This is a genomic window from Pseudomonas sp. 10-1B, assembly GCF_000935045.1.
Taxonomy (GTDB): Bacteria; Pseudomonadota; Gammaproteobacteria; order Pseudomonadales; family Pseudomonadaceae; genus Aquipseudomonas.
In genome coordinates this window covers 56,394-111,988 of the sequence record NZ_JYKS01000023.1, presented here as the reverse complement: position 1 = coordinate 111,988, position 55,595 = coordinate 56,394, and the positions used below count along the sequence as shown (strand labels likewise).

The window sequence follows — 55,595 nt, the reverse complement described above, 5'->3', positions numbered from 1 at the left end:
TGGCTGCTGGTGGCGGCGCGCAGTGAAGCGGCGGGGGCGGCGCCGCAGTTGAACCTGGCGGTGGTCTACCCAGGGGAGCCGGGGGTGACGCTGGAGGCGCTGCCGACCCTGCCGCTGATGCCGGAAGTGGGCCATGGCCGGCTGGTGCTGGAGCAGGCGGCGTGCGAGTTGCTGGCCGGGGATGGTTGGGATGCCTATGTGAAGCCATTCCGCTCCCTGGAGGACTTGTATGTGCTCGCGGCGTTGACGGCCTGGTTGTATGGCGTGGGGCAGGAGTGTGCCTGGCCGCAGGGTTTGCGCCTGCAGTTGCTTGGGCTACTGGCCGGGTGCGCCGAGGGTAGCCGGCAGTGTGCCGATAGCGTGGGTTGCCATTTGTTGCTGGGCGGATTGTTTGCGCAGTTCCAGGCGCTGCGGGGGGAGATCGAGGTCGCGTTGGCGGCGGGGCCGGCGCATTGGGCAGAGATCTGGCAGCGGGACCAGGGGGTGATGGCGCTGGCAGCGGCGGCGCGGGAGAAGCGCCTGAGCAAGGCTTGGGCTGCTGCGGGATTGTCATGAATGCCTGATAGGTTTGTGTGATTCGATGAATGCTGGGGCCGCTTTGCGGCCCTTTCGCGACACAAGGCCGCTCCCACAAAAGCAAGAGCGGCGCCGCACCTTGTGGGAGCGGCCTTGTGTCGCGAAAGGGCTGCAAAGCAGCCCCAAAACCGCGAGCCTGGAATGGGATGCTGAAAGGTCTGCTGTTGCTTTTTTGCCTAGCGATGGCATCCGCCAAGGCCGAAGATTGGCCCCAACCTGACTGGCCGATCGACAATGCCACCCTCGACTGGCAAGCCGTCGACGCCTACGCCTTCCCCACCCGCACCACACCCGAACGCAGCGGCATCCGCACCGATGCCCTGCTGATCATCCGCGACGGCCGCATCCTCCACGAGCGCTACAGCGCCCCCACCACCGCCGCCACCGCGCACCTCACCTGGTCGGTGAGCAAGAGCGTGCTCGCCACGCTATTGGGTATCGCCCAGGGCGAGGGGCGGTTCCAACTGCAAGACCCGGTCTCTCGCTTCTATCCACCCATGCGCGCCCACCCAGGCATGCGCATGGTCGACCTGCTGCACTGGGCCAGCGGCCTGGACTGGCAGGAAGACTACGAATATGCCCCGCTGAAGTCCTCGGTGGTAGCCATGCTGTATACCCGTGGCCGCGAGGACATGGCGGCCTACACGGCGGCGCGGGGCACGGCGGCCAGCCCTGGCCAGCGGTTTCTCTATTCCAGTGGTGACAGCAACCTGCTGGCCGCCGCGCTGCGCGGCATGCTCGATGCCGGGCAGTACCCCGATTACCCTTGGGACGCACTGTTCACCCCATTGGGTATCGACAGCGCGGTGTGGGAGCGTGATCGGACGGGTACCTACGTGGCTTCTTCGTACCTGTACCTCACGGCCCGCGACCTGGCACGCATCGGCCTGCTGATGCAGCGCGATGGGCGCTGGCAGGACCGGCAACTGCTGCCCAAGGCCTGGGTGGCCTTCAATCGCACGCCGTTTGCCCATGTCGAACCCATGCCTGGCGAGGCCAACCCTGGCGGCCACTGGTGGCTCAACCAGCCGCTGGCCGGTGCCGCACGGCCTTGGCCGAGTGCGCCCGTAGACACCTACGCCGCCCTTGGCCATTGGGGCCAGGCCCTGTACGTGCTGCCCGCGCAAAAACTGGTGATCGTGCGTTATGCCGATGACCGGGACGGCAGCTACCGCCACGACGAACTGCTCAAGCGGGTACTGGCGGCGCTGGCTGGGGAGGGCACATGAAGCAGGTATTGTTGCTGGTGTTGCTGGGGCTTTCGTACTGGGCTTGGCAGGAGCGCCATGCGCTGGCGGATTTCCCCGGCATCCTCTCGGCCTACTCGGCCAAGGAATATTGCTCGTGTCGCTTTGTCATGGGCTTCGAGCAGGCGTATTGCCAAGGCTACGTGAAGCAGTGGCTGCCGCTGCGCCTGCTGGAGGAAGACAGCCAGCAGCGGCGGGTCAGCGCTGAAGGGCTGGGGCGAAGCAACCAGGCTGCCTGGCAGGGCCCGCGCGAGGGCTGCCGCTTGCTGCCATGAAGGCGGGCGGGTAAGGTTGGCGGTCTGGTTTCACGAGATCTGTCATGTTCAAGTTGCCCCGTCTGCTTCCTGCCTTGTTGCTGGCTTTTTGCCTGCCCGTTCACGCCAACTGGCACCTCGATGGCGAGTCGTCGCGCCTGTCGTTCATCACCGGCAAGAACGGTGACACGGCCGAAGTGCACCGTTTTCTGGTGCTGCATGGCACGGTCGATCGCAAGGGCGTGGCGGGGTTGCGCATCGAGATGGATTCGGTGAGCAGCGGCATCCCACTGCGGGACGAGCAGATGCGCGACAATCTGTTCGAGGTCGAGCGCTTCGCCGAGGCCACCGTGAAAGCGCAGATCGACCTGCGGCCAATCAACGACCTGGCCGACGGCGCCCAGATCGAACTGCGCCTGCCGCTCACCGTTACCTTGCACGGCCAGTCCCACAGCTACAACGCTCTGCTGCTGGCCACCCGCCTGGACCAGCGGCGCTTCCAGGTGGTGACCCTGGAGCCCTTGGTACTGCGCGCCGAGGACTTCGACCTGATGCCAGGGCTGCAAAGCCTGCGCAAGTTCGCCGGGCTCAAGTCGATCAACCCGTCGGTACCGGTTAGCGCGGTGCTGATCTTCACCGCCCGCTGATATGCCGGGGCCGGTCTTCCCCTGGCGGGATGGCAACCAGTTCGAACTGCTGATCGACGGCCCCGAGTTCTTTCCGCGCATGCTCACGGCGATCGTGCGCGCCCAGTTCCAGGTCGACCTGGAACTGTATCTGGTCGAAGCCGGCGCCTGCGCCGACGCGGTGGTGGAAGCGTTGGAGCAGGCCGCCCGGCGCGGCGTGCGGGTGCGCTGCCTGTTCGACGACTATGGTGCGCTGGCCTTCAACAGTGCCCTGCGCCAGCGCCTGCAGGAGGCCGGCGTGTACCTGCGCTGGTACAACCGCCTGCGCTGGAAGCGCGGCCTGCGCAACCTGTACCGCGATCACCGCAAGTTGTTGCTGGTGGACGAACGCTGGGCGGTAGTGGGCGGCACGGGGGTTACCGACGAGTTCTGGGTACCGGGCGAGGCGACCAGCGACTGGCATGAGGCGATGGTGCAGATGGAAGGGCCGGTGGTGACCGACTGGCAACTTTTGTTCGACCGCCAGTGGCACGCCAACAACCGCCGGACTGCCTGGCGACCCGCCGAAGGCTTCGGCCTGCCGCGCCTGCCCAAGGTGCCGGCGCAGGGGCAGGGCATGGGCCGGGTGGCCTATGCCGACGCCCGCCAGCATCAGGACATCCTGCATTCACTGGTGCGTGCGCTGAACAGCGGCAAGCACCGCGTGTGGCTGGCCACACCGTACTTTCTGCCGACCTGGAGCGTACGCCGTTCGTTGCGCCGTGCCGCCAGCAAGGGCCTGGATGTGCGCCTGCTGCTGACCGGGCCACGCACCGACCACCCGTCGGTGCGCTACGCCGGGCACCGTTACTACCCGCGCCTGCTGCGCGCCGGGGTGCGCATCTTCGAATACCAGCCGTGCTTCCTGCACTTGAAGATGGCCGTGGTGGATGACTGGGTCAGCGTCGGCTCGTGCAACTTCGACCACTGGAATCTGCGCTTCAACCTCGAAGCCAACATCGAGGCTCTGGACCCGCCGTTGACAGCGGCGATAGTGGCCAGCTTCGAGCGCGATTTCGCCTTGAGCGAGGAAGTCGACCTCGACCACTGGAATGCCCGGCCGCTGTGGCGGCGGGTCAAGCAGCGGCTGTGGGGCTGGCTCGACCGCCTGGTGGTCAACCTGCTCGACCGCCGCGACTGAATAGCAGCTATCGTGCAATGACTGTTCTCGGGCAATGGAAGGAGTGGATGCGATGACGGCGAAGAAAATTCTCATGCTGGTTGGCGACTACGTCGAGGATTATGAGGCGATGGTGCCGTTCCAGGCGCTGAGCATGGTCGGCCACACGGTGCATGCAGTGTGCCCCGAGAAGCTGGCCGGGCAGACCGTGCGTACCGCGATTCATGATTTCGAGGGCGAACAGACCTACAGCGAAAGGCCTGGGCACAACTTTGCCCTGAATTATGACTTCGTACGGGTACGCCCCGAGAGTTACGACGCGCTGTTGATCCCCGGTGGCCGTGCGCCAGAGTACCTGCGTCTGGATGAAAAGGTGCTGGAGCTGGTGCGGGCGTTCGACCAGGCCGGCAAGCCGATTGCGGCTGTGTGCCATGGCGCGCAGCTGTTGGCCGCGGCAGGTGTGCTGGAGGGGCGCGAATGCAGCGCGTACCCGGCGTGTGCGCCGGAGGTGCGTTTGGCAGGCGGTACGTTCATCGATATCGCGGTGGACCAGGCGCATGTGGATGGCAACCTGGTGACCGCCCCAGCATGGCCAGCGCATCCGGCGTGGCTGGCAGCTTTCCTCAAGGTGCTGGGCACCCGTATCGCCTGACCGGGCCAGTCAGTTTGTGGGAGCGGCCTTGTGTCGCGAAAGGGCCGCAAAGCGGCCCCAGCAATATTCGCATCGACGCAGATATTCTGGGGCTGCTCCGCAGCCCTTTCGCGACACAAGGCCGCTCCCACAAAGACCGTGTCGCTTCAGACTACCTGCTCAACCCAGTCATTGAGGTTGTAGTAGTTGGTCACCCGGGCAATCTTGCCGCAGTGGATATAGAAGAACGCCCCCGCCGGCAGCACATAGGTCTGGCCGTTGGCTGCCGGCAACCCTTCGTCATCGGCCAGGTACTCGCCATGCACGGTGAACTCCGCCGCCGCGCGGCTGCCATCGGCGTTCTGCATCACCACGATATCGGCCAGGCGTTCGCGGTAGCAGCGGTTCATCTTGTCCATGAACGCGGCAAACCGGGCCTTGCCCATCTGCCGCTCCCCTTGGTTGATGTCGTGGATCACGTCTTCGCTGAGCAGGGCGAGAAAGGCTGGCATGTCGCCAGCGTTGAAGGCCGCGTAGTAAGCATTTACCAGTTCGGTAGCGGTCATGGAACAATTCCTGTCGTGTAGGGAAAAGGCGGGTCGTTGCCTCGGATGATAGGGTTTCCCCTCAAGCCCGGCTTAGCCGAGCGCGTCATCCACATCGACAAAACGACCGCCAAGCATGGAAATACGTCTGCTGCACGGCGCCGCTATCGCGCCTTACATCGATGACCTCGCTCGCCTGCGCCTTACCGTGTTCCGCGAGTTTCCCTACCTCTATGACGGCACCCTGGAGTACGAGGCCAACTACCTGGCCAACTATGCCCGCTCCGGGCGCAGCCTGGTGGTGCTGGCGCTGGACGACGGCAAGGTGGTCGGCGCCTCTACCGGCCTGCCGCTGGTGGATGTGGCGGCCGAATTCCAGCAGCCGTTCCTGGCCCAGGGGCGTGACCCGGCCAGCGTGTATTACTTCGGTGAGTCGCTGGTATTGCCGGAGTATCGTGGCCAGGGTCTGGGCGTGCGCTTCTTCATCGAGCGCGAGTCCTACGCGCACAAACTGGCCGAGTTCGATTACTGCGCGTTCTGCGCGGTCGAGCGGCCAGGCATGCACCCACGACGGCCAGCGGACTACAAGCCATTGCACGGCTTCTGGCGCAACCGCGGCTTCCTGCACGACCCGTCGCTGCGCACCAGCTACGCCTGGCGCGACCTGGACGAGTTGGAAAGCTCCGACAAGCTGATGTCGTTCTGGCTCAAGGAACTGCCGATATGATCCGCCTGGCGGCCTGCCAGTACGCCATCGAACTGCATGAAACCTGGGACGCCTACGCCGATCACCTGCAAGGCCTGTGTGCCGAAGCGGTGGCGGCGGGCGCACGTCTGTTGCTGCTACCGGAGTACGCCGGGCTGGTGCTCAGCGGCCAGTTGGGTGCTGAGCAGCGCGGTGACCTGAAGGCTTCGATTGCCGGCATTCAGCCGCTGATCGAGCCATGGAAAGCGCTGTGCGAGAGCCTTGCCCGGCGTTGGCGTATCTACCTGCAACCGGGTAGCGTGCCGGTACTGGACAGCGATGGGTGCTACCGCAACCGGGCCTGGTTGTTTGGCCCCGAGGGTGTGCTGGGCTACCAGGACAAACTGATGATGACCCGCTTTGAGCGCGAGCACTGGGATATTGCCGCGGGGCAGGGGCTGCAGGTGTTCGACACCGAACTGGGGCGCCTGGGGGTCCTGATCTGTTACGACAATGAATTCCCGATGTTGGCGCGGCGCCTGGCCGAGGGTGGTGCCGACCTGATCCTGGCACCGAGCTGTACCGACACCGAAGCGGGATATTACCGGGTGCGTATCGGCGCCCAGGCGCGCGCGCTGGAGAACCAGATTGCCGTGCTGCAGAGCCCTACGGTGGGGTTGGCACCCTGGTCGCCGGCTCTGGATGAGAATATTGGCCGGGCAGGGTTGTTCGTGCCGCCGGATCACGGCATGCCGGGGGATGGGGTGGTGGCGTTGAGTGACGAGCTGAGCCCTGCCACTAGCCAGTGGCTGGTGTGTGAGGTGGACCTGGAAGAGGTGCGGCGGGTGAGGCGGGAAGGGCAGGTGTTTACCCGCAGGGACTGGCCGGAGCAGTTCGAAAGAATTGTGTAGAACAGGTTCGGCTTCTTCGCGGGCTCGCCCGCTCCCACAGGGAAAGTGCAAGCCTCAGGGCTACGCGTTACCTGTGGGAGCGGGCGAGCCCGCGAAGAGGCCGCCGCTGTTACATCAGGCTTACTTCACTTCGACTGCCAGGCTCTCGGCAATCTTGCTCTGCCACAGGGCAGGGCCAGTGATGTGCACCGACTCACCGTTGCTGTCCACGGCGACGGTAACCGGCATGTCCTTGACCTCGAATTCGTAGATCGCTTCCATGCCCAGCTCGGCGAAGGCCAGGACCTTCGACTTGCGGATGGCCTGTGCCACCAGGTAGGCAGCGCCACCGACGGCCATCAGGTACACGGCCTTGTTGTCCTTGATCGCCTCGATGGCGGTCGGGCCACGCTCGGACTTGCCGATCATGCCCAGCAGGCCAGTCTGCTCGAGGATCTGGCGGGTGAACTTGTCCATGCGGGTGGCGGTGGTCGGGCCGGCTGGGCCTACCACTTCGTCACCGACCGGATCGACCGGGCCAACGTAGTAGATGAAGCGGCCTTTCAGGTCTACCGGCAGCTCTTCGCCACGGTTGAGCATTTCGACCATGCGCTTGTGCGCGGCATCGCGGCCGGTCAGCATCTTGCCGTTGAGCAGGATGGTTTCGCCCGGCTTCCAGCTGGCGACTTCTTCCGGGGTGATGTCGTCGAGGTTGACGCGACGGGCGCTCGGGCCGGCTTCCCAGACGATTTCCGGGTAGGCATCCAGCGACGGCGCTTCCAGCTCGGCCGGGCCGGAGCCATCGAGCACGAAGTGGGCGTGGCGAGTGGCGGCGCAGTTGGGGATCATGCACACCGGCAGGGAGGCGGCGTGGGTCGGGTAGTCCATGATCTTGACGTCGAGCACGGTGGTCAGGCCACCCAGGCCCTGGGCGCCGATGCCCAGCTGGTTGACCTTCTCGAACAGCTCCAGGCGGATTTCTTCCAGGCGGTTCTGCGGGCCACGGGCTTTCAGCTCATGGATGTCGATGGACTCCATCAACACTTCCTTGGCCATTACCGCGGCCTTCTCGGCGGTACCGCCGATGCCGATGCCGAGCATGCCAGGCGGGCACCAGCCAGCGCCCATGGTCGGGACGGTCTTCAGTACCCAGTCGACGATCGAGTCGGACGGGTTGAGCATGGCCATCTTCGACTTGTTTTCCGAGCCGCCGCCCTTGGCTGCGACATCGACCTCGACCTTGTCGCCGGGGACGATGGAGTAGTGGATCACTGCCGGGGTGTTGTCCTTGGTGTTCTTGCGGGCACCGGCCGGGTCGGCCAGGATCGAGGCGCGCAGGACGTTTTCAGGCAGGTTGTAGGCGCGACGCACACCTTCGTTGATCATGTCGTCGACGCTCAGGGTGGCGCCGTCCCAGCGCACGTCCATGCCCACGCGCACGAACACGGTGACGATACCGGTATCCTGGCAGATCGGGCGGTGGCCGGTGGCGCACATGCGCGAGTTGATCAGGATCTGGGCGATGGAATCGCGCGCGGCGGGCGACTCTTCACGCAGATAGGCCTCGTGCATGGCCTGGATGAAATCGACGGGGTGGTAGTACGAGATGAATTGCAGGGCGTCGGCGACGCTCTGAATCAGGTCGTCTTGCTTGATCACGGTCATGCAGCGCGCTCCTCTTAAAGACGGGAACATTCATATAGACGCTCGACGGTGCCGACCAGCGTGTCGAAACGCCTTGCAAAGGCGCGCCGGCAGCATGGCCGACGCAAAAGGGCGCGGCAGTATAGCGTGCCTCTCCGTGTGAAACACCTGCGAGTGGTCTGGACCTTGGTCGGTTGGGGTCAGGCATTGTTCTTGCTGGCTCTGCGAAGAGATAGGATGCTTGGACGGGGGCTGCTTTGCAGCCCAATCGCCGGCAAGCCAGCTCCCACAGGTGATGTGCAAGCCTCAGGGCTGGTGCGATCCTGTGGGAGCTGGCTTGCCGGCGATTGGGCCGCAAAGCGGCCCCAATAACTCGAGAGCGGGAAGAGATACCTGAACATGCCCGAACTTTGCGTGGGCGAGCACCGCTGGGCGGTGCCGACCGGCAGCAACCTGCTCGATGCCCTGAACGAGGCGGGGTTGAACGTGCCCTATAGTTGCCGCGCCGGCAGCTGCCATGCCTGCCTGGTGCATTGCCTGGCCGGGCAACCGCTAGACGCCATGCCCGAGGCCTTGGCGCTGGACAAGCATGCCCAAGGCTGGCGCCTGGCCTGCCAGTGCCGGGTGGTCGAGGACCTGCGCGTGGCGCTGTTCGACCCGCAGCGCGATGGTGTGCCGGCCAAGGTCAGTGCACTGGACTGGTTCGGCGATGTGTTGCGAGTGCAACTGCGGCCGGAACGGCCCTTGCGCTATCAGGCGGGTCAGCATGTGGTGCTGTGGCTGGGCGAGGTTGCGCGGCCTTATTCCCTGGCCAGCCTGCCGGGTGAGGATGAGCTGCTCGAGTTTCATATCGACTGCCAGCGGCCTGGTGCCTTTTGTGACAAGGCTCGGGGGCTACAGGTCGGTGATGAGATGCGTTTGGGCGAGCTTAGAGGCGGGGCTCTGCATTACGACCCAGAATGGCAGGACCGGCCGCTGTGGTTGCTGGCGGCGGGTACTGGGTTGGCGCCGCTGTGGGGCATTTTGCGCGAGGCGTTACGCCAGGGCCATCGGAGCGAGATTCGGCTGCTACATGTGGCGCGGGATCCGGCCGGGCACTATTTGGCGGAGCCGCTGCTGAAGCTACCTGGGGTGAGTGTCGAACTGGTGCTGGCGGAGCAGCTGGATGAAGCGCTGGCCGGGTTGCGGCCGTCGTCGCGACAGACGGTGGCGCTGGTGTGTGGGGCACCGGGGAGTGTCGAGCGGTTTGCCCGGCGGCTGTTCATTGCCGGGGTGCCGCGGGGGCAGGTGTTTGCCGATGTGTTCGTTGAACATGCCTGAGGATTTGTGTTGATTGGTCTGGCCTCATCGCCGGCAAGCCAGCTCCCACAGGGGACGCGCAGGCTCAGGCCTGATGCAATCCTGTGGGAGCTGGCTTGCCGGCGATTGGGCCGCAACGCGGCCCCTCGGCGTGGATCAACCGACCAGCGGATCACCCACATGCAGGATCTTCATGCCATTGGTGCCACCGATGGTGTGGTAGCTGTCACCCTTGGTCAGGATCACCCAGTCACCCTGCTGCACCAAGCCGCGCTTGAGCAGCTCGTCGACCGCCGCCTGGCTCACCTTGTCGGCCGGCAACGAAGCTGGGTCGAAGGCGATCGGGTAGACGCCACGGAACATGTTGGCACGGGCCTGGGTGGCGCGGTGCGGCGACAGGGCGAAGATCGGCACGTGCGAGCGCAGGCGCGACATGATCAGCGGGGTGTAGCCACTTTCGGTCAGGGCGATGATCGCCTTCACGCCGGGGAAGTGGTTGGCGGTGTACATCGCCGCCAGGGCGATGCTCTCGTCGCAGCGCTCGAAAGTGGTGTGCAGGCGGTGGCTGGACTTCTGGCTGGTCGGGTGCTTCTCGGCGCCCGAGCAGATACGGGCCATGGCCTGTACAGCTTCGATCGGGTAGGCACCGGCGGCACTCTCGGCCGACAGCATTACCGCGTCGGTGTTGTCCAGCACGGCGTTGGCCACGTCGGACACTTCGGCGCGGGTCGGCATCGGGTTCTGGATCATCGACTCCATCATCTGGGTCGCCACGATCACCGCCTTGTTGTTGCGGCGGGCGTGCTGGATGATCTTCTTCTGGATGGCGATCAGCTCGGCGTCGCCGATTTCCACGCCCAGGTCGCCACGGGCAACCATCACGGCGTCGGAGGCGGCGATCAGCTTGTCCAGGGTTTCGTCGTCGGCAACGGCTTCGGCGCGTTCGATCTTGGCCACCAGCCAGGCGCTGCCGCCGGCTTCGTCACGCAGCTTGCGCGCGTATTCCATGTCGCTGGCGTCACGCGGGAAGGATACGGCCAGGTAGTCCAGGTCCATTTCCGCGGCCAGCTTGATGTCGGCCTTGTCTTTTTCGGTCAGGGCGGGGGCAGTCAGGCCGCCACCTTTGCGGTTGATGCCTTTGTGGTCCGACAGTGGGCCACCGATGATCACCACGCAGTGCAGGGCGTCTGCGGTGGCGGTCTCGACGCGCATGACCACGCGGCCATCGTCGAGCAGCAGTTCGTCACCAACGCCGCAGTCCTTGACCAGGTCGGGGTAGTCGATACCGACGATGTCCTGGTTGCCTTCGGTCAGCGGGTGGGCGGTGGAGAAGGTGAACTTGTCACCGATCTTCAATTCGATGCGCTTGTTGGCGAACTTGGCGATGCGGATCTTCGGACCCTGCAGGTCGCCCAGCAGCGCGACATGGCGGCCGTTCTTGGCGGCGATGTCACGGATCAGGCGGGCGCGGGCCTTGTGCTCGTCCGGGGTGCCGTGGGAGAAGTTCAGGCGTGCCACGTCCAGGCCGGCAAGGATCAGTTGTTCGATCACTTCCGGCGAATTGCTGGCGGGGCCAAGGGTGGCGACGATTTTGGTACGGCGGATGGTCATGCACAGACTCCTATAGTGAAGCGCAGCGAAAGGCTACTCCTGAATCTCGCTGTAGTCATTGTTCCGTTGCACTACCTGCGACCTTGCGGGGTAGGGCAGCTGCAAGCTACAAGCGGCAAGCTACAAGTAAAAGCGCGAGCGGCGTAGACACTGCTTTTTTCTTGCGGCTTGGCACTTGTAGCTTGCAGCTGAAGAAAACCCGATACCGGCCGATATGCTTCCCATCAAAGGAGATTCCCATGCGAGCCCTGATCGTTTTAGCCCTGGCGGCCAGCGCCGTCGGCTGCACCCGCTGGTCCATGGACCACCACCTGAACAATGCCTACCGCGCCTACGACCGTGGCGACTGCCAGCGGGTCATGCTCGAACTGTCGCAGGTTGACCGCACCAGCCGTGCGCGGCCGTTCATCCACCCCGAGGTGTCGCTGCTGCGCGGCCAGTGCCTGGAGCGCCAGGCGCTGTACGTGGATGCTGCGCAAACCTACCAGTACCTGATCCAGCAGTACCCGGGCAACGAGTACGCCTATCGCGCTCGGGCGCGCCTGCAGACCCTGGAAAAACTCGGCCATTATCGGGCTGGTGAAGCGGCCGTAGCCAGCCCGGTGACCACCGCGCCTTGGCGTTAACACCAAGGTGTGATTTATTTCATGGGATATGCAGCGTCTGCTGCGCTAATCTGTAACTCAGTTGTTACAACAACCGCCAGTTCCACGTATTCCTGGCACCGGGTACGGACTGCACTGCGATCATGTTCAACAAGCGCCACATCGAACGTCATCAGCTGCCTTGTGTCCTCAAGGTGTTCAACCGCTTTACCGGTCAGGCCATCGGCCAGTTGGGCAATGCCTCCGAAGACGGGCTGATGCTGATCAGCCAGCTCCCTGTGCTGGTCGGGCCCGACTACGAGCTGCAATTGCGCTTGCCGCTGGTCGGCGGCGGGCACCAGTTCGTCAACCTGACCGCCAGTTGCCTGTGGTGCAGCGAGGACCAGACGCCCGGGCACTACGATTCGGGCTTCATGCTGTTGCAGGCCCCCCGCGAGTACGACGAATTCGTCCGTTCGTTGCGTGACTATTTCAGTTTCCGCCCCGCCAACGCTCCCGTCTAGGCTCCGCGCCTTGGCTCGCTGAAATCGCGCTAGAATCGGGTCGACCTCGATACAGGACGACCCCGTGACCTCCAGCATTTTCTGGCACGACTACGAAACCACCGGCATCAACCCGCGCTGTGACCGGCCACTGCAGGTGGCCGGCGTGCGCACCGACTTCGACCTCAACGAGATCGACGAGCCGATCAGCCTTTATTGCCGGCCCTCCGACGACATCCTGCCGCACCCGGCCGCTTGCCTGGTAACCGGCATCACCCCGCAACTGCTGGCCGAGCAGGGGCTGTGCGAAGCCGAGTTCATGACCCGGGTACATGCGCAACTGGCCCGCCCGGGCACCTGTGGTGCTGGCTACAACACTCTGCGTTTCGACGATGAAGTGACCCGCTACAGCCTGTACCGCAACTTTTTCGACCCCTATGCCCGTGAATGGCAGGGCGGCAACAGCCGCTGGGACCTGATCGACATCGTGCGCACGGCCTATGCATTGCGCCCCGACGGCATTCAATGGCCGCAACAGGACGGGCGCACCAGCCTGCGCCTGGAACTGCTCAGCCAGGCCAATGGCATTGACCATGGCCATGCCCACGAGGCGCTTTCCGACGTGCGGGCGACCATCGCCCTGGCCCGTCTGATCCGGCAGAAACAGCCCAAATTGTATGACTGGCTGTTCCAGTTGCGCAGCAAGCATAAAGTGATGGAGCAGATCCGTTTATTGCAGCCGCTGGTGCATATATCCGGGCGCTTTTCGGCCGCGCGTAATTACCTCGGGGTGGTGCTGCCGCTGGCCTGGCATCCGCGTAACCGCAATGCACTGATTGTCTGTGACTTGCATCAGGAAACCCTACCCTTGCTGTGGGAAAGTGCTGAAGTTTTACGTCAGCGTTTGTATACCCGCCATGAAGAATTGGCCGAAGGTGAATTACCTGTCCCGCTCAAACTGGTGCAGATCAATCGCTGCCCGGTACTGGCGCCGTTGTCGGTATTGCGCCCGGTCGATCAACAACGGTTGGGCCTGGACTTGACGTTGTTACAATCGCGTGGCGAGCAGTTGGCCAATCAACAGGCGCAATGGCAAGAAAAACTGGAACACATCTACGGCAAGGAAGACTTCACACCGAGTGAAGATCCGGAACAGCAGTTGTATGACGGTTTTCTGGGTGATCGTGACCGCCGCTTGTGCGAGCAAGTTCGCACGCTGGAACCGGCGCAGTTGGGCCATGGGCACTGGATGTTCGATGACCCGCGTTTGCCCGAACTGTTGTTCCGCTATCGGGCGCGCAACTTCCCCGAGACCTTGAATAGCGAAGAGCGGCAACGCTGGTATGGCTTCTGCCAGCAGCGCCTGAGCGACCCGCAGTGGGGCGCACCGAACACGCTGGGCGACTTCGAACAGGCGCGGCAGCAGGCCTGGCAGGCTACCGACGAGGCCGGCCGGCGTGTGCTGGAGGCCTGGCAGGTGCATGCCCGGCAATTGCAGGCACAATTTGCAATTGGTTGAGCGCGCACAAACAAAAACGCCGGCAATGTGCCGGCGTTTTTGTTGCGATAAGCAAAAGGCGTGTGTGGACAATCAGTCCAGCAGGGTCGCCCAGCTTTCAACCACATCACCACCCCACTTGGATTTCCACTCTTTCAGGGTCTTGTGGTTGCCGCCTTTGGTTTCGATCACTTCACCGTTGTGCGGGTTCTTGTATTGCTTGACCTTGCGTGCGCGCTTGGTGGCGGTAGTCTTGACCGCACCACGAGGTGCCTTGCTCAGTTTCGACTCTGGGTCGAGCAGGGCAATCACGTCGCGCAGCGATTTGGAATACTCGCCCATCAGAGCGCGCAGTTTGCCTTCGAACTCCAGTTCTTGCTTCAGCTTGTCATCCTGCGACAGGTTGGCCAGGCGAGCTTGAAGTTCTTTGATGGCCTCTTCGGTGGCGCGGTATTCGTTGATCAGGGACATGGAGTGTTCCTTAATGCGTGTTCAGAAATGTGTGGGGCAATAATAGACAGGCGACTCTCGCAAGTAAACATATGAATGGGCAATTAACTGTTAATTAAGCTGTGACAACATTTCTCTGCGTGAACAAAAATTTACATAACGCCCTGCATTTCGTCATGTCTGTCAGACAATGCGCGCGGTGCGTATGCAGACGTACACACGTCATCGTCGGTGCGATCAATACTGCGTTTTTCCTGGCGGGCCGCTAGAATGAGCGCCTTTGCGAAGTTCTGGAGTCTCATTCATGCGCACCTATCGTCTGGTGATCGCCTGCCCCGACCGTGTAGGCATCGTGGCGAAAGTCAGTAATTTCCTGGCCTTGTACAACGGCTGGATCAACGAAGCCAGCCACCACTCCGACGAGCAGAGTGGCTGGTTCTTCATGCGCCATGAAATCCGCGCCGAATCGCTGCCGTTCGGTATCGAGGCCTTCCGTGAGGCGTTTGCGCCGATCGCCGAAGAGTTCTCCATGACCTGGCGCATCACCGACTCGGCACAGAAAAAGCGTGTGGTGCTGATGGCCAGCCGCGAGTCGCACTGCCTGGCCGACCTGCTGCACCGCTGGCACACCGACGAACTGGACTGCGAGATCCCATGCGTGGTCTCCAACCACAACGACCTGCGCAGCATGGTCGAGTGGCACGGCATTCCGTTCTTCCATGTGCCGGTCGACCCCAAGGACAAGGCACCGGCCTTTGCCGAAGTGTCGCGCCTGGTCCAGGAGCATGCTGCTGACGTGGTGGTGCTGGCCCGCTACATGCAGATCCTGCCGCCGCAGCTGTGCCAGGACTACGCTGAAAAGGTGATCAACATCCACCACAGCTTCCTGCCATCGTTCGTCGGTGCCAAGCCTTATCACCAGGCTGCCCTGCGCGGTGTGAAGCTGATTGGCGCGACTTGCCACTATGTCACCGAAGAGCTGGATGCAGGCCCGATCATCGAGCAGGACGTGGTGCGTGTCAGCCATGCCGACAGCATCGAGGACATGGTCCGCTTTGGCCGGGATGTGGAAAAGATGGTGCTGGCCCGTGGCTTGCGTTATCACCTGGAAGACCGGGTGCTGGTGCATGGCAACAAGACTGTGGTGTTCGATTGATGGCGTAGGGGGCTGCTTTGCAGCCCATCGCCGGCAAGCCAGCTCCCACAAGTACCGCGCAGATCTCAAGCTTTGCGCAGTTTCTGTGGGAGCTGGCTTGCCGGCGATAGGGGCGCAAAGCGCCCCCGGCAATCTTGAGGGATAAACCGATGGCCAAGCAGCGCAACCAGCCCACCGCCTCACCCCCACCCACCCTCGGCGAAGGCTGCCTGGCCCGCTACGACCCCGAAGCCTTGGCCGACACCGACGGCACCGATTTCCCTGGCGCTGCCGAGCTGTGGCAGCAGCTCAACCCGCCTGACGCCGCCAGCGCTCCAGCAACGGCCGCGCCAACAGGCACACGAACACCGGCCCACCCGCCAGCAGATAAAAGTAGTAAGTGACCGCCCGCCATATCAGGATCGCTGCCGCTGCTGTCGAACTGCCCACCAGTGGTGTCAGCAGGCTGGCCGATGTCAGCTCGGCGGCACCGGCACCGCCGGGCAGCAGGCTGAACTGGCCGGCACTGAGTGACAGCATCTGTACCAGGAAGCTGGGGATCCACGCCAGGTCCACCCCCAGCCCTCTCAATACCAGGTACAGCACGCTATAGCGCAGGCCCCAGTGCACGCAGGTCAGGGTGAACACCAGGCTTAGCGTGCGTTTGGGCAAGCGCCAGGTCTGCGCCAATGCGTCGATGAAGTGCAGCAGTTTGCGCGCCCAGCGGCGTTTACGTTGCTGGCTCATGCCCAGGCGCTGCAGCAGCCTGCCGTTCACGCGCATTACCGTGCGCCGGTAGCGCAGCAGCCCGGTTACCCCGGCCAGTGCCGTGCACAGCAGCAACGCACTGCCCAGCAACATGCTTTCCTGACTACGCCCCAGGCTGTGGAACAACGCGTAACCGGCAATCGCCAGCATCGCGCAGAAGAAGAACACCAGATCGTTCAGTTGGTCCATGGCGAACACGGCGCCGCTGCGTGCCGGGCCGATACGGTCGCGCGCCAGCAGGGCCATCAGGGTCAACGGCCCGCCGCTGCCGCCGGGGGTGGTGCAGATGGCGAACTCGGTAGCCATCACCACCCCCAGGCTGCGCAGGTGCCCAAGCCGTGCACCTTGCTGGCCGAGCAGCAGGCGCAGGCGAATGGCGTTGATGACCCAGCACAGCAGGATCATGCCTAGCAGTGTCAGCATCAGGCTGGGCTCGAAGCGCTGCAGCCTCGGCAGCAGTTCGCCGCCACCGAGCAACGCCGGCACCAGTACGGCACCGAGCAGTGCCAGGCCCAGCCAGGCAAGGCGGTTCATGCGCTGGCCTTGCGGTCCAGCCAGGCCGACTTGGTCAGTGGCTCGCGGCCCTGGGCCAGCAGGCTGCGCAAGGTGTTCAACCAATAGTCGCGGGACGCGCGATGGCGCATGTCCACCGGGTGCAGGCCCAGGCGCAGGGCCTCGGCGTCGCGCCAGCGTCGGCATTGCCAGTCGCACAGCACCCTGGAAAGCCCGCGGCGCCAGGCGCTGCGGGCGCTCCACACCAGCCCCGGGGCCTCGATCGCGGTGAACTCCGGCAAGCGGTACAGGTGCTGCGGCGTGCTGGTATAACGCAGGGGCAGGCTGCGCAGGGCCTGGCGGGTGCCCTCGCTCATCAGCCAGGCGGGTGCGACGAAGCCGGCCACCGGCCAGCCTTGGCGGTCGAACAGGGCCAGGCCGTGCTCCAGGCGCTGCAGGGCCTGGTGCTGGTCGAGGGCGTAGAACTCGCCTTCGTGGGTATAGATGCGGCGCATGAAGTATTCGCCGGGCGTGCGCGGTGGCGGGCCGTCGTCGGCATGGTAGAAACCATGCAGGGCCAGCTCGTCGCCCTGGGCCAGGCGCCGCTCCAGCAGGCGGCAGAAGGTGGGCGAGCGCTGCAGCGGGTTGCGCTGGTGAAAGTCCGGCACCACCAGCCAGGTCATGGGGATGCCGCCCATGGCATCGATGGCCTGGACGAAGGGTTGGTAGTCTGGCCAGGTCTCGGGCGCGACATCGTGCAGCACCAGCATCAGGCTGCGCGATGCTGGCAGTGGCTCAGCCATGGGCGCGTACCTGTGGTTGGTGGCCGAGTACGGCCTGGTAGTGCTGGAGCAAGCCGGCTACTACGTTGTCCCACGAATAATGCTGCTCTGCATGGCGACGGGCCTGCGCGCCGAGTTTGCGCACGCCCGCCTCGAACACCTCGCGCACAGCCATCGCCATGGCCTGGCCGTCATTCGGGCGGCACAGGTGCCCGCACTGCTCGTTGACGATTTCGCCGAAAGCGCCGGCGCGCACTGCCACCACCGGTGTGGCGCTGGCCATCGCTTCGAGAATCACCAGGCCGAAGGTTTCCTGGTCGCCTGCGTGTACCAGCAGGTCGGCGCTGGCCATCAGCCGGGCGACCTCCGGCGCAGGGCAGAAGTGATCGATTACGCTGACGTTGTGCGGCACGTTGGCTGGCATGTTCGAGCCCACCAGCAACAAGTGGTAGGGGCGGCCCAGGCGCTGCATGCAGTCGAGCAGCACCGGCAGGTTTTTTTCTCGTGAGCCGCGGCCCGCGTAGATCAGCAGGCGACTGGTGTCGGCAATGCCCAGTTCGGCCCGCAGGTGCGGGTCGCGATGTTCGGGGTTGAAGGTGGCCAGGTCCACGCCCAGGCGCTGCACATGCACGTCGCGTACCCCCAGGCGGCGCAGCTTGTCGGCCATCACCTGGCTGGGGGCCAGGACCCGGTCGAAATTGCCGTACAGTTTGCTGACATAGGCCTCGACATTGGGTGTGAACCAGTTGCCCATGCGGTTGCTGACCAGCAACGGCAGGTCGGAGTGGTAGAAGCCGATCACTGGCACGTCGAGCTGGCGTCGGGCCTCCAGCGCAGCCCAGGCGGTCAGGTAGGGGTCGCCGACTTCGATCAGGTCAGGCTTGAGCGTGCGCAGCACGTTGCACCAGGGGGCCAGGCGTACCGGGAAGCGGTAACCGTTGCCGAACGGCAGGGGCGGTGCGGGCACCTGGTAGATACCATCGGCGTGTTGTGCGCTGGCGCCGGGGATCAGCAGGCTGTGGCGTACGCCGTGGATGGCATCGAGGCGGTGGTGTTTGGCATCAAGATAGGTACGTACGCCGCCGCTGGCCGGGGCGTAGAACATGGTGATGTCGGCGATGTGCACGATCAGCATCCCTCCGGGATCGTCTTCGGGTCTGTCATCCGGCGGTAACGGGCCGGCGATGACGCGCCTAAAGGTTGACCTATCAGAAGGATAGTTTGTTCGATCGGGGTTGGGCGGGGGGCGGTGTGGACTTCTTCGCGGGCTTGCCCGCTCCCACAGGTAGGGCGCAAACCTTCAGGCTTGTGCGGTCCCAGTGGGAGCGGGCGTGCCCGCGAAGCAGGCGACGCGGTCTGTGATTAGATGCGGAAGCTGCCCACCAGGTGCTTCAGGCGGCCGGCTTGCTGCTCCAGGTCCGAGCAGGCGCGCAGGGTGGCCTGCAGGTTTTCCACGCCTTCCTGGTTGAGCATGTTGATCTCGTTGATGTCCATGTTGATCGCCTCGACCACGGCGGTCTGCTCTTCGGTGGCGGTGGCCACCGACTGGTTCATGCCGTCGATCTCGCCGATGCGTACGGTGACGCTGTCCAGCCGTTCACCGGCCTGGTTGGCGATCTGCACGCTGTCCTGGCTGTGGCGCTGGCTCTGGTCCATGGTCTCGACCGACTCGCGGGCGCCGACCTGCAGCTCTTCGATCATGGTCTGCACCTGTTGCGCCGACTCCTGGGTGCGGTGTGCCAGGTTACGCACCTCATCGGCGACGACGGCAAAACCGCGCCCGGCTTCACCCGCACGGGCCGCTTCGATGGCGGCGTTCAGTGCCAGCAGGTTGGTTTGCTGGGAAATGCTGGTGATCACCTCGAGGATCTGGCCGATGTTGACGGTCTTGTTGTTCAGCGTCTCGATGTGCGCGCTGGAGGTGACGATCAGGTCGGACAGGCGGTTCATCGCCGCAATGTTGCGTTCCACCACCTGCTGCCCTTCTTCGGCCAGCAGGCGCGCCGAGCTGGCATGCTGCGAGGCCTGGGCGGCGTTGCCGGCAATCTCCTGGGCGGCGGCGCCCAGTTCGTTGATGGCGGCGGCGACGCTGTTGGTACGGTTGGACTGCTCGTCGGAGTTGGTCATCGACGAGTTCGAGGCGCTGATCACCCGCAGCGCCACTTCGTTGACTTGCTCGGTGGCCGAGGACACTTCGCGGATCGAGCTGTGGATACGCTCGACGAAATGGTTGAAGGCGTTACCCAGGATGCCGAATTCATCCTGGTTGTGGATGCGCAGGCGCTTGGTCAGGTCACCTTCACCCTGGGCAATGTCTTCCATGGCGCGGGTCATGGTGTGCAGCGGCTGCATCAGCGCGCGGATCAGCAGGCCGAGCAGGCCGATGATGATCACTACCGCCACCAGCGTGGCGATCACCGCCGAGGTGCGGAAGGTGCTGAGCATCGAGAATGCCTTGTCCTTGTCCACCGACAGGCCGATGTACCAGTTGGCCGACGGCAGGCCGGTGATTGGGGTGAAGGTCAGCAGGCGGGCCTGGCCATCGCTTTGCACTTCGGTCAGCTCACCGGTCAGTTTCGGCGTGTGCTGCGGGAACAGGTCCGACAGCGACTTCATCACCAGCTCTTTGTCCGGGTGCACCAGGATCTTGCCCTGGTCGTTGACCAGGAAGGCGTAGCCCATGCCGCCGAAGTTCAGCGAATTGATGATCTGTACCAGGCCGTCCAGGGCCAGGTCGCCACCTACCACGCCGACACTGCTGGAGACCTTGTTGAGGATGCCGATGACCATCTTGTTGGTGGTCATGTCGATGTACGGCTCGGTCAGGATCGCGCCGGTAGCGTTCATGCCGTCCTTGTACCAGGGGCGGGTGCGCGGGTCGTAGCCGTCGGGCATTTTCGAGTCCGGGCGCACGCTGAAGCCGCCGTCGACCTTGCCCAGGTAGACGGTGAGGAAACTGGAAATCAGTGCATTCTGGCCCATCAAGGTTTCGGCGTTGGCCGGCTCCAGGGCAATGTTCTGCGCCAGGTTTTCCACCAGTTTGATACGGCCTTCGAACAGGTTGCGGATGTTGGTCGAAGTGGATGCGCCCATTTCAGCCAGATAGTTTTCCAGGTCCTCGCGGATCGCATTACGCTGGAGGTAATCGTTGTAGAGTGTGAACAGGCTGAAGGCGAGTATCACGATCAGTGATGCTGCCAAAAGAATCTTGTGGCTGAAACGAAGGCTTTTGTTCATGGCGTAATCGGTTCCGCTAAGGTTTTATATCAGGCGTTCGCACGAGTGGAGCCGCAGGCAGTGCAACATCCCGAAAAGTCCCTTTTCGGTTGTTCCTCTCTATGTAAAGCGAATATCACCCACAGGTATCGGCCGAATTACGCTAAAGCTTGAGCAGAGGATTAAAGAGATGTCGGAATTTTCGACCATCGTTGTAGGGGCTGGCCCGGATGGCCAGCCAGTCGGGCAAGCGATGCGGCTGGCCAACCGCCACGGGCTGGTGGCGGGCGCGACGGGCACTGGCAAGACTGTCACCCTGCAGCACCTGGCAGAAGTGTTCAGCGATGCAGGGGTGGCCGTGTTCGCCGCCGATGTCAAAGGCGACCTTTGCGGCCTGGGCGCTGCCGGTGCACCCCAGGGCAAGGTGGCCGAACGCATCGCCGGCATGCCCTGGCTGGGGCACAGCCCTCGGGCCTACCCTGTGAGCCTGTGGGACATTGCCGGGCAGTCTGGCCACCCGCTGCGCACCACCCTCAGTGAAATGGGGCCGCTGCTATTGGGCAATTTGCTGGAGTTGACCGACAGCCAGCAGGCGGCACTGTACGCAGCGTTCAAGGTGGCCGACCGCGAAGGCCTGCTGCTGCTGGACCTCAAGGACCTCAAGGCGCTGCTCGCGCACCTGAAGGACAACCCGCAATTGCTGGGCGAAGACAGCGCGCTGATGACCAGTGCCTCCACCCAGGCCTTGTTGCGCCGGCTGGCGACCCTGGAGCAGCAGGGCGCCGAGGCATTGTTCGGCGAGCCGGCATTGCAGCTCGAAGACCTGCTGCGGCCGGACCCGGATGGCCGTGGGCGTATCCACCTGCTCGATGCCAGCCGCTTGGTGCATGAAGCGCCCAAGGTATACGCGACCTTCCTGTTGTGGCTGCTGGCCGAATTGTTCGAGCAGTTGCCAGAGCGCGGCGATGCCGACAAACCGGTGCTGGCGCTGTTCTTCGATGAAGCGCATCTGCTGTTCAACGGCACACCCAAGGCGTTGCAGGAGCGCCTGGAGCAAGTGGTGCGGTTGATTCGCTCCAAGGGCGTGGGGGTGTATTTCGTTACCCAATCGCCTGGCGACTTGCCGGACGCGGTGCTGGCGCAGTTGGGCTTGCGCATTCAGCATGGCTTGCGGGCGTTTACCGCCAAGGAGCAGAAATCACTGCGGGCGGTGGCCGATGGTTTCCGCCCCAACCCGTCGTTCGACACCCTGGCGGTGCTGACCGAGCTGGGTATCGGTGAGGCGCTGGTGGGCACGCTGGAAGAGAAGGGCACACCGGCCATGGTACAGCGGGTGCTGGTTGCACCGCCGCAGTCGCGTATTGGGCCGCTGAGTGCGGCTGAGCGCAGTGCACTGATTGCTGCCTCGCCGCTGGCGGGGCGCTATGACAAGCCGGTGGACCGTGAGTCGGCCTATGAAATGCTGACTCAGCGCAAGGGCGAGCCGCTGGAGCCGGCACCGCAGCCCAAGGCTGATGAAGAGAGCTTTGCCGACAAGGCGGGCGAGTTCTTGCAGAGTGCGGCGGGGCAGGCGATCAAGTCGGCGGTGCGGCAGGCGGCCAACCAGTTGGGGCGGCAGCTGGTGCGCGGGTTGATGGGGTCGTTGTTGGGGGGCAAGAAAAGGTAGTTCGTCCGTGCCGGCCCCCACAGGCGTGCGCTGTACCTTGTAGGAGCGGCCTTGTGTCGCGATGGGCTGCGCAGCAGCCCCAGGATCTTGGCTCCAGCACAAATTGCCGGGGCTGCTGCGCAGCCCATCGCGACACAAGGCCGCTCCCACGGGGATCGCATAGCCCCGGCATTATGCGGTTCCTGTGGGAGCGGGCAAGCCCGCGAAGCAGGCGACGCGGTGTATGGCACCGGCTGCGCCGGTGATCGCCGGCAAGCCAGCTCCTACAAAAAGCGAGTCCGGTTTCCGGTATGAAAAAGGCGCCCGAAGGCGCCTTTTCTATTGCGGTGTCACTCAGCCAATGGCTTTGGACGCCAGCCAGAACAGGCCGGCTGCCAGGCCCATCGAGGCCGGCAGGGTCAGCACCCAGGCCAGCAGGATGGTCTTCACGGTGCCGCCTTGCAGGCCGCTCTTGTTGGCGACCATGGTGCCGGCCACGCCGGACGACAACACGTGGGTGGTCGACACCGGCAGGGCGAACACGTTGGCCATGCCGATGGCGCAGGCTGCGGTGATCTGCGCCGACATGCCCTGGGCATAGGTCATGCCCTGCTTGCCGATCTTCTCGCCAACGGTCAGCACCACGCGCTTCCAGCCGACCATGGTACCCAGGCCCAAGGCCAGGGCGACGGCCACGATCACCCAGAACGGGGCATATTCGGTGGTGGCGGTCAGGTCCTTGCGCAGTTTTTCCAGGTCGGACTTTTCACGGGCACCCAGGCCCGGCAGCTTGCCGACCTTCTTCGCCGTGTCATCCAGGCACAGCAGGTAGCGGCGCACTTCGACGCGCTTATCGGCATCCAGGGCGCGGTAGTCAGTCACGCCCTGCAACGACGACTGCAGCGCGGCGATGGTTGGCTCGGTCTGTTGCGGGTTGCAACTGAACTGCTCCGGCAGGTCGCTGGACTTGGCCTTGCCCAGTGCCAGGAACTCGCCCAGGGTGGCGGCGTTACGCTGGTAGAACTGGCTCATGTGCAGGGTGGCGTCGCGGGTACGCTCGATCTGGTAGGTGGTGCTGTTCAGGTCGAGGACGAACTTGGCCGGGACGATACCGATCAGTACCAGCATGATCAGGCCTATGCCTTTCTGGCCGTCGTTGGAGCCGTGCACGAAGCTGACACCCATGGCCGAAACCACCAGTACCAGACGGTTCCAGAACGGCGGGTGTTTCTTGTCGTCGAGCTTGCGGCGCTGGTCTGGGGTCTTGTGCATTTTCGATAGCGGGCGCCACCACTTCAGGCCGATCAGCACCAACGCCGCCACGGCGAAGCCGGCCATTGGCGACACCACCAGAGACATGGCGATGTCGATTGCCTTCTGCCAGTTGACGCCGTCGCCCAGCGGGATGCCGTTGATCAGGGCATTGGCCAGGCCGACGCCGAGGATGGAGCCGATCAGTGTATGCGAGCTGGAGGCGGGGATGCCGAAGTACCAGGTGCCCAGGTTCCAGGTGATGGCGGCAGCCAGCAGCGAGAAGACCATGGCCAGGCCGTGTCCGGTGTTCACATTGATCAGCAGCTCTACTGGCAGCAGATGCACGATGGCATAGGCCACCCCGACACCGCCGAGCAGAACGCCAAGGAAGTTGAACACGCCGGAGAAGAACACGGCGAGGTGCGGCGGCATGGCTTTGGTATAGATGACGGTAGCTACCGCATTGGCGGTGTCATGAAAGCCATTGATGAACTCGAAGGCGAGCACGAAGGTCAAGGCGAGCAGCAGGCTCACCAATACCCAGGCATCCAGTCCGCTGAATAAATCGATCATGAAGGTTGTCTGGCGGTCATAGGGGGGCGGGATTATGCCAGAAAACCTTGGCAATCGATGCACCTGCGATAGACCGATGGCAATCTTCCTGGCGCGGGCGCGCTGTACACGGCGGCGCGCACGGGCAGGGAAATATCCGCTAAAAAGCGCAAAAGCTGGCGAAAACCGGCAAAAAACTGAAAAAATGATCGCCCAATTGCCGTTCAAACGACCGTATGAAATTTGTGTAATTCCATTTCATCATCGGCCTGACGGTAAAGATCGACCGCGCCCGGGCTTGCCGGGCGACGACGCGCTGGCGTGGTCCTGGTCAGGAGTTGTCGCTGCGCAGTTCCTTTTCCATGCGTTCCAGTTCCTGGCTGAAGGCCTGGTCACGCACGCTGGCACGTTTGCGCCAAGGCTTGCGTTCCGGATCCGGTTGTGCGGCGTAAGTGGTGACTTCGCCACCGTAAACATCCTTGTAACGTTCAGCCTGGCGCTCGAGTTCTGCGCGCAGTTCATCTTTCGTCACATGTAGTACCTGAATTAAGTGTGATGAGTGTTGTTATGCGTTGTGCAGCATGCACATGCCTTGCTGGCCGCAACGGCTTGATACAGCGGAAGAGTTCCATTGCCACGGCATCGTCGAGGCCTGCGCGATCGATTATAGCAACCGATATTTCGCCGAACATCGTTATTTACTCAGCGCTGACATCAATTTGCGCAAGTAGTGAGATGCGTGCGTGAACAGCTTGGCCGTTGTGTACAAGTTTGAAAGGCACGACCGCCGAAAGTTCGCTGCAAGGCAGTGGCAGAACGCTGACAGAGGGGGCAATGAAAAACGGCCTCGCCAAAAGGCGAGGCCGTTGCCTGGGGACTTCTACGGTGGGTACCTGACCAGTCTCTCCAAAGAAGCCACAAGTGGCATGAGAAAGGTATAAGCAAAAGTGTCAGCGGTCAATTGCGATTATCGGTCGTTTGTTCGATAATCGCACGAATGGGCGTTTTTTTTGAGGTGTGCGATGAGTGACGAAACCCTGGCCAACGATTCCGTCAATCCAGAGCAGGCACGGCCTGCCTCGGCAGCCCTGGCCCCGCCGATCGTGGCCTCGCCGGCCAAGCGCATCCAGGCGTTTACCGGCGACCCGGACTTCATGACTTCCCTGGCGCGTGGCTTGGCGGTGATCCAGGCTTTCCAGGAGCGCAAGCGCCACCTGACCATTGCCCAGATCAGCCACCGCACCGAGATTCCTCGGGCGGCGGTGCGCCGTTGCCTGCATACCCTGATCAAGCTGGGTTACGCCACCACCGACGGGCGTACCTATTCGCTGTTGCCCAAAGTGCTGACGCTTGGGCATGCGTACCTGTCGTCGACGCCGCTGGCGATTTCTGCCCAGCCTTACCTGGACCGCATCAGCGACCAGTTGCACGAGGCGGCCAACATGGCCACCCTCGAAGGTGACGACATTCTTTATATAGCCCGTTCGGCCACGGTGGAGCGGCTGATTTCGGTCGACTTGTCGGTGGGCGGGCGCTTGCCGGCCTATTGCACGTCGATGGGGCGCATTCTGCTGGCGGCCATGGACGACACCAGCCTGCGCGAATACCTGGAACGTGCCGACCTGAAGGCACGTACCAGCCGTACCCTGCATGACCCCGAGTCGCTGTTCGCCTGTATCCAGCAGGTGCGTGCCCAGGGCTGGTGTGTGGTGGACCAGGAGCTGGAACAGGGGCTGCGTTCGATTGCGGTGCCGGTGTATGACGCCTCGGGGCAGGTGCTGGCGGCGTTGAACGTGAGTACCCATGTCGGGCGGGTGACGCGCAGTGAGCTGGAGCAACGGTTCTTGCCGATTCTGCTGGCGGCCAGCCGGGACCTTTGCCATCAGTTGTTTGGTTGAGGCCGCTGGGGGCCGCTTTGCGGCCCAATCGTCGGCAAGCCGAACTCCCACAGGTACGGTGCAACCCTTGAATATTGCGCGAAAACCTGTGGGAGCTGGCTTGCCGGCGATTGGGGCGCACAGCGCCCCCCTTGCAAATTTAGAACAGGCAAAAGCCATTCCTGTGCGATAAACGCACAGTGTCGCTCCCGGCGAATTGCTTCACCCCCGCCCGCTGATTAATGTCTCTCGCAACGGTCGGCTGTGCCGACCGAACAAGAAAAACATAAGAGGCACTTACCATGCATACTGTCCCCTCGCTGCTGCGGCCGCACCCGCACGCAGTGCCGTTGTATCCAGGCTGACGCAAGCCATATTCCCCAATCATCGCCTCATGTACCGGTTGCCCGCGTGCAGTGGCCTGACTGTGCCCTCTAATCTGGATAACAACAATGAACCAAGCGCAACCCAGCGTCGGCCAAAGCCTCGACGTCCAGTCATTCATCAATCAGCAGCCGCTGTCCCGCTATCAGTGGCGGGTCGTGCTGCTGTGCTTCCTGATCGTCTTCCTCGATGGCCTGGACACCGCCGCCATGGGCTTCATCGCCCCGGCCCTGTCGCAGGAGTGGGGGATCGACCGGGCCAGCCTTGGCCCGGTCATGAGTGCCGCATTGATCGGCATGGTGTTCGGCGCCCTGGGCTCCGGGCCACTGGCCGACCGCTTTGGCCGCAAGGGCGTGCTGGTGGGCGCGGTGCTGGTGTTCGGCGGTTTCAGCCTGGCCTCGGCTTATGCCACCAATGTCGAGCAGTTGCTGGTGCTGCGCTTCCTGACTGGGCTCGGCCTTGGCGCAGGTATGCCCAACGCCACCACCTTGCTGTCCGAATACACCCCCGAGCGCCTCAAGTCGCTGCTGGTGACCAGCATGTTCTGCGGCTTCAACCTGGGCATGGCCGGTGGTGGTTTCATTTCCGCCAAGATGATTCCGGCCTACGGCTGGCACAGCCTGCTGGTGATCGGCGGCGTGCTGCCGCTGCTGCTGGCACTGGTGCTGATGGCCTGGCTGCCGGAGTCGGCGCGATTCCTGGTGGTGCGCAACCGTGGCACTGACAAGGTGCGCAAGACCCTGTCGCCCATCGCGCCGCAAGTGGTGGCCGAGGCGGGCAGCTTCAGCGTGCCGGAGCAGAAGGCCGTGGCCGCGCGCAACGTGTTTGCAGTGATCTTTTCCGGTACTTATGGGGCGGGCACCTTGCTCCTGTGGCTGACCTACTTCATGGGCCTGGTGATCGTCTACCTGCTGACCAGTTGGCTACCAACCCTGATGCGTGACAGTGGCGCGAGCATGGAACAGGCTGCTTTCATCGGCGCGCTGTTCCAGTTCGGTGGTGTGCTCAGTGCGGTTGGCGTGGGCTGGGCCATGGACCGCTTCAATCCGCACAAAGTGATCGGCATTTTCTACCTGCTGGCCGGGGTGTTCGCCTACGCCGTGGGGCAGAGCCTGGGCAACATCACCGTGTTGGCCACGCTGGTGCTGGTTGCGGGCATGTGCGTGAACGGCGCGCAATCGGCGATGCCGTCGCTGGCGGCGCGGTTCTACCCGACCCAGGGCCGCGCTACAGGGGTATCGTGGATGCTGGGTATCGGCCGCTTTGGTGCGATTCTCGGGGCCTGGAGCGGGGCGACGTTGCTGGGGCTGGGCTGGAATTTCGAGCAGGTGTTGACGGCGTTGCTGGTGCCGGCGGGGCTGGCGACAGCGGGTGTGATCGTGAAAGGGTTGGTTAGCCACGCTGATGCCACCTGACGCAAAGGCCTCATCGCCGGCCAGCCAGCTCCCACAGGAACCGCGCCAGATTCAACCTGTGCGCTGTACCTGTGGGAGCTGGCTTGCCGGCGAGGGGCTGGTACAGGCAACGAGGGGAGATAGGTAGGAATACAATAATTGGTTCGATAATCGCACAAATAGTCGATTATCGGATTGTGGGCGCCCACCACTCTCCTTAATCTGAGCTTACCGAAGCACCCTGACCAGGAGTCTCCAAATGGCTGCAATTCTTCCGCTTCACGAAGCCGTGAAGCAGTTCATCCTGGATGGCGAGAGCGTCGTCCTCGAAGGCTTCACCCACCGCCAAGTAGCAGGAGAAGCCTGATGCGCGACGTATTCATCTGTGACGCCATCCGCACCCCGATCGGCCGCTTCGGCGGCGCCCTGGCTGGTGTGCGGGCCGACGACCTGGCCGCCGTGCCGCTGAAGGCGCTGATCGAGCGCAACCCGTCGGTGCAGTGGGATCAAGTCGACGAAGTGTTCTTCGGCTGCGCCAACCAGGCCGGTGAAGACAACCGCAACGTGGCGCGCATGGCGCTGTTGCTGGCCGGCCTGCCGGAGAGCATCCCGGGCGTTACCCTGAACCGCCTGTGCGCGTCGGGCATGGATGCCATCGGCACCGCGTTCCGCGCCATCGCCAGCGGCGAAATGGAGCTGGCGATTGCCGGTGGCGTCGAGTCGATGTCGCGTGCCCCGTTCGTCATGGGCAAGGCCGAGAGCGGTTACTCGCGCAACATGAAGCTTGAAGACACCACCATCGGCTGGCGCTTCATCAACCCGCTGATGAAGAGCCAGTACGGCGTCGACTCCATGCCGGAAACCGCCGACAACGTCGCCGACGACTACCAGGTTTCGCGCGCTGACCAGGATGCCTTCGCCCTGCGCAGCCAGCAGAAGGCCGCTGCCGCCCAGGCGGCTGGCTTCTTCGCCGAAGAGATCGTGCCGGTGCGTATTGCGCACAAGAAGGGCGAAATCGTGGTCGAGCGCGACGAGCACCTGCGTCCGGAAACCACGCTGGAAGCCTTGACCAAGCTCAAGCCGGTCAACGGCCCGGACAAAACCGTCACCGCGGGCAACGCCTCGGGGGTGAACGACGGTGCCGCGGCGCTGATCCTGGCTTCGGCCGAAGCAGTGAAGAAGCACGGCCTGACCCCACGGGCTCGCGTTCTGGGCATGGCCAGCGCCGGCGTCGCTCCGCGGGTAATGGGCATCGGCCCGGTACCGGCGGTACGCAAGCTGACCGAGCGCCTGGGTGTGGCGGTGAATGATTTCGATGTGATCGAGCTCAACGAAGCCTTTGCCAGCCAGGGCCTGGCGGTGTTGCGTGAGCTGGGTGTGGCCGACGATGCGCCGCAGGTGAACCCCAATGGCGGCGCGATCGCCCTGGGCCACCCGCTGGGCATGAGCGGGGCGCGCCTGGTGCTGACGGCGCTGCACCAGCTGGAGAAGAGCGGTGGGCGTAAAGGCCTGGCGACCATGTGTGTGGGCGTAGGTCAAGGTTTGGCGTTGGCCATCGAACGGGTTTGACCTGTACAGGCCTTTTCGCGGGCAAGCCCGCTCCTACGGGGGGCCACGCATCCCCTGTGGGAGCGGGCTTGCCCGCGAAGAGGCCGGTATGTTCGACTCAAGGCCAATTGCCAGACCCAAAGCGGAACGAGTGTGTTACTAGGTGTGTCTAGAATTACCTGTGACCCTCCAGGAGTAAACTCACCATGACCTCAGCCTATTACACCGGCGAAGAACGCAGCAAACGCATCTTCGCTATCGTTGGTGCCTCTTCAGGCAACCTGGTGGAATGGTTCGACTTCTACGTCTACGCCTTCTGCGCGATCTACTTCGCCCCGGCCTTCTTCCCCTCCGACGACCCCACCGTGCAACTGCTGAACACGGCGGGTGTGTTTGCCGCAGGCTTTTTGATGCGCCCCATCGGTGGCTGGATTTTCGGCCGCCTCGCTGACCGTCATGGTCGCAAGAATTCCCTGATGATCTCGGTGCTGATGATGTGCTTCGGCTCCCTGATGATCGCCAGCCTGCCCACCTACGCCAGCATCGGTACCTGGGCCCCGGCGCTGCTGTTGCTGGCCCGCCTGATCCAGGGCCTGTCGGTAGGCGGCGAGTACGGCACCACTGCCACCTACATGAGTGAAGTGGCCCTGCGCGGCCAGCGCGGCTTCTTCGCTTCGTTCCAGTACGTCACCCTGATCGGCGGCCAGTTGCTGGCGGTGCTGGTGGTGGTGGTCCTGCAGCAACTGCTGAGCGAAGACGAGCTGCGGGCCTGGGGCTGGCGCATTCCGTTCGTGGTCGGTGCCATCGCCGCGCTGATCTCGCTGATGCTGCGCCGCTCGCTGCACGAGACCAGCAGCGCCGAAACCCGCAAGGACAAGGACGCCGGCTCCATCAAGGGCCTGTTCGGCAACCATGCGGCGGCTTTCATCACCGTGCTCGGCTACACCGCTGGCGGTTCGCTGATCTTCTACACCTTCACCACCTACATGCAGAAGTACCTGGTCAACACCGCCGGCATGACCGCGAAAAACGCCAGCTACGTGATGACCGGCGCGCTGTTCCTGTTCATGGTGCTGCAGCCGTTCTTCGGCATGCTGTCCGACCGTATCGGCCGGCGTAATTCGATGCTGCTGTTCGGTGCCCTGGGTACGCTGTTCACCGTGCCGCTGCTGATGGCGCTGAAAACCGTGAGCAGCCCGTTCATGGCCTTCGTGCTGATTACCCTGGCCTTGTGTATCGTCAGTTTCTACACCTCGATCAGCGGCCTGGTGAAGGCCGAGATGTTCCCGCCGCAGGTGCGTGCGCTGGGTGTGGGCCTGGCCTATGCGGTGGCCAACGCGGCATTCGGCGGTTCGGCCGAGTACGTGGCCCTGGGCCTGAAGACCATGGGCATGGAAAACACTTTCTACTGGTACGTGACGGCCATGATGGCGATCGCCTTCCTGTTCAGCCTGCGCCTGCCGAAGCAGGCGGCGTACCTGCACCACGATAACTAAGGACGTGGCATGACCAACCAACTGTTCGACGCCTACTTCACCGCGCCGGCCATGCGCGAGATCTTCTCCGACCGTGGCCGCCTGCAGGGCATGCTCGATTTCGAAGCAGCGCTGGCCCGTGCCGAGGCCGCCGCCGGGTTGGTCCCGCACAGTGCGGTAGCGGCTATCGAGGCCGCGTGCCATGCCGAGCGCTACGATGTTGCTGCACTGGCCGATGCCATCGCCACCGCTGGCAATTCGGCTATTCCGCTGGTGAAGGCGTTGGGCAAGGTGATCGCCAGCGGTGTACCTGAAGCCGAGCGCTACGTGCACCTGGGGGCCACCAGCCAGGACGCGATGGACACTGGCCTGGTCCTGCAGTTGCGCGATGCCCTCGACTTGATCGAAGCCGACCTCGGCAAACTGGCCGATACCTTGTCGCGCCAGGCTTTGCAGCATGCCGATACGCCGCTGGTGGGCCGCACCTGGCTGCAGCATGCCACCCCTGTGACCCTGGGCATGAAACTGGCCGGTGTGCTGGGGGCCTTGACCCGCCACCGCCAGCGCTTGCAGGAACTGCGCCCGCGCCTGTTGGTGCTGCAGTTCGGCGGTGCCTCCGGCAGCCTGGCCGCGCTGGGCAGCAAGGCGATGCCGGTGGCCGAGGCCCTGGCCCAACAGCTCGAGCTGAGCCTGCCCGAGCAACCCTGGCACACCCAGCGCGACCGCCTGGTGGAGTTCGCCTCGGTGTTAGGGCTGGTGGCTGGCAGCCTGGGCAAGTTCGGCCGTGATGTCATCCTGTTGATGCAGACCGAGGCCGGCGAGCTGTTCGAGCCTTCCGCACCGGGCAAGGGGGGCTCTTCGACCATGCCGCACAAGCGCAACCCGGTGGGCGCTGCGGTGCTGATCGGTGCCGCGACCCGTGTACCGGGCCTGCTCTCGACGCTGTTCGCCGCCATGCCCCAGGAGCACGAGCGCAGCCTCGGCCTGTGGCATGCCGAATGGGAAACCCTGCCGGATATCTGCTGCCTGGTCTCCGGCGCGCTGCGTCAGGCCCAGGTAATTGCCGAGGGCATGGAGGTGGATGCCGCGCGCATGCGCCGTAACCTCGACCTGACCCAGGGCCTGGTGCTGGCCGAAGCGGTGAGCATCGTCCTCGCCCAGCGCCTGGGCCGTGACCGTGCCCATCACTTGCTGGAGCAGTGCTGCCAACGTGCCGTGGCCGAGCAGCGCCACTTGCGCGCGGTGCTGGGTGACGACCCGCAGGTCAGTGCCGAACTGTCCGCCGAAGAACTCGACCGCTTGCTCGACCCTGCCCATTACCTGGGCCAGGCCCGCGTCTGGGTGGCGCGCGCCGTGTCCGAACATCAACGTTTCACTGCCTGAAGGAGACCGCTGTGGCGCACTTGCAACTGGCCGATGGCGTTTTGAACTACCGAATTGATGGCCCGGAAAACGCCCCGGTGCTGCTCCTGTCCAACTCGCTGGGTACCGACCTGGGCATGTGGGACACCCAGATTCCGCTGTGGAGCCAGCACTTTCGCGTGCTGCGCTACGACACCCGTGGTCACGGTGCATCGCTGGTCAGCGAGGGCCCTTACAACATCGAACAACTAGGCCGTGATGTGCTGGCCCTGCTCGACGGCCTGGATATCCACAAGGCGCACTTCGTCGGCCTGTCGATGGGGGGCCTGATCGGCCAGTGGCTGGGCATCAACGCTGGCGAGCGCCTGCACAGCCTGACCCTGTGCAACACCGCCGCCAAGATCGCCAACGACGAGGTGTGGAACACTCGTATCGACACCGTGCTCAAGGGTGGCCAGCAGGCCATGGTCGACCTGCGCGATGCCTCCATCGCTCGTTGGTTCACTCCGGGCTTCGCCCAGGCCCAGGCAGAACAGGCCCAGCGCATCTGCCAAATGCTGGCGCAAACCAGCCCGCAAGGTTATGCCGGCAACTGTGCGGCGGTGCGCGATGCCGACTACCGCGAGCAACTGGGCCGCATCCAGGTACCGGCGCTGATCGTGGCCGGTACCGAAGACGTGGTGACCACCCCGGAGCATGGTCGCTTCATGCAGGCCGGTATCGCGGGTGCCGAGTACGTCGACTTCCCGGCGGCGCACCTGTCCAACGTCGAGATCGGCGAGGCATTCAGCCGCCGCGTGCTCGACTTCCTGCTGGCTCACTGAGGACACCGCCATGGACGAGAAACAACGTTACGACGCCGGCATGCAAGTGCGCCGCGCAGTGCTTGGCGATGCCCACGTGGACCGCAGCCTGGAAAAGCTCAACGACTTCAACGGCGAGTTCCAGGAAATGATCACCCGCCATGCCTGGGGTGACATCTGGACCCGCCCGGGCTTGCCACGCCATACCCGCAGCCTGATCACCATCGCCATGCTGATCGGCATGAACCGTAATGATGAACTCAAGCTGCACCTGCGTGCGGCGGCCAACAACGGCGTGACCCGTGACGAGATCAAGGAAGTGCTGATGCAGAGCGCGATCTACTGCGGCATCCCGGCGGCCAATGCCACTTTCCACATGGCTGAATCGGTGTGGGATGAGCTAGGCGTCGAGTCGCGTAGCTGATTGTGACGCCGCTCCCACAGAGATCGCGCCAGCTTCAGGTTTTGCGTCTACAAAGAGCGCATGGCCACGGGGCCGGCGTTGGTTTCTACGGCCCGCTTCAGCGCGGGGCACAGGCCCAGCATGAATGCGGCTTCGGCCACCACGAACAGCGGCCCGATGATCAGGCCGCTGACGTCGTCGACAAAGGCCGGCTTGCGGCCTTCGTAGTGATGGCCGACGAACTGGATGATCCAGCCCACCACGAACGCCCCCAGCCCGGCGCTTAGCCACAGCGCAGTGGTCTGTACCGCCAGCACCTGGCCGACCCACAGGCATAGCCCCAGCAACAACCCCATCACCAACCCGAAACGCAGGTCCAGGCGCAGGTAGAACCATACCGAGGCGGCCGCCGCCAGCAGGGCAGGGGACAACCATATGCCGGCTACTTCCCAGCCAGGGCGCGACAGCAGGATGGTGACCGCCAGCACGATCATGGGGATGCCGATGAAGTGGGTGGCGATGTTGCGTGGGTCGCGGTGGTAGCTGGCGTATTGGCTCAGGTGGTCGACGAGGGTTTTCATTGTTGTGCCTCCCTGGTTTGCCTGATCGAGATGTATTGCCTGTTGGGGCCTATTCGCGGGCAAGCCCGCTCCTACAGGTTTGCGCGAATCGTTGTAGGAGCGGGCTTGCCCGCGAATAGGCCCCAACAGGCAACCGATATAGCTCAGGATAGCCCGTAGCCACCACCATCATCAGCTCAGCGAATGGCGGCAGCCCGCACTGGCATATCCAGCCCCACCAGTGTCTCGATCATCGCCCGCGCTGCCGGCGACAGCCGGTAACCACTGCGGCTGACTACCCCACAACGCACGCTCATCACCTCCAGCGCCGGCGGCAGGTTGCGCCAATGCAGGCGCACCAGGGTGCCGGCGGCCAGGTCTTCGGCCACGGCCTCCTCGCTGGCGGTGCCGATGGCATCGCTGGCCTGCACCACGCTGCGCAGCACGGCCAGGTGCTCGGTCTGCAGGTGCGGGGTGAAGTCGCTGCGCCCGCTCAGGTTGGCCAGGCGCTTGCGCACGCCGGGGGCAAGCAGGGCGCTGGCCAGCGGGTAGCTGAACAGGTCGTTGGTCGACAGGCTGTCCTTGGCCAGCAATGGGTGCCCCGGGCGGCAGAAGAACAGGCCGGGGCGGGGCGACAAGGGTTCGGTGTGAAAATTAGGATCGGCTTCGAACGGGCGAATATCGTCGACGAAAAACTCGATCTGCTCGCGGCGCAGGGCCTGGCCGAGACGTTCGGCATTGTCCACCAGCAGCGAGGTGCGGATGCCCGGATGGCGCTCGATGAAGTGCCGCAGGGCATCGGGGACCAGGCGCACGGCCAGCGCCGGGCCGCTGCCGAAGTGCAGCTCGCCGGCGTCGAGCTTGGTCATCTGCAGCACTTCGTTGCTCAGCTGCGCGGCGCCTTGCACCAGGCGGCGGGCATGTTGCAGTACCACCAGGCCTTCCGGGGTGGGCGGCAGGGCTTTGCTGGCGCGGTCTACCAACGGGCAGCCGAAGGTGTGTTCAAGGCTCTGGATGGCGCGACTGAAGGCCGGTTGGGTGATGCCCATGGCCTCGGCGGCACGGACGAAACTGCGGTATTCGGTAAGGGCGATGAAGTAGCGCAGCTGGCGGAGGTCCATGTCACGGCTCTGGGGCGGGGATCAGGGGCCTATTCAAGCGGTTGCTGCATATGTCGTCAAAGATGGTTTTTTGATTTATTTATATCTTAAAGTTATTTGTTGGGGCATAGGGCCTCTTCGCGGGCACGCCCGCTCCCACAGGGTCACCACAGTTTCTGAAGACTGTGGCGACCCTGTGGGAGCGGGCGTGCCCGCGAAGAATTTAAAGCAGATTCAGCGGGTAGCTGACAATCAACCGGTTCTCGTCAAAGGCGTTGGTGCTGAAGTCCCGACGCATGGTGGAGTTGCGCCACTTCAGCGACAGGTCCTTGAAGCTGCCAGACTGCACCACATAGGCCAGTTCGGTTTCCCGCGCCCATTCCTTGCCATCGTCCACACCGCCGGCGGTGACGTTGTCGCCTTTGATATAGCGGTTCATCAGGGTCAGGCCCGGCACGCCGACAGTGGCGAAGTTGAAGTCATGGCGCACTTGCCAGGAACGTTCCTTGGCATTGTCGAAGCTGGAGTTGTAGCTGTCGTTGGCCAGGGTGCCGCCACTGGTGCCGTTGACTCGCATCCAGGCGTCGTCGCCGCTGACCTTCTGCAGGCCGACATAGAACGTGTGGCCCTGATAGCGGGCCGAGAGCATGGCCGAGGCGGTGCGGTTGTCCAGTTCGCCGGCGCGTTCGGCACCGTCTTCCTTGCCGATGAAGTAGCCCAGGTTGGCGCCCAGGGTCCAGTCGCCCAGTGGCTGGCTGTGCGTCAGGTTGAGGTACTGCTGGCGGTAGATGTCCTTGAGCTGGGCATCCCACAGGCCAACCATGGTGCGCTTGTCGTTGAAGGTGTACTCACCGCCGGCAAAGTTGAAACGGTCGGAGGTGAACGCCGCGCGGCCATTGAGCGACATGTCTTCCATGCTGGCGTCGTTGCGCGGGCTGTTGCCGCGGAACTGGCCGGCGTACAGGGTCAGGCCGGCGATTTCCTTCGAGGTCAGCTGGCCACCGCGGAAGGTCTGCGGCAGCGAACGGCCATCGTCCGAGCGCAGGATCGGCAGCACCGGCATCCATTCGCCGACCTTCAGCTCGGTTTCGGACAGCTTGGCTTTCAGGGCCACGCCCAGGCGGCCGAAGTCATCGGCCGGGCGGCCATCGTCGTGCACCGGCAGCAAGTGCGTGTTGGTGGTGCCTTTGCCGCCGTCGAGCTTGACCGAGTACAGGCCGAGCACGTCCACGCCGAAACCGACGGTGCCCTGGGTGAAGCCGGAGCGGGCATCGAGGATGAAGCTCTGCGTCCACTCCTCGGCTTTGCCCTGTGGGTAGGCTGGGTCGACGAAATTGCGGTTGATATAGAAGTTGCGCAGGTTGAGGGTGGCCTTGGCGTCCTCCATGAAACCACCTTGGTCGGCGGCGAACACGGGGAGGGCGCAGGACATGGCCAACAGGCCGGGCAGCAGCTGGCGTGCGGGTTGCAAAGTGCTCATCTGTCGTGGATCTCTTGTTTTTATGGGGGCGAGCCGGTGCACTGCGGGATCGGGCCTGCAGGTGCGGGTCTTGTTTGATGAACTTGGGCAACGTTGCGTGGGGGGATGGTGCGGGGTAGGGCGGGGGTGAGGCAATTCGCCACAAACGGAACAGGGCGATAATCGAACGGAATGTTCCAACTGGTTAATTGGTTGCTTGTGCCGGCCTCTTCGCGGGCTTGCCCGCTCCCACCTCGACCGCATAGGCCTCAAGACCTGTGCAGTACCTGTGGGAGCTGGCTTGCCGGCGATGAGGCCAGTTCAGGCAATACAAGACAGTTGCTCCCACAGGATCACCACAGCCTTTGAAACTGTGGTGATCCTGTGGGAGCGGGCAAGCCCGCGAAGAGGCCAGAACAGGCAACAGAAAACAAAAAGCCCATCGCGAGGATGGGCTTGATGCTGTTACTGCTTCTACTGCTTCAATCAGCCTTTTGGTGCTTGCACCGCTGCCTGCTGGTTGGCCTGCCCGGTTTGCTCGTACCAGCCACCGCCAAGCGCCTTGTACAGGTTGACCTCGCTGGTCAGCTGCGACAGGCGATCGCCGATCAGGGCCTGCTGGGCGCTGAATAGGTTGCGCTGGGCATCGAGGAAGGTCAGGTTGCTGTCGATCCCGATGCGGTAACGGCGTTCGGCCAGGCGGTAGTAGTCCTGGTTCGCCTGCACCAGGTCGCGTTGCGCCTGCAGCTGCTCTTCGAAGGTCTTGCGCGCCGCCAGGCCATCGGAGACTTCCTGGAAGGCGGTCTGGATGGTCTTCTCGTACTTGGCGACGTTGATGTCCTTCTGGATCTTCGAGTAGTCCAGGCTGGCCCTGAGGCTGCCGGCATTGAAGATCGGCAGGTTGATCTGGGGCTGGAACAGCCAGGTGCCTTGGCCACCGCTGAACAGGTGGCCCATATCCGGGCTCAGGCTACCGGCATTGGCGGTCAGGCTGATGCTTGGGAAGAACGCGGCACGGGCGGCGCCGATGTTGGCGTTGGCAGCCTTGAGCAGATGCTCGGCTTCCTGGATGTCCGGGCGCCGCTGGAGAATGTCCGACGACAGGCCGGCCGGTACTTCGGCCAGCTGGTCGGCATCGAGCTCCAGCGGCTTGGCCAGGTCGGCCGGAATGCCGGTGCCCAGCAGCACGGTCAGGCTGTTGACGTCCTGGGCGACCAGGCGCTGGTACTGCGAGTACTTGACCCGGGCGCCTTCCACGGCGGTGCGCGCCTGGCTGACGTCGAGTGCCGAGGCCACGCCGACTTCGTTGCTGCGACGGGTGAGGTTGTAGCTTTCCTCGTAGGTCTTCAGCGTTTCTTCGGTCAGCTTGAACAGGGCCTGGTCGGCTTGCCAGGTGTAGTAGGCGTTGGCCACGCTGGCCACCAGGGCAATTTGCGTGGAGCGACGCGCCTGTTCGCTGGACAGGTACGTTTCCAGGGCTTGCTCGGTGAGGCTGCGCACACGGCCGAACAGGTCCAGCTCATAGGCACTGACGCCCAGCGTGGCTGAGTACTGGCTGGTGATGCCCGATTCACCGGTTTGCGACATGTTCGCCGGCACTCGCTGGCGGCTGCCGCTACCGGTGGCCGAAACCGCCGGGAACAGGTCGGCACGCTGGATGCGGTACTGCGCGCGGTAGGCGTCGAGGTTAAGCGCCGCAACACGCAGATCGCGGTTGTTGACCAGCGAGGTCTGGATCAGTTGCTGCAGCGCCGGGTCGTGGAAGAACTGGCGCCAGCCCTGTTCGGCGGCGGCAACGTCGGCCGACTGGGTTGGCGAGTACGCAGGGCCTTGCGGCCACTGCGCAGCCACCGGCGACTCCGGGGTCTGGTAGTCGGGGATCAGCGAGCAGCCGCCAAGAATGAAAGCGGTTACCGCCAGGGACAACAAAGACTTGGTCATTGCCCAGCCTCATAACGTGGAGTTTCAGGGGTGGCGTCTGTTTCCGGCTCTTTGCTGCCGAACAGCGACGACACTGCGACGAAGAATAGCGGTACCCAGAAGATGGCCAGCACGGTCGCACTGATCATGCCGCCGATCACGCCGGTGCCGATGGCGTGCTGGCTACCGGCGCCGGCACCGCTGGCGATGGTCAACGGTACCACGCCGAGGATGAACGCCAGCGAGGTCATGATGATCGGGCGCAGACGCATGCGGCACGCCTCGATCGCCGCGTCGTACAGGCTGCGGCCCTGCTCGTGCAGCTCCTTGGCGAACTCGACGATCAGGATGGCGTTCTTCGCCGCCAGGCCGATGGTGGTCAACAGGCCGACCAGGAAGTACACGTCGTTGGACAAGCCGCGCAGGCTGGTGGCGATCAGGGCACCGATGATACCCAGCGGTACTACCAGGACCACGGCGATCGGGATCGACCAGCTTTCGTACAGGGCTGCCAGGCACAGGAACACGAACAGTACCGAGAGGGCGAACAGCGCCGGCATTTGCGAACCGGAGAGTTTTTCCTCGTAGGACATGCCGGTCCAGGAGAAGCCGATGCCGCTTGGCAGTTCGCCAGCAATGCGCTCGACCTCGGCCATGGCTTCACCGGTACTGTAGCCCGGCGCCGGTGCACCGAGAATTTCCATCGCCTCGACGCCGTTGTAACGCGACAGCTTGGGCGAGCCGTAGGTCCATTCGCCCTTGGCGAAGGAGGAGAACGGCACCATCTCGCCGGCGCCATTGCGCACGTACCACTTCTGCAGGTCCTCCGGGCTCATCCGCGCGTTCGGCTCGCCCTGGATGTACACCTTCTTGACCCGGCCACGGTCGATGAAGTCGTTGACGTAGCTGGCACCCAGGGCAATCGACAGGGTGTTGTTGATGTCGGCGATGGTCACGCCCAGGGCGCTGGCACGTTCGTCATCGATGGTCAGCTGGTATTGCGGCTCGTCGTTCAGGCCGTTCGGGCGCACAGACATCAGCACCTTGCTTTGCGCAGCCTTGGCCAGGAACTGGTTGCGCGCTTCCATCAGCTTCTCGTGGCCGACACCGGCGCGGTCCTGCAGGAACACGTCGAAGCCGGTGGCGTTACCCAGTTCGAGTACCGCTGGCGGGGCGAAGGCGAACACCATCGCGTCGCGGAAGCTGAAGAAGTGCTGCTGGGCACGTTGCGACAGGTTGAACACGCTGTTCTCGGCCGAACGCTCACCCCATGGCTTGAGCATGATGAACGCCATGCCCGAGCTCTGGCCACGGCCGGCGAAGTTGAAGCCGTTGACGGTGAACACCGAGGACACGGTGTCGGCCTCTTCCTTCAGCAGGTACTCACGCATCTGGTCGACCACCACCTGTGTGCGCTCGGCACTGGAACCGGCCGGGGTCTGCACCTGGGCGAACAGTACGCCCTGGTCTTCTTCCGGCAGGAACGCGGTAGGGATGCGGGCAAACAGCCAGATCATGCCGACCACGATCAGCGCGTAGGCCAGCAGGAATGGTGCCTTGTTGCGCAGGATGGTGCCCACGCTGCGCTCGTAGCCGGTAACGCTACGGTCGAAGTTGCGGTTGAACCAGCCAAAGAAGCCGCGCTTGGCCACATGGTGCTCGCCCTTCTTCAGCGGCTTGAGCATGGTGGCGCACAGGGCCGGGGTGAAGATAAGCGCCACCAGTACCGACAGGCCCATGGCCGAGACGATGGTGATGGAGAACTGCCGGTAGATCACACCCGTGGAGCCGCCGAAGAAGGCCATGGGCAGCAGTACCGCCGACAGCACCAGGGCGATACCCACCAGGGCACCCTGGATCTGGCCCATCGAGCGCTTGGTGGCTTCCTTGGGCGGCAAGCCTTCCTCGGACATCACCCGCTCGACGTTCTCCACCACGACGATGGCGTCGTCCACCAGCAAGCCGATGGCCAGGACCATGGCGAACATGGTCAGGGTGTTGATGCTGAAGCCCGCGGCGGCGAGGATGCCGAAGGTACCCAGCAATACCACCGGTACGGTCATGGTGGTGATGATGGTGGCGCGGAAGTTCTGCAGGAACAGGTACATCACCAGGAACACCAGGACCACGGCTTCGATCAGGGTGTGGATAACGCCACTGATCGATTCGGTGACCACCGGGGTGGTGTCATACGGGAATACCGCTTTCACCCCTGGCGGGAAGAACGGTTCCAGGTCGCTGATGGTCTTGCGCAGGGCCTTGGCGGTATCCAGGGCGTTGGCGCCGGTGGCCAGCTTGACGGCCAGGCCGGATGCAGGCTTGCCGTTGAACTGGGCGCTGATCGCGTAGTTTTCACCCCCCAGGCCGACTTGGGCGACATCGCCCAGGCGTACCTGCGAGCCATCGCTGTTGACCTTGAGCAGGATCTTCTCGAACTGCTCGGCGGTCTGCAGGCGGGTCTTGCCGATGATGGTGGCGTTCAGCTGGGTACCGGGCATGGCGGGCAGGCCGCCGAGCTGGCCGGAGGACACCTGCACGTTTTGCGCGGCCACCGCGGTCTTGACGTCGACCGGGGTCAGCTGGAACTTGTTCAGCTTGGCCGGATCGAGCCAGATACGCATGGCGTACTGCGCACCGAACACCTGGAAGTCACCCACACCTGCAGTACGCGAGATCGGGTCCTGCATGTTGGAGACGATGTAGTTGGCCAGGTCGTCCTTGGTCATGCTGCCGTCTTCGGACACCAGGCCGATCACCAGCAGGAAGTTCTTCACTGCCTTGGTGACACGGATACCTTGCTGCTGCACTTCCTGCGGCAGCAGCGGGGTGGCCAGGTTCAGCTTGTTCTGCACCTGCACCTGCGCGGTGTCGGGGTTGGTGCCCTGCTCGAAGGTGGCGGTAATGGTCATGCTGCCGTCGGAGTTGCTTTCCGACGACACATAACGCAGGTTGTCGATACCGTTGAGCTGCTGCTCGATCACCTGCACCACGGTGTCCTGCACGGTTTGCGCCGAGGCGCCCGGGTAGGTCACGGCAATGGCGATGGCCGGCGGTGCGATGCTGGGGTACTGGTTGATCGGCAACTTCAGGATCGACAAGGCCCCGACCAGCATGATCACCAAGGCGATCACCCAGGCGAAGATCGGGCGATCGATAAAGAACTTCGACATGGTTTACTCCGCTTTGGCGTCTGCTTTCGCCGCGCTGGCCTGATCAGGGCCGGCCGGCTTCTTGACGTTGGTGGCTTCGCTGACCTTGACCTCGACGCCCGGGCGTACGTACTGCAGCCCTTCGGTGATCAGGCGGTCACCTGGGTTCAGGCCTTCCTCGATCAGCCAGTCGCTGCCCAGGGTACGGTTGGCCTTGAGCTGGCGCAGCTCGACCTTGTTCTCCTGGTTGACCACCAGTGCGGTCGGCGCGCCTTTCAGGTCGCGGGTCACGCCCTGTTGCGGGGCCAGGATGGCGTTGGCGTTGACCCCGGCCTTCAGCCGCGCATGCACGAACATGCCTGGCAGCAGGGTGTGATCGGGGTTGGGGAAGAGGGCGCGCAGGGTCACCGAGCCGGTGGTCTCGTCGACCGCGACTTCGGAGAACTCCAGGCGGCCTTCCTGCTTGAACAGGCTGCCGTCTTCCAGCACCAGCTGTACCGAGGCGGCGTTGGCACCGGCCTTCTGCAACTGGCCGCTTTCCAGGTCACGGCGCAGCTTGAGCAGCTCGGCGGTGGACTGGGTGACGTCGACGTAGATCGGGTCGAGTTGCTGGATGGTGGCCATGGCGTTGGCCTGGCCATTGCTCACCAGTGCACCTTCGGTGAACGAAGAACGGCCGATACGGCCGCTGATCGGTGCCAGCACCTTGGTGTAGCGCAGGTCGATCTGCGCACTCTTGAGCGAAGCCTCGGCCTGCAATCGTTTGGCATTGGCGTCGTCGTATTCCTGCTTGGAGACGGCCTGTTCGTCGATCAGTTGCTTGTAGCGCTCGGCCAGCGAGCGGGTAGCCTGCAGGTTGGCCTGGGCATTGGCCAGGGAGGCTTCGTACACGGCAGGGTCGATCTGGTACAGCTGCTGGCCTTCCTTGACCTCGCTGCCTTCCTTGAACAGGCGCTTGAGGATGATGCCATTGACCTGTGGGCGCACTTCGGCGACGCGGTAGGCACTGGTACGCCCCGGCAATTCCGAGGTCAGGGTGAAGGCTTGGGGCTGAATGGTCACGACGCCGACCTGAGGAGCCTGCGCCGCTGGCGCTGCTTCTTCTTTCTTACAGCCACTGAGCAGGGTTGCCAGGGCGACGGCGGAAACCAGAGCGGTAACGGCTGGCTTGAATTGCATGAGGATCCTCGGGTCGCTGGAGCAGGGAGACGCTCAAGAGTAATGGAAGAGTCTTGATCTGGAAAAATTGCTATCCGGTGGATAAATAGCTTGCTAAGGAATATACTTACATTCATGGTTGTTTGTAAATACCGCTGGGTTGTACCTGGGTACTGCCACAGCCCTTGATTAGCTCATCCGCGAGTCACCCTGCAGAGGTGCCCGCGGAGCGTTTCCCGCACGCGCCATGCGTTCGGGCCAGATGAGGTTGTACTGCCATGGTCCGTCGAACCAAAGAAGAAGCCCAGGAAACCCGCGCCCAGATCATCGAGGCGGCGGAAAAGGCCTTCTACAAGCGCGGGGTTGCGCGAACCACCCTGGCCGACATCGCCGAACTGGCGGGTGTGACGCGAGGGGCGATCTACTGGCACTTCAACAACAAGGCCGAGCTGGTGCAGGCGCTGCTCGACAGCCTGCACGAAACCCATGACCACCTGGCGCGGGCGAGCGAAAGCGAGGACGAAGTCGACCCGCTTGGCTGCATACGCAAGCTGCTGCTGCAAGTGTGCAACGAGTTGGTGCTCGATGCCCGAACCCGGCGTATCAATGAAATCCTGCATCACAAGTGCGAGTTCACCGATGACATGTGTGAAATTCGCCAGCAGCGCCAAGGCGCGGTGCTGGATTGCCACAAGGGCGTTGCCCTGGGGCTGGCCAATGCCGTGCGCCGGGGGCAGTTGCCAGGCGATCTGGATGTCGAGCGCGCGGCGGTGGCCATCTTTGCCTATGTCGATGGCCTGATCGGGCGCTGGCTGTTGCTGCCTGACAGTTTCGATTTGCTCGGCGACGCCGAAAAGTGGGTCGACACCGGGCTGGATATGCTGCGCTTGAGCCCGGCGCTACGCAAATGACACTTTGTTAAGGATTGTGAGGGAGTGTTTCCTCTTTGTATTAACAGAGGATTAATGCTGGCGGTTGATTCTAAAAATAGCTGCTGCCTGTCAGGGCCCTATCGCCGGCAAGCCAGCTCCCACAGGTATGGCGCAGGCTTCAGGCTGTGGGAGCTGGCTTGCCGGCGATAGGGCCCTGACAGGTAGCACAAGACAGTTGCTCCCACTGCCTTTAATGCCCACGCAGTTGTCGGTCGGGTAATGCCACCGCCGCGACTAGCCCGAGCAGTGCAATCAGCGCACTCCCCATCAACAGCTGGCGGAACGTCTCCAGCAACCGCCCCTGGGTCAGCAGGTCCACCTCGCCCGCCTTCAAGCTCCCCAGCAATGGATTCCCGAGCAACTCGAACCCGCCCTGATGCAGCAACGCCAGCAGCAGGCTGGACATGCATGCCACCCCCATGGCCCCGCCCAGCGAGCGGAACAGGTTGGTGGTGCTGGTGGCCACGCCTATGTCCTTGCGGTCTACAGCGCTTTGCGTGCCCACCAGCGATGTCGGGAACTGCAGCCCGCACGCTATGCCGGTCAGCAGCATGAACAGCGCGCTGAGCCACCCAGACTGTGGTGGGGTCTGCGCCATGGCGAAAATAGCCAGTGGCATCAGCAGCGCACCGGCGAGGATCTGTGGCTTGTAACGCCCGGTCCGGCTGGTCATGCGCCCACCGGTGAAGGCGCCCAACGGCAGCCCCAAGGCCAGCGGTAGCAGGTGCAGGGCGGCGCTGTCAGCGCCGGCACCGGTGATGCCCTGGTAACGCAAGGGCATCAGCATGGTCAGGGAAATCGACTGGAAGCTGGCGAAAAAGATCACCCCCCAACACAGCACCGCCACCCGGTTGCCGAACAGGCCGAGGGGCAGCAGTGGCTCCGGGCAGCGGCGCTCATGGGCGATGAACAGCGCCAGGCCGAGCATGGCGCAAGCGAACAAGGCCAGTACGGCGGGGTCGGCCCACCCGTGGCCTTGGCCGACCAGGGTGATGCCCAGCAGCAGGCTGCCCAGGCCGAGGATCAGCAGCACGGCGCCGAGGTAGTCCACCCGGGCTTCGCGGCGCTGCACCGGCATGCCGGCGAGGGCACGGCGAATCGCCCACAAGGCGAGCAGCCCCAGCGGCAGGTTGATCCAGAACACCCAGCGCCACGACAGGTACTCGGTCAACCAGCCGCCCAGCACCGGCCCGGCAACGCTGGCCGCTGCGTACATGCTGCTGAAATAGCCCTGGTAGCGGCCGCGCTCGCGCGGTGGCACGAAGTCGCCGATGATCGCCTGGCTCACCGAAACCATGCCGCCGGCGCCAATGCCCTGCAGTACCCGCGCCAGTACCAGCTGCTGCATGTCCTGGGCCAGGGCGCAGGCGATCGAGGCCAGGGTGAACAGGCTGATGCCAGTGAGGATCATCCGCCGCCGCCCATACAGGTCGCCCAGCTTGCCGTAGATCGGCACGGCCACGGTCATCGCCACCATGTAGCCGGAAATGACCCAGGCCAGCAGGCCGACATCGTTGAACTGGGCCGAGATCGCCGGTAGCGAGACGGCGACGATGGTCTGGTCCAGGGCGCCGAGGAAGATCGCCAGCATCAGGGCGGTGAGCACATTGCGCAGGGTTGTGGGGGGCAGGGCGGCGGTCACGGGGATACCTTGTTTATCGGTTGTGGCCTTTTCGCGGGCATGCCCGCTCCCACAGGTACAACACAGGGATCAAAGGATGTGACGTACCTGTGGGAGCGGGCGCGCCCGCGAAGAGGCCCCCGGATTGTAACCTGAGTTAGGTAGCTTCCTATGTACTATCTGCATCCCCTATGCAAGATCGGCATTGGCGCATTCATCCAGTGCTGCATGGCTGCGTGATATCGTTGGTATGCCACACAGGCTGAAACCCGGGGCTTGCACCAGCTTGGTGCAACAATCTGCCGCAGGTTTTTCGAGCCTTTGTCTCCCACACCTTTTATTCCTCTGCCTGCATGTCGAGCATGACCGCCCAGATGGCGACGGTTGGAACAGGTCAGGTAGACCCGTTTACAGGGGTCGGTAGTTACCGTTCAAATTTCACCTTATTGCGGAGTGATCATGCCCAAGGCTTCCCATCAAGATCTGCGTTTTGCCTTCCGCGAGCTGCTCGCTTCAGGTTCCTGTTACCACACTGCCTCGGTGTTCGACCCGATGTCGGCACGCATTGCCGCAGACCTGGGCTTCGAGGTCGGCATCCTGGGCGGCTCCGTCGCTTCGTTGCAGGTACTGGCCGCGCCGGACTTCGCCCTGATCACCCTCAGTGAGTTCGTCGAGCAGGCCACACGTATTGGTCGTGTAGCGCAACTACCGGTCCTGGCTGACGCCGACCATGGCTATGGCAACGCGCTGAACGTCATGCGCACGGTCATCGAGCTGGAGCGCGCCGGCGTGGCCGCGCTGACCATCGAGGACACCCTGCTACCGGCTCAGTTTGGCCGCAAGTCCACCGACCTGATTCCGGTTGAAGAGGGCGTTGGCAAGATTCGTGCGGCGCTGGAGGCGCGGGTCGATTCGTCGCTGTCGATCATTGCCCGTACCAACGCTGGCGTGCTCACCACCGAAGAAATCATCGTGCGCACGCAGAGCTACCAGAAGGCTGGTGCCGATGGCATCTGCATGGTGGGCGTGAAGGACTTCGAGCAGCTTGAGCAGATTGCCGAACACCTGACGGTACCGCTGATGCTGGTCACCTACGGTAACCCGAACCTGCGCGACGACCAGCGCCTGGCGCGCCTGGGCGTGCGCATCGTGGTCGATGGCCATGCGGCCTACTTCGCCGCGATTAAGGCCACCTACGACTGCCTGCGGCTGCAGCGTGGCCAGCAGAACAAGTCGGAAAACCTCAGTGCCACGGAGCTTTCGCACACCTATACCCAGCCCGAGGACTACATCCGCTGGGCCAAGGAATACATGAGCGTCGAGGAGTGACTGGCGGGGCGCCGTCGGCTCAACGGACGGCGCTCAAGGTTGCGCTGTGAGGCACGCAATGTGCCTGCTCGCAGCTGGCGGCGGCGCTGGGCTGGCTGCGCAGCAGCTCGACACGCCAGCAGGCTGAGCCGTACAGCCCTGCGACAGCGGTCAGGGCCATGACAAGGGCGACTCTTCTTGATTTGATGCCCATGGTGCTCACCTCCTGTTACAGCGATAGGTGACACTATTAAGCCTAGGTCAATTCCCGTACTGCAGAGTACTTTCCTTGTGTGAGCGGCCTTGTAGGAGCAACTGTCTTGTATTGCCTGGGCTGGCCTCATCGCCGGCAAGCCAGCTCCCACAGGTACTCCACCGCTGCCAAGGCCAGTGCTGTACCTGTGGGAGCTGGCTTGCCGGCGATGAGGCCGGTACTGCCGTTACAGGTCCCGGTCCCACTCCGGCTCGTCCTTGAACCGCTGCACCAGAAAATCCAGCATGCTGCGCAAGGTCGCCGGCATGTGCTTGCGCGAGGTGTACACCGCATTCAGGTTCAGCTCACGCGGCTTGGCCTCGGGCAGCAGGCGTACCAGCTCACCCCTGCGCAGCGCCTCGGCGGCCTGGTAGGTCGGCAGCATGGCGATACCCGCTCCGGCCAGCGCTGCCTTCTGCAGTGTCATCGCTTCGTTGGCACTGATGTTCCCCGCCACCGGCACCGCGACCTGCTGGCCGGCCACCTGGAAATGCCACAGGCTGTGGCCGAAGTAGGCATGGGTCAGGCAGTTGTGCCGGCTCAGTTCCTCGACCCGTTGCGGCGCGCCGTGTTGGTGCAGGTAGGCCGGTGCCGCGCAGACTACCGAGCGGCACACGCTCAGGCGCCGGGCGATCAGGTTGGGGTCCAGGTCGTTGCTGGTGCGGATGGCCAGGTCGATGCGCTCGTCCACCAGGTTGACTGTGCGATCGAGCATCTGCAGCTCCACCTTCACCCCGGGGTAGCGCTGTACGTAGGCCGCCACCGCATCCACCAGCTGTGCCTGGCCGAATGAGGTACTGACGCTGATGCGCAGCGCGCCCTTCGGCGCGTCATCTGGTTGCTGCACGGCGGCCTGCAGGTCGCCGGCCAGTTCCAGCAGTTGCCGGCAGCGGGGCAGGGTTTCCTGGCCGGCGGCAGTGAGGCTGAGCTTGCGTGTGGTGCGCTGCATCAGCCGTGCGCCGACCCAGTCTTCCAGTTCTGCCAGGTAGCGCGACACCACTGGCCGGGACAGCTGCAGATGATCCGCCGCCGCCGACTGGCTGCCCAGGTCGACGACGGTGACGAAAACGCGCATGGCGTTGAGACGGTCCATGATTTGCCCGGTTTCAGAAACAAACTATGTTTGAGCATCGCATTTTTTGTCACGGATCGGGCAACTAAGCTGTTGGGCATTGTTATCTGACGGGCGTTTACCATGTCTCTTTTCACCCCCTTGCGCGGCCTGCTGCTGGCCTGCGCTACCCTGGCTGGCCCGGCGCTGGCCGCTGCACCCTTGCAACTGGACGTTTACAACCCCGGGCACGAGGCGATTTTCCCGGTCAGTTCGGTGATCGTCAGTGGCGAACACGACGCTGTCCTGGTCGATGCCCAGTTCGGCAAGGCCCAGGCCGAGCAACTGGTGCAGCGCCTGCGCAGTGGCGGCAAGCAGCTGACCACCATCTACATCAGCCATGGCGACCCGGACTACTACTTCGGCCTGGATACCCTGACCCAGGCCTTCCCCGACGCCAAGGTGCTGGCCTCGGCGGCCACGGTTGCCCACATTCGCCAGACCATGGACGCCAAGCTGGCGTACTGGGGGCCGCAGATGGGTGCGGACAAGCCGGCGCGGCTGGTGCTGCCGCAGGTGCTCGAAGGTAACCGCCTGACGCTGGAAGGGCAGGCCCTTGACGTGGTTGGCCTGGATGGCCCGCAACCCGATCGCAGCTTCGTGTGGATCCCGTCGATCAAGGCGGTGGTGGGAGGTGTGGTGGTGTCCGAGAACATCCATGTGTGGATGGCCGACACGCAATCGGCCAAGTCGCATGCCGACTGGCTCGGCACCCTGGCCCACATCGAAGCGCTGGCACCCCGCACGGTCATCCCAGGGCACTACCTGGGGAACAGCAGCCGTTCACTGGAAGCGGTGCGCTTCACGGCGAACTACATTCGTGATTTCGATGCCGAAACCGCCAAGGCGAAAGACGCTGGCGCGTTGACCGAAGCCATGAGGCAGCGTTACCCAGGCTTGGCCGATGAGAGCTCGCTGGAGCTAGGGGCCAAGGTCGCCAAGGGCGAGATGAAGTGGTAATTCCGTTCACTTGATGGAGAGTATCCCATGAGCAAGATCGCAATCATCGGTGCAACTGGCCGCGCTGGCAGCCAGTTGTTGGAAGAAGCCCTGCGCCGTGGTCACAGCGTGCTGGCCATTGCCCGTGACCCTTCGAAGCTGCAGGGGCGTGACGGGGTGGTCGTCAAGGCACTGGATGCCAAGGACAGCGCGGCCTTGCAAGCGGCGGTCGCGGGGGTGGACGCGGTACTGAGTGCGGCGCATTTCTCGACCATCGAGCCGCACGCGATCATCGAGCCAGTCAAGCGTGCCGGGGTCAAGCGCCTGCTGGTGGTGGGTGGTGCCGGCAGCCTGCTGCTGCCGTCGGGACACCGGGTAATCGACAGCCCGGACTTCCCGGAAGCCTACAAGGCCGAGGCCACTGCCGGGGTGCGCTTTCTCGAGGCGTTGCAGCGCGAGCCGAACCTGGACTGGACCTTCCTCTCGCCGTCGGCGGAGTTCGTCGAGGGTGAGCGCAGCGGGCACTACAAGTTGGGCAAGGATCATCTGTTGATCGGTGCGGATGGCAAGAGCTGGGTTACCTTTGCCGACTATGCGATCGCCATGCTCGACGAGCTGGAAAAGCCGCAGCATTCGCGGCAGCGGTTTACAGTCGGATATTGAGTCGCTTGCTTCGCGGGCATGCCCGCTCCCACAGGTACCGCAAAGATTCCAAGTCCGGTGTTGTACGTGTGGGAGCGGGCGTGCCCGCGAAAGGGCCATTACAGGCTGGCCTGCCCCTCCAGCCAATCCAGCAATTCCAACAACCCCGGCGGCAAGTTCCTGGCCTGGCTCACCAGGTAATACCCCTTGCCCGTCAGCACCTTCAGCGCAAATGGCATGCACAGCCGCCCCCCACGCAAGTCGTCGCCAATCAGCGACCAGTCGCCGATGGCCACACCGGTCCCCTGCGAGGCCATGGCCATCGCCATGTCCAGGGTTTCGAAATGCTGCTTCGGGCCATGGGTGGCCAATGTCACTCCAGCCGCCTGCAACCACAACCGCCAGTCATGTTCTTCCCGCGACGGGTGCAGCAGCATGTGCCGCGCCAGGTCTGCCACCTGCTGCAACGGTAGCGGCCCCTGGCGTAGCGACGGTGCACACACCGGCGTCAGTTGTTCATCGAACAGCTTGCGCACGCGCAGCCCATGGTTCGGCGCATCGCCATAGACCACCGCCGCATCGAAGCCCTCACGGCGAAAGTCCACCCCATGCTGCACCGTGGTGGTCAGCTCCACCGGTACATCCGGGCGCAGCGCCTGCCACTCCATCAGGCGCGGCAGCAGCCAGCGCATCACGCAGGTTGGCGCCTTGAGCTGCAAGGTAGCGCTGCGCCCACCCACCTCGCGCACCCCTTGTTCGATCAGCGCGAACACCTGCTGCACCCGCGGCAGCCAGTCCTGGCCTTCACGGGTCAGGCTCAGCCCGCGGGCCTGGCGCTGGAACAGGGCATAACCCAGGTGTTCCTCGAGGGCTGCGATCTGGCGGCTGACGGCACCTTGGGTGATGTGCAGCTGTTGCCCGGCACGGGTGAAGTTGCAGTGCTGGGCGGTGACCAGAAAGGTGTGCAGGGCAGGCAGGGGCGGGAGGCGTTTCATCGCGATAAGCCATGATTACAGGACATGGCTAGTATGTGTTTTTTTGCATTGTGGCGATAGCCGTGGCTTGGGTCCAATAGCACTACAACCCAACAAGATTCATGGTGAAACCCAATGGCAACCTGCGGCGAAGTACTGGTCAAACTCCTTGAAGGCTATGGCGTGGACCATGTCTTCGGTATTCCCGGTGTACATACCGTGGAGCTCTATCGCGGGTTGGCGGGCTCGTCCATTCGCCATATCACTCCGCGCCACGAGCAGGGTGCCGGATTCATGGCCGATGGCTATGCGCGTACCCGCGGCAAACCCGGGGTGTGCTTCATCATCACCGGCCCGGGCATGACCAACATCACCACGGCCATGGGCCAGGCCTATGCCGACTCGATCCCGATGCTGGTGATTTCCAGCGTGCAGTCTCGCGACCAGTTGGGCGGCGGCCGTGGCAAGCTGCATGAGTTGCCCAACCAGGCGGCGCTGGTGGCGGGGGTAGCGGCGTTTTCCCATACCTTGATGAGTGCCGCCGACCTGCCGCAGGTGCTGGCCCGGGCCTTCGCCGTATTCGACAGCGCCCGGCCGCGCCCAGTGCATATCGAGATCCCGCTCGATGTGCTGGTCGAGCCGGCCGACCAATTGCTGCCGGGGCGTCCGGTACGTGGCAGCCGGGCAGGGGCTGCGCCGCAGGCCGTGGCCCAGATGGCCGAGCGCCTGGCCAGCGCCCGGCGGCCATTGATTCTGGCAGGCGGCGGCGCGTTGGCTGCAGGCACTGCGCTGGCACGCCTGGCTGAACACCTCCAGGCGCCGGTGGCGCTGACCATCAATGCCAAGGGGCTGCTTCCGTCCAGTCACCCACTGCAAATCGGCTCTACCCAGTCGTTGCCGGCCACACGGGAACTGGTGGCCGAGGCCGATGTGGTGCTGGCGATCGGTACCGAGTTGGCCGAAACCGACTATGACGTGACCTTCAAGGGCGGTTTCGAAATTCCTGGCAGCTTGCTGCGCATCGATATCGACCCGGACCAGACCGTACGCAATTACCTGCCGGAGCTGGCGCTGGTGGCCGATGCCGAACTGGCCGCCGAAGCGCTGCTCGGTGCCTTGCAGGCCCTGCCGCAACCAGTGCGCGAAAGCACCTGGGGTGTGGCCCGTGTGGCCAGCCTGCGCCAGGCACTGGTGGCTGGTTGGGACCAGCCGACCCTGAGCCAGACGCGTTTGCTGGGCGCCATCCTCGAACGCCTGCCCGATGCCGTTCTGGTGGGTGACTCGACCCAGCCGGTGTACACCGGCAACCTGACACTGGACATGGACCGGCCACGGCGCTGGTTCAATGCCTCGACCGGCTACGGCACCCTGGGCTATGCACTGCCGGCAGCCATGGGCGCCTGGCTGGGCAGTGCCGAGCAGGCCGCTGAGCGCGCGCCTGCGGTGTGCCTGATCGGTGATGGCGGCTTGCAGTTCACCCTGCCGGAGCTGGCCAGTGCGGTAGAGGCGCAGGTGCCGCTGATCGTGCTGCTGTGGAATAACCAGGGCTACGAGGAGATCAAGAAGTACATGCTCAACCGGGCGATCGAGCCGGTCGGGGTGGATATCCATACCCCGGACTTCATCGGCGTGGCGCGAGCATTGGGGGCGGCGGCGGAGCAGGTGGCGGATGTGGCGCAACTGCAGGCGGCGCTGGGGCTGGCAGTGGAGCGCAAGGGGCCGACCCTGATTCAGGTTGACCAGAACCAGTGGCAGGCGGCTGTGTTGGGGTGAAGTGAAGCTATCGCCTGCACCGGCCCTTTCGCGGGCTTGCCCGCTCCCACAGGATTTTGCACAGATTTGAACGTTGTGCTGTACCTGTGGGAGCGGGCAAGCCCGCGAAGAGGCCGGTACTGCCACCAGGAGCTTCAGCCAGCAGTGGCCCGCAACCTGGCCATATCCCGAATCGGCGGCGCGCCGTACAGCCGGCTGTATTCGCGGCTGAACTGCGAGGGGCTTTCATAGCCCACCCGATATCCAGCCACCGCGGCCTCCAGCCCGTCATTCAGCATCAACCGCCGCGCTTCCTGCAGGCGCAACTGCTTCTGGTACTGCAACGGGCTCATGGAGGTCACGGCCTTGAAGTGATGGTGCAAGGTCGAGGTGCTGAGGTTGACCTCACGCGCCAGGTCCTCGATGCGCAAGGGCAGCTGGAAGTTCTGGTTGAGCCAGGTAATGGCCTGGCAAACCCGATGGGTCTGGCTGTTGGCCAGGGCGATTTCGTACAGACGATAGCCCTGCGGCCCGCGCAACAGGCGGTAGAGAATCTCCCGGCGGAACAGTGGTGCCAGCATCGGGATGTCGCGCGGGGTATCCAGCAGGCGGATCAGCCGCAGCAGGGCGTCGAGCAACGCTGCATCGGTTCTTTCCACATACAGGCCACGGCCGGAAGGCCGGCTGGGCACCAGCATCGGTCCGCTTTCGGCGATCAGTTGGCTGATTTCGGCCGGGTCCAGGTCCAGGCGCAGGCCAAGGCTGGGGTTCTCTGGGCTGGCATCGAGCTTCACGCCGCTCACCGGCAGGGTCACCGAGACCACCATGTAGTGCAGCGGGTCGTAGGCGTACTGCTCGTCGCCCAGGAACAGGCTTTTGCTGCCTTGGGCCAGGATGCACAGTGCCGGTTGCGCCAGGCTTGGCACCGAGCGCACGTTCTCGGTGTAGCGCACCAGGTACAGGTCATCGATGGCAGATGCGGGACCGGGAGGTCCGCCTGTGTGACGGCGGATCAGCTCGGCCAGCTCCTGGCGTTGCCGTTCCAGGGGCGGATCGATGGACGTGGCGGTGGTCATGATGGCTTTCCTCTGCTGACCGACGCAGCATAGGTTTGGGCAATGGCGGGCGCTAGTCGAAAGCTGCACGTCGATTGCCTGATCCTGCCGCGTTGCAGGATCAGGCAATCGACGTGCAGTAATGGCCTAACGCGTCGCGTGGGTGAGCCCCTAACCTTGGCAGTCTGGTTTTTCCGTCCGCCTGCTTCAAGGAGATTGTGCAATGACCCCGACAAAACCGGTCACCCATCTTGCTTTCATCCGTGCCAGCAGCGGGCGCTCGGCGGAACTGGGCGCGCGCCTGCGTGACCTGCTCGAGCCGTCGCTGCGTACGCCGGGTTGCCTGAGTTTCACGGTGCAGCGTTCCCAGGCCGATGGCGACCTGTGGTTGCTCAGCGGTAGCTGGCAGGATCAGCAGGCGATGAGTGGCTACTTCGCCTCGCCGACGCTGGAGATGTTTGGTGAGTTGGTGCAGGCACAGGTAGTGAGCAGCCTGGACTTGCATACCTTTGATTGATTTGTTGTCTGTACTGGCCTTATCGCCGGCAAGCCAGCTCCCACAGGGGCAGCTCAAGTCTTGAAAACGATGCAGCGCCTGTGGGAGCCGGCTTGTCGTGGCGACGAACCGCGGCGATAGGGCCGGTACAGGTGAATAGGGTAAGATGCCGCCCTTCGATAAATCAGGCGGATAGCAGTATGGCACGTAGGGAATTCCCGCATTTCGAAGCGGTTTCGGCGATGGTTCCAGTGGAAGGCGGCGGCTATAACGCGGCCATCGCGGTCAAGGCCCTGGGCATGGGCGGCGCGCCGCGCTTTCACAAGATCCTTGACGGGCAGGTGTTCAAGGGCGCCGTGGCCGCCGACGAAGCGGCCACGGCTGAGCTGCAGCGCCTGCAGGGCGTCAGTGAAGAGGGTGAGCTGATCTGGTGATCAGGCCGGCGGCCGGGCCATCTTGAACAGGTTGCCCAGCTCGAAATAGTCCGCCGGGCCACCGCCACGCAGAATCGGCTCGGCGGCAGCGGTATCGTAGATGCCGTTTTTCAGCAGGTGCTCGGCAATGTGCACCGCCACCACTTCACCCAAAACCAGCCAGCTGGGCACCTGTTCCTGGTCAGCCCGCTTGAGCTGGACGATCTGGCTGACCTTGCACTCGAAGGCCACTGGGGTTTCGCCCACGCGCGGCACGTTGACGATGCTCGACGGTGTGGCGGTGAGGCCGCTCAATTCGAATTCGTTCACCTCGGCGGCAACCGGTGCGCAACTCTGGTTCATCTGCTCGGCCAACGGGCGGGTGGCCAGGTTCCAGACGAATTCGCCGGTCTGCTCGATGTTGTTCAGGCTGTCTTTGCGCCCGACGCTGCAGAAACCGATGATCGGCGGGATGTAGTTGAAGGCGTTGAAGAAGCTGTAGGGCGCCAGGTTCAGGCGGCCTTCGCGGTCCTGTGAGGAGATCCAGCCGATAGGGCGGGGGCCAACGATGGCGTTGAACGGGTCGTGGGGCAGGCCGTGGCCTTTGGCGGGTTCGTAGTAATACATCGGTGCTGGGCTTGCTGGCCCTACCTCTTGGTGGACAAGGTGCCTAGTGTGCCAAGCCTGTGGCTGCCTGAAAATGATCAAGCCCGGCCGAAGCCGGGCTGGGTGCTCGCATCAGGCATCAGCTGAAGCGGTGAGCGTTGGTGCGGTCGAAGCCGTTTTCAGCGAAGCGTTGGCCGCCGGTGCGGTCGAAGCCGTCTTCGGCGAAGCGTTGGCCACCGGTGCGGTCGAAGCCGTCTTCGGCGAAGCGTTGGCCGCCAGTGCGGTCGAAACCATCTTCAGCGTAGCTGGCGGACTGAGTCTGGGCCGCGGCGAAGGTGTGGGCGTTGGTACGGTCAAAGCCATCTTCGGCAAAGGCGCCAGCAGCGAAAACCGAGAGGGCCAGGGTGAGGATCAGTTGGTTTTTCATGGTCGTTGCTCCAGGGGGCGAGAGGTTGTTTGTTTCTATGGGTTTAATGCTACGCCGATTAATTTGATTAAAAAGCGCAAATATTCGCGAATAAGAATCGAATTAATCGATGTGTATGGGTGCGCATGCTGAGAATCGCTAGCGGTCATGCCCGGGATGCGCTGTCTCATACGCCGACGTTTTGCCAGCCATTGCAGCTTGAAGGGGAGGAATTAATGGGGCGTTAAGAAGGAAAAAAACACGTCAGGCGTTGGAGATGTCCTGAGTGTTGATGCGGTAGCGGGTACTGCGGCCCCCGCCTGGCAGGCGTACCAGGCAGGCCTTGTCGAGCAGATCGGTAAGGTGGCGGGTTGCAGTGGCCTTGGACACCTTTGTCACCGCCTGGTATTGCGCGGCGTTGATGCCTTCCTCGAAACCACGAGGGCCGC

The 55,595-nt window shown here is 63.7% G+C and carries 53 protein-coding genes and 1 pseudogene (2 of these 54 cut by a window edge); 29 read left to right on the top strand and 25 right to left on the bottom strand.

Translation table 11 applies throughout. The features are described from left to right. The 6 genes from TZ03_RS13895 to TZ03_RS13870 form a co-directional block, all read left to right on the top strand. A protein-coding gene (locus TZ03_RS13895; protein ID WP_051098456.1) for an acyl-CoA dehydrogenase crosses the window boundary here: on the top strand, positions 1-555 show its 3' portion. The gene continues 333 nt to the left of window position 1, outside the view; only the last 555 of its 888 coding nucleotides appear in the window; its start codon lies off the left edge, out of view; the stop codon is at positions 553-555. 167 nt (positions 556-722) lie between these two features. After that, positions 723-1,805 carry a serine hydrolase domain-containing protein gene (locus TZ03_RS13890; RefSeq protein ID WP_051098454.1) on the top strand — a complete coding sequence of 361 codons (1,083 nt, stop codon included), beginning with the start codon at positions 723-725 and terminating at the stop codon, positions 1,803-1,805. Further along, positions 1,802-2,098 (top strand): hypothetical protein, encoded by a 297-nt coding sequence (locus TZ03_RS13885; RefSeq protein WP_051098452.1) that lies wholly within the window; start codon positions 1,802-1,804, stop codon positions 2,096-2,098. The genes TZ03_RS13890 and TZ03_RS13885 overlap by 4 nt, the downstream gene beginning before the upstream one ends. Positions 2,099-2,142: 44 nt before the next feature. Further along, positions 2,143-2,724 (top strand): YceI family protein, encoded by a 582-nt coding sequence (locus tag TZ03_RS13880; RefSeq protein ID WP_051098449.1) that lies wholly within the window; start codon positions 2,143-2,145, stop codon positions 2,722-2,724. Position 2,725: 1 nt separating this feature from the next. After that, positions 2,726-3,883: a phospholipase D-like domain-containing protein gene (locus TZ03_RS13875; RefSeq protein ID WP_051098448.1), complete on the top strand. Its 1,158-nt coding sequence runs from the start codon at positions 2,726-2,728 to the stop codon at positions 3,881-3,883. 52 nt (positions 3,884-3,935) lie between these two features. Next, on the top strand, positions 3,936-4,514 hold the full coding sequence (locus TZ03_RS13870) for a DJ-1/PfpI family protein (RefSeq protein WP_051098447.1): 579 nt from the start codon (positions 3,936-3,938) through the stop codon (positions 4,512-4,514). Positions 4,515-4,660: 146 nt separating this feature from the next. On the opposite strand, the gene TZ03_RS13865 is transcribed toward TZ03_RS13870, so the two are convergent. Further along, positions 4,661-5,059, bottom strand: coding sequence for a nuclear transport factor 2 family protein (locus TZ03_RS13865; RefSeq protein WP_051098446.1), 399 nt, complete (start codon positions 5,057-5,059; stop codon positions 4,661-4,663). Positions 5,060-5,174: 115 nt separating this feature from the next. Between TZ03_RS13865 and TZ03_RS13860 the strand changes: the two genes are divergently transcribed. Both TZ03_RS13860 and TZ03_RS13855 read left to right on the top strand, forming a co-directional pair. Then, entirely contained in the window at positions 5,175-5,765 is a 591-nt protein-coding gene (locus tag TZ03_RS13860) for a GNAT family N-acetyltransferase (protein WP_051098443.1), read from the top strand. After that, the gene (locus TZ03_RS13855; RefSeq protein ID WP_051098441.1) at positions 5,762-6,634 is read left to right on the top strand and encodes a carbon-nitrogen hydrolase family protein; all 873 of its coding nucleotides are present in this window, start codon (positions 5,762-5,764) and stop codon (positions 6,632-6,634) included. Before TZ03_RS13860 ends, TZ03_RS13855 begins: the two co-directional genes overlap by 4 nt. A 120-nt stretch (positions 6,635-6,754) precedes the next feature. On the opposite strand, the gene TZ03_RS13850 is transcribed toward TZ03_RS13855, so the two are convergent. Continuing rightward, on the bottom strand, positions 6,755-8,278 hold the full coding sequence (locus TZ03_RS13850) for a fumarate hydratase (protein WP_051098439.1): 1,524 nt from the start codon (positions 8,276-8,278) through the stop codon (positions 6,755-6,757). 378 nt (positions 8,279-8,656) lie between these two features. On the opposite strand from TZ03_RS13850, the gene TZ03_RS13845 reads away from it, so the two are divergent. Next, positions 8,657-9,577, top strand: coding sequence for an iron-sulfur-binding ferredoxin reductase (locus TZ03_RS13845; protein ID WP_051098438.1), 921 nt, complete (start codon positions 8,657-8,659; stop codon positions 9,575-9,577). Positions 9,578-9,712: 135 nt separating this feature from the next. Here the strand turns inward: TZ03_RS13845 and pyk are convergent, their stop codons facing one another. Next, on the bottom strand, positions 9,713-11,167 hold the full coding sequence (pyk, locus tag TZ03_RS13840; RefSeq protein WP_051098437.1) for a pyruvate kinase: 1,455 nt from the start codon (positions 11,165-11,167) through the stop codon (positions 9,713-9,715). Between the two features lie 239 nt (positions 11,168-11,406). Between pyk and TZ03_RS13835 the strand changes: the two genes are divergently transcribed. The 3 genes from TZ03_RS13835 (at position 11,407) to sbcB (ending at position 13,773) form a co-directional block, all read left to right on the top strand. Continuing rightward, the gene (locus TZ03_RS13835) at positions 11,407-11,793 is read left to right on the top strand and encodes a hypothetical protein (RefSeq protein ID WP_051098436.1); all 387 of its coding nucleotides are present in this window, start codon (positions 11,407-11,409) and stop codon (positions 11,791-11,793) included. A 122-nt stretch (positions 11,794-11,915) separates the two neighbouring features. Then, positions 11,916-12,275 (top strand): PilZ domain-containing protein, encoded by a 360-nt coding sequence (locus TZ03_RS13830; protein WP_051098435.1) that lies wholly within the window; start codon positions 11,916-11,918, stop codon positions 12,273-12,275. Positions 12,276-12,339: 64 nt separating this feature from the next. Further along, positions 12,340-13,773 carry an exodeoxyribonuclease I gene (gene sbcB / locus TZ03_RS13825; RefSeq protein WP_051098434.1) on the top strand — a complete coding sequence of 478 codons (1,434 nt, stop codon included), beginning with the start codon at positions 12,340-12,342 and terminating at the stop codon, positions 13,771-13,773. A gap of 72 nt (positions 13,774-13,845) precedes the next feature. Here sbcB and mvaT read toward each other — a convergent pair whose 3' ends face one another. Then, the gene (gene mvaT / locus TZ03_RS13820) at positions 13,846-14,223 is read right to left on the bottom strand and encodes a histone-like nucleoid-structuring protein MvaT (protein WP_051098432.1); all 378 of its coding nucleotides are present in this window, start codon (positions 14,221-14,223) and stop codon (positions 13,846-13,848) included. Between the two features lie 283 nt (positions 14,224-14,506). On the opposite strand from mvaT, the gene purU reads away from it, so the two are divergent. Together purU and TZ03_RS31535 are read left to right on the top strand one after the other, a co-directional pair. Beyond that, positions 14,507-15,358 (top strand): formyltetrahydrofolate deformylase, encoded by an 852-nt coding sequence (gene purU, locus TZ03_RS13815; protein ID WP_051098430.1) that lies wholly within the window; start codon positions 14,507-14,509, stop codon positions 15,356-15,358. Between the two features lie 149 nt (positions 15,359-15,507). Next, complete coding sequence (locus TZ03_RS31535) at positions 15,508-15,741, top strand: hypothetical protein (RefSeq protein ID WP_082056628.1); 234 nt, start codon at positions 15,508-15,510, stop codon at positions 15,739-15,741. Here the strand turns inward: TZ03_RS31535 and TZ03_RS13810 are convergent. From TZ03_RS13810 to TZ03_RS31995, 5 genes and pseudogenes are all read right to left on the bottom strand, one after another. Further along, entirely contained in the window at positions 15,647-16,639 is a 993-nt protein-coding gene (locus TZ03_RS13810) for a lysylphosphatidylglycerol synthase transmembrane domain-containing protein (RefSeq protein WP_051098428.1), read from the bottom strand. The genes TZ03_RS31535 and TZ03_RS13810 overlap by 95 nt on opposite strands. Further along, a complete protein-coding gene (locus TZ03_RS13805) occupies positions 16,636-17,400 on the bottom strand; it encodes a DUF2334 domain-containing protein (protein WP_051098421.1) in 765 nt (254 codons plus the stop codon). The genes TZ03_RS13810 and TZ03_RS13805 overlap by 4 nt, the downstream gene beginning before the upstream one ends. Then, entirely contained in the window at positions 17,393-18,514 is a 1,122-nt protein-coding gene (locus TZ03_RS13800) for a glycosyltransferase family 4 protein (RefSeq protein ID WP_051098418.1), read from the bottom strand. Before TZ03_RS13800 ends, TZ03_RS13805 begins: the two co-directional genes overlap by 8 nt. Positions 18,515-18,741: 227 nt before the next feature. Next, positions 18,742-19,506 carry a methyl-accepting chemotaxis protein gene (locus tag TZ03_RS32000; RefSeq protein WP_372340008.1) on the bottom strand — a complete coding sequence of 255 codons (765 nt, stop codon included), beginning with the start codon at positions 19,504-19,506 and terminating at the stop codon, positions 18,742-18,744. Positions 19,507-19,599: 93 nt separating this feature from the next. Continuing rightward, positions 19,600-20,616: pseudogene (locus tag TZ03_RS31995) on the bottom strand (cache domain-containing protein); the annotation flags it as partial. Between the two features lie 169 nt (positions 20,617-20,785). Here TZ03_RS31995 and TZ03_RS13790 point away from each other — a divergent pair. Continuing rightward, complete coding sequence (locus tag TZ03_RS13790) at positions 20,786-22,261, top strand: helicase HerA-like domain-containing protein (RefSeq protein ID WP_051098414.1); 1,476 nt, start codon at positions 20,786-20,788, stop codon at positions 22,259-22,261. Between the two features lie 333 nt (positions 22,262-22,594). On the opposite strand, the gene TZ03_RS13785 is transcribed toward TZ03_RS13790, so the two are convergent. Together TZ03_RS13785 and TZ03_RS13780 are read right to left on the bottom strand one after the other, a co-directional pair. After that, positions 22,595-24,067 carry an inorganic phosphate transporter gene (locus TZ03_RS13785; RefSeq protein ID WP_051098412.1) on the bottom strand — a complete coding sequence of 491 codons (1,473 nt, stop codon included), beginning with the start codon at positions 24,065-24,067 and terminating at the stop codon, positions 22,595-22,597. Positions 24,068-24,377: 310 nt separating this feature from the next. After that, positions 24,378-24,578, bottom strand: a complete 201-nt coding sequence (locus TZ03_RS13780; RefSeq protein WP_051098410.1) for a hypothetical protein — start codon at positions 24,576-24,578, stop codon at positions 24,378-24,380. Between the two features lie 490 nt (positions 24,579-25,068). Here TZ03_RS13780 and pcaR point away from each other — a divergent pair, with 490 nt between their 5' ends. The 7 genes from pcaR (at position 25,069) to pcaC (ending at position 33,313) form a co-directional block, all read left to right on the top strand. Continuing rightward, the gene (gene pcaR / locus TZ03_RS13775; protein WP_051098407.1) at positions 25,069-25,944 is read left to right on the top strand and encodes a pca regulon transcriptional regulator PcaR; all 876 of its coding nucleotides are present in this window, start codon (positions 25,069-25,071) and stop codon (positions 25,942-25,944) included. A 431-nt stretch (positions 25,945-26,375) separates the two neighbouring features. Further along, positions 26,376-27,722 (top strand): MFS transporter, encoded by a 1,347-nt coding sequence (locus tag TZ03_RS13770; protein ID WP_051098405.1) that lies wholly within the window; start codon positions 26,376-26,378, stop codon positions 27,720-27,722. Between the two features lie 342 nt (positions 27,723-28,064). Continuing rightward, entirely contained in the window at positions 28,065-29,270 is a 1,206-nt protein-coding gene (pcaF, locus tag TZ03_RS13765; protein ID WP_177328465.1) for a 3-oxoadipyl-CoA thiolase, read from the top strand. Positions 29,271-29,455: 185 nt separating this feature from the next. Then, positions 29,456-30,745 (top strand): MFS family transporter, encoded by a 1,290-nt coding sequence (locus TZ03_RS13760; protein WP_051098401.1) that lies wholly within the window; start codon positions 29,456-29,458, stop codon positions 30,743-30,745. A gap of 9 nt (positions 30,746-30,754) precedes the next feature. Beyond that, positions 30,755-32,107, top strand: coding sequence for a 3-carboxy-cis,cis-muconate cycloisomerase (locus TZ03_RS13755; RefSeq protein ID WP_051098399.1), 1,353 nt, complete (start codon positions 30,755-30,757; stop codon positions 32,105-32,107). Positions 32,108-32,118: 11 nt separating this feature from the next. After that, a complete protein-coding gene (gene pcaD, locus TZ03_RS13750) occupies positions 32,119-32,910 on the top strand; it encodes a 3-oxoadipate enol-lactonase (protein WP_051098397.1) in 792 nt (263 codons plus the stop codon). A gap of 10 nt (positions 32,911-32,920) precedes the next feature. Next, positions 32,921-33,313 carry a 4-carboxymuconolactone decarboxylase gene (pcaC, locus tag TZ03_RS13745; protein WP_012273983.1) on the top strand — a complete coding sequence of 131 codons (393 nt, stop codon included), beginning with the start codon at positions 32,921-32,923 and terminating at the stop codon, positions 33,311-33,313. Between the two features lie 47 nt (positions 33,314-33,360). On the opposite strand, the gene TZ03_RS13740 is transcribed toward pcaC, so the two are convergent. The 6 genes from TZ03_RS13740 to ttgA all read right to left on the bottom strand — a co-directional run bounded on the left by TZ03_RS13740 (position 33,361) and on the right by ttgA (position 42,659). Continuing rightward, positions 33,361-33,873, bottom strand: coding sequence for a DUF962 domain-containing protein (locus TZ03_RS13740; protein WP_051098395.1), 513 nt, complete (start codon positions 33,871-33,873; stop codon positions 33,361-33,363). Between the two features lie 176 nt (positions 33,874-34,049). Then, the gene (locus TZ03_RS13735) at positions 34,050-34,973 is read right to left on the bottom strand and encodes a LysR family transcriptional regulator (protein WP_051098393.1); all 924 of its coding nucleotides are present in this window, start codon (positions 34,971-34,973) and stop codon (positions 34,050-34,052) included. A 202-nt stretch (positions 34,974-35,175) separates the two neighbouring features. Then, on the bottom strand, positions 35,176-36,432 hold the full coding sequence (locus TZ03_RS13730) for an OprD family porin (protein WP_051098391.1): 1,257 nt from the start codon (positions 36,430-36,432) through the stop codon (positions 35,176-35,178). 465 nt (positions 36,433-36,897) lie between these two features. Continuing rightward, on the bottom strand, positions 36,898-38,352 hold the full coding sequence (locus tag TZ03_RS13725) for an AdeC/AdeK/OprM family multidrug efflux complex outer membrane factor (RefSeq protein ID WP_051098389.1): 1,455 nt from the start codon (positions 38,350-38,352) through the stop codon (positions 36,898-36,900). Continuing rightward, positions 38,349-41,501: a multidrug efflux RND transporter permease subunit TtgB gene (ttgB, locus tag TZ03_RS13720; RefSeq protein WP_051098386.1), complete on the bottom strand. Its 3,153-nt coding sequence runs from the start codon at positions 41,499-41,501 to the stop codon at positions 38,349-38,351. The genes TZ03_RS13725 and ttgB overlap by 4 nt, the downstream gene beginning before the upstream one ends. Before the next feature lie 3 nt (positions 41,502-41,504). After that, a complete protein-coding gene (ttgA, locus tag TZ03_RS13715; protein WP_051098384.1) occupies positions 41,505-42,659 on the bottom strand; it encodes a toluene efflux RND transporter periplasmic adaptor subunit TtgA in 1,155 nt (384 codons plus the stop codon). Positions 42,660-42,916: 257 nt separating this feature from the next. Here ttgA and ttgR point away from each other — a divergent pair, with 257 nt between their 5' ends. Then, positions 42,917-43,549 (top strand): efflux transport transcriptional regulator TtgR, encoded by a 633-nt coding sequence (gene ttgR, locus TZ03_RS13710; RefSeq protein ID WP_051098382.1) that lies wholly within the window; start codon positions 42,917-42,919, stop codon positions 43,547-43,549. Between the two features lie 211 nt (positions 43,550-43,760). Here ttgR and TZ03_RS13705 read toward each other — a convergent pair whose 3' ends face one another. After that, positions 43,761-45,212: an MDR family MFS transporter gene (locus tag TZ03_RS13705; RefSeq protein WP_051098380.1), complete on the bottom strand. Its 1,452-nt coding sequence runs from the start codon at positions 45,210-45,212 to the stop codon at positions 43,761-43,763. 438 nt (positions 45,213-45,650) lie between these two features. On the opposite strand from TZ03_RS13705, the gene TZ03_RS13700 reads away from it, so the two are divergent. Further along, on the top strand, positions 45,651-46,520 hold the full coding sequence (locus tag TZ03_RS13700) for an isocitrate lyase/PEP mutase family protein (RefSeq protein WP_051098379.1): 870 nt from the start codon (positions 45,651-45,653) through the stop codon (positions 46,518-46,520). A gap of 19 nt (positions 46,521-46,539) precedes the next feature. Here TZ03_RS13700 and TZ03_RS31245 read toward each other — a convergent pair whose 3' ends face one another. Then, on the bottom strand, positions 46,540-46,680 hold the full coding sequence (locus TZ03_RS31245; RefSeq protein WP_177328463.1) for a hypothetical protein: 141 nt from the start codon (positions 46,678-46,680) through the stop codon (positions 46,540-46,542). 259 nt (positions 46,681-46,939) lie between these two features. Beyond that, entirely contained in the window at positions 46,940-47,845 is a 906-nt protein-coding gene (locus TZ03_RS13695) for a LysR family transcriptional regulator (RefSeq protein WP_051098377.1), read from the bottom strand. 102 nt (positions 47,846-47,947) lie between these two features. On the opposite strand from TZ03_RS13695, the gene TZ03_RS13690 reads away from it, so the two are divergent. After that, on the top strand, positions 47,948-48,823 hold the full coding sequence (locus TZ03_RS13690; RefSeq protein WP_051098375.1) for an MBL fold metallo-hydrolase: 876 nt from the start codon (positions 47,948-47,950) through the stop codon (positions 48,821-48,823). A gap of 27 nt (positions 48,824-48,850) precedes the next feature. Continuing rightward, on the top strand, positions 48,851-49,465 hold the full coding sequence (locus TZ03_RS13685) for an NAD(P)-dependent oxidoreductase (protein ID WP_051098373.1): 615 nt from the start codon (positions 48,851-48,853) through the stop codon (positions 49,463-49,465). A 98-nt stretch (positions 49,466-49,563) separates the two neighbouring features. Here TZ03_RS13685 and TZ03_RS13680 read toward each other — a convergent pair whose 3' ends face one another. Then, entirely contained in the window at positions 49,564-50,439 is an 876-nt protein-coding gene (locus tag TZ03_RS13680) for a LysR substrate-binding domain-containing protein (protein ID WP_051098371.1), read from the bottom strand. Between the two features lie 114 nt (positions 50,440-50,553). Between TZ03_RS13680 and TZ03_RS13675 the strand changes: the two genes are divergently transcribed. Continuing rightward, positions 50,554-52,191, top strand: coding sequence for a 5-guanidino-2-oxopentanoate decarboxylase (locus TZ03_RS13675; RefSeq protein ID WP_051098369.1), 1,638 nt, complete (start codon positions 50,554-50,556; stop codon positions 52,189-52,191). Between the two features lie 134 nt (positions 52,192-52,325). Here the strand turns inward: TZ03_RS13675 and TZ03_RS13670 are convergent, their stop codons facing one another. After that, entirely contained in the window at positions 52,326-53,246 is a 921-nt protein-coding gene (locus TZ03_RS13670) for an AraC family transcriptional regulator (RefSeq protein ID WP_051098367.1), read from the bottom strand. Between the two features lie 202 nt (positions 53,247-53,448). On the opposite strand from TZ03_RS13670, the gene TZ03_RS13665 reads away from it, so the two are divergent. Together TZ03_RS13665 and TZ03_RS13660 are read left to right on the top strand one after the other, a co-directional pair. Next, on the top strand, positions 53,449-53,742 hold the full coding sequence (locus TZ03_RS13665; RefSeq protein WP_051098365.1) for a putative quinol monooxygenase: 294 nt from the start codon (positions 53,449-53,451) through the stop codon (positions 53,740-53,742). Positions 53,743-53,921: 179 nt separating this feature from the next. Next, positions 53,922-54,155, top strand: a complete 234-nt coding sequence (locus TZ03_RS13660; RefSeq protein WP_051098363.1) for a hypothetical protein — start codon at positions 53,922-53,924, stop codon at positions 54,153-54,155. Here TZ03_RS13660 and TZ03_RS13655 read toward each other — a convergent pair whose 3' ends face one another. From TZ03_RS13655 to TZ03_RS13645, 3 genes are all read right to left on the bottom strand, one after another. Next, positions 54,156-54,761, bottom strand: a complete 606-nt coding sequence (locus TZ03_RS13655; protein ID WP_051098360.1) for a flavin reductase family protein — start codon at positions 54,759-54,761, stop codon at positions 54,156-54,158. A 118-nt stretch (positions 54,762-54,879) separates the two neighbouring features. Then, a complete protein-coding gene (locus tag TZ03_RS13650; RefSeq protein ID WP_051098358.1) occupies positions 54,880-55,167 on the bottom strand; it encodes a hypothetical protein in 288 nt (95 codons plus the stop codon). A gap of 243 nt (positions 55,168-55,410) precedes the next feature. Further along, positions 55,411-55,595: the end of a Fic family protein gene (locus tag TZ03_RS13645; RefSeq protein ID WP_051098356.1), read on the bottom strand. It continues 955 nt past the right edge of the window; only the last 185 of its 1,140 coding nucleotides appear in the window; its start codon lies off the right edge, out of view; the stop codon is at positions 55,411-55,413.

Bases quoted from the DNA above. Each gene is read 5' to 3' on its own strand.
- TZ03_RS13660 (WP_051098363.1), top strand. From the start codon at position 53,922: ATGGCACGTAGGGAATTCCCGCATTTCGAAGCGGTTTCGGCGATGGTT.
- TZ03_RS13725 (WP_051098389.1), bottom strand. From the start codon at position 38,352: ATGACCAAGTCTTTGTTGTCCCTGGCGGTAACCGCTTTCATTCTTGGC.
- TZ03_RS13865 (WP_051098446.1), bottom strand. From the start codon at position 5,059: ATGACCGCTACCGAACTGGTAAATGCTTACTACGCGGCCTTCAACGCT.
- TZ03_RS13670 (WP_051098367.1), bottom strand. From the start codon at position 53,246: ATGACCACCGCCACGTCCATCGATCCGCCCCTGGAACGGCAACGCCAG.
- ttgA (WP_051098384.1), bottom strand. From the start codon at position 42,659: ATGCAATTCAAGCCAGCCGTTACCGCTCTGGTTTCCGCCGTCGCCCTG.
- pcaC (WP_012273983.1), top strand. From the start codon at position 32,921: ATGGACGAGAAACAACGTTACGACGCCGGCATGCAAGTGCGCCGCGCA.
- TZ03_RS31245 (WP_177328463.1), bottom strand. From the start codon at position 46,680: ATGGCCCTGACCGCTGTCGCAGGGCTGTACGGCTCAGCCTGCTGGCGT.
- TZ03_RS13835 (WP_051098436.1), top strand. From the start codon at position 11,407: ATGCGAGCCCTGATCGTTTTAGCCCTGGCGGCCAGCGCCGTCGGCTGC.
- ttgB (WP_051098386.1), bottom strand. From the start codon at position 41,501: ATGTCGAAGTTCTTTATCGATCGCCCGATCTTCGCCTGGGTGATCGCC.
- TZ03_RS13885 (WP_051098452.1), top strand. From the start codon at position 1,802: ATGAAGCAGGTATTGTTGCTGGTGTTGCTGGGGCTTTCGTACTGGGCT.
- ttgR (WP_051098382.1), top strand. From the start codon at position 42,917: ATGGTCCGTCGAACCAAAGAAGAAGCCCAGGAAACCCGCGCCCAGATC.
- pyk (WP_051098437.1), bottom strand. From the start codon at position 11,167: ATGACCATCCGCCGTACCAAAATCGTCGCCACCCTTGGCCCCGCCAGC.
- TZ03_RS13760 (WP_051098401.1), top strand. From the start codon at position 29,456: ATGACCTCAGCCTATTACACCGGCGAAGAACGCAGCAAACGCATCTTC.
- TZ03_RS13650 (WP_051098358.1), bottom strand. From the start codon at position 55,167: ATGAAAAACCAACTGATCCTCACCCTGGCCCTCTCGGTTTTCGCTGCT.
- TZ03_RS13810 (WP_051098428.1), bottom strand. From the start codon at position 16,639: ATGAACCGCCTTGCCTGGCTGGGCCTGGCACTGCTCGGTGCCGTACTG.
- TZ03_RS13845 (WP_051098438.1), top strand. From the start codon at position 8,657: ATGCCCGAACTTTGCGTGGGCGAGCACCGCTGGGCGGTGCCGACCGGC.
- TZ03_RS13770 (WP_051098405.1), top strand. From the start codon at position 26,376: ATGAACCAAGCGCAACCCAGCGTCGGCCAAAGCCTCGACGTCCAGTCA.
- TZ03_RS13830 (WP_051098435.1), top strand. From the start codon at position 11,916: ATGTTCAACAAGCGCCACATCGAACGTCATCAGCTGCCTTGTGTCCTC.
- TZ03_RS13875 (WP_051098448.1), top strand. From the start codon at position 2,726: ATGCCGGGGCCGGTCTTCCCCTGGCGGGATGGCAACCAGTTCGAACTG.
- TZ03_RS13680 (WP_051098371.1), bottom strand. From the start codon at position 50,439: ATGAAACGCCTCCCGCCCCTGCCTGCCCTGCACACCTTTCTGGTCACC.
- purU (WP_051098430.1), top strand. From the start codon at position 14,507: ATGCGCACCTATCGTCTGGTGATCGCCTGCCCCGACCGTGTAGGCATC.
- TZ03_RS13755 (WP_051098399.1), top strand. From the start codon at position 30,755: ATGACCAACCAACTGTTCGACGCCTACTTCACCGCGCCGGCCATGCGC.
- TZ03_RS13700 (WP_051098379.1), top strand. From the start codon at position 45,651: ATGCCCAAGGCTTCCCATCAAGATCTGCGTTTTGCCTTCCGCGAGCTG.
- TZ03_RS13800 (WP_051098418.1), bottom strand. From the start codon at position 18,514: ATGCTGATCGTGCACATCGCCGACATCACCATGTTCTACGCCCCGGCC.
- TZ03_RS13785 (WP_051098412.1), bottom strand. From the start codon at position 24,067: ATGATCGATTTATTCAGCGGACTGGATGCCTGGGTATTGGTGAGCCTG.
- TZ03_RS13675 (WP_051098369.1), top strand. From the start codon at position 50,554: ATGGCAACCTGCGGCGAAGTACTGGTCAAACTCCTTGAAGGCTATGGC.
- TZ03_RS31535 (WP_082056628.1), top strand. From the start codon at position 15,508: ATGGCCAAGCAGCGCAACCAGCCCACCGCCTCACCCCCACCCACCCTC.
- TZ03_RS13870 (WP_051098447.1), top strand. From the start codon at position 3,936: ATGACGGCGAAGAAAATTCTCATGCTGGTTGGCGACTACGTCGAGGAT.
- TZ03_RS13880 (WP_051098449.1), top strand. From the start codon at position 2,143: ATGTTCAAGTTGCCCCGTCTGCTTCCTGCCTTGTTGCTGGCTTTTTGC.
- TZ03_RS13685 (WP_051098373.1), top strand. From the start codon at position 48,851: ATGAGCAAGATCGCAATCATCGGTGCAACTGGCCGCGCTGGCAGCCAG.
- TZ03_RS13855 (WP_051098441.1), top strand. From the start codon at position 5,762: ATGATCCGCCTGGCGGCCTGCCAGTACGCCATCGAACTGCATGAAACC.
- TZ03_RS13690 (WP_051098375.1), top strand. From the start codon at position 47,948: ATGTCTCTTTTCACCCCCTTGCGCGGCCTGCTGCTGGCCTGCGCTACC.
- mvaT (WP_051098432.1), bottom strand. From the start codon at position 14,223: ATGTCCCTGATCAACGAATACCGCGCCACCGAAGAGGCCATCAAAGAA.
- TZ03_RS13890 (WP_051098454.1), top strand. From the start codon at position 723: ATGCTGAAAGGTCTGCTGTTGCTTTTTTGCCTAGCGATGGCATCCGCC.
- TZ03_RS13805 (WP_051098421.1), bottom strand. From the start codon at position 17,400: ATGGCTGAGCCACTGCCAGCATCGCGCAGCCTGATGCTGGTGCTGCAC.
- TZ03_RS32000 (WP_372340008.1), bottom strand. From the start codon at position 19,506: ATGACCAACTCCGACGAGCAGTCCAACCGTACCAACAGCGTCGCCGCC.
- TZ03_RS13655 (WP_051098360.1), bottom strand. From the start codon at position 54,761: ATGTATTACTACGAACCCGCCAAAGGCCACGGCCTGCCCCACGACCCG.
- TZ03_RS13740 (WP_051098395.1), bottom strand. From the start codon at position 33,873: ATGAAAACCCTCGTCGACCACCTGAGCCAATACGCCAGCTACCACCGC.
- TZ03_RS13860 (WP_051098443.1), top strand. From the start codon at position 5,175: ATGGAAATACGTCTGCTGCACGGCGCCGCTATCGCGCCTTACATCGAT.
- TZ03_RS13695 (WP_051098377.1), bottom strand. From the start codon at position 47,845: ATGGACCGTCTCAACGCCATGCGCGTTTTCGTCACCGTCGTCGACCTG.
- TZ03_RS13730 (WP_051098391.1), bottom strand. From the start codon at position 36,432: ATGAGCACTTTGCAACCCGCACGCCAGCTGCTGCCCGGCCTGTTGGCC.
- TZ03_RS13735 (WP_051098393.1), bottom strand. From the start codon at position 34,973: ATGGACCTCCGCCAGCTGCGCTACTTCATCGCCCTTACCGAATACCGC.
- TZ03_RS13790 (WP_051098414.1), top strand. From the start codon at position 20,786: ATGTCGGAATTTTCGACCATCGTTGTAGGGGCTGGCCCGGATGGCCAG.
- pcaR (WP_051098407.1), top strand. From the start codon at position 25,069: ATGAGTGACGAAACCCTGGCCAACGATTCCGTCAATCCAGAGCAGGCA.
- TZ03_RS13850 (WP_051098439.1), bottom strand. From the start codon at position 8,278: ATGACCGTGATCAAGCAAGACGACCTGATTCAGAGCGTCGCCGACGCC.
- TZ03_RS13665 (WP_051098365.1), top strand. From the start codon at position 53,449: ATGACCCCGACAAAACCGGTCACCCATCTTGCTTTCATCCGTGCCAGC.